We start from the raw sequence: 54,989 nt of genomic DNA, 5'->3' as shown, positions 1-54,989 counted from the left end.
GCGTTCGCGCTTCAGCTTCTGCATCTTGCGGGTGATCATCTGGCGCTTCAGCGGCTTCAGGTAATCAATGAACAGCTTGCCGTCCAAATGGTCGATCTCATGCTGCACGCAGGTCGCCCAGAGGCCGTCAAACGCCTCCCGCTGCGCATTGCCGTCGCGGTCCATCCATTCGACCTCGACCACCTTGGGGCGGGTCACCTCGGCATATTGATCCGGGATCGACAGGCAGCCTTCCTCATAGACGTTGGTTTCGTCCGAAGCGGAGATGATCTGCGGGTTGAACATGACCAAGGGGCGCGGTTCGCCGTCCTCTTCCTTGACGCAATCCAGCACAATCAGCCGCTGCAGGATGCCGATCTGCGGCGCCGCCAGGCCAACACCGGGCGCGGCATACATGGTTTCCAGCATGTCATCCGCCAGCACGCGCAAGTCATCGCTGAGGTCGGCCACAGGTGCGCAGACCTTCTTCAGGCGGGGATCGGGATGGATCAGGATCGGTCGTTTCATGAGGTTCATTTATGCGATCAGCCGGTTTACCGCAACGCCCCCCTTGCACGTGCAGCCGCAGCCGCTAGCTTCGCAAGCAACCATACGGGAGTTCACCACATGAATTTTGACGAGAACATCGACCGCCGCGGCACCCTCAGCAACAAATGGGACTCGATGGAGCGCATCTATGGCGTGCCTTCGGATACCGGGCTGCCGATGTGGGTGGCGGACACCGATTTCCAGGCGCCTGCACCGGTGCTGCGCAAGATCCGCGAAATGGCGGACCACGGCGTGTTCGGCTACACCGATTGCGACGGCGTCTATAAGGACTCGATCCGCTGGTGGATGAACACCCGCCACGGCTGGGATGTTGAGGCAGACGCGATCTTCACCGCCACCGGCCTGTGCAACGGGGTTGGCCTGTGTCTGGATACCTTCACCGAGGCAGGCGACGGCGTGGTGCTGTTCACCCCAGTCTACCATGCTTTTGCCCGCGTGATCCGGGCTGCCGGCCGCGAGGTGGTGGAATGCGAGCTGGTCAACAACGATGGCCGCTACGAGATGGATTTTGCCGCTTATGACGCGCAGATGACCGGCAAGGAGACGATGCTGATCCTCTGCTCGCCGCATAACCCCGGCGGCCGGGTCTGGACGCAGGAAGAACTACAGGGCGTGGCCGATTTTGCCAAGCGGCACAACCTGCTGATCATCTCGGATGAAATCCACCACGACCTGGTGTTTGGCAGCGCTAAGCATATCCCGATGCCGCTGGCCGCACCCGAGATCATGGACCGGCTCTTGATGCTGACGGCCCCCTCCAAGACTTTCAACATCGCCGGCCTCCACACCGGCCAGGTGATCATCCCCGACCCTGACCTGCGCGCGAAGTTCAAACAGCGCATCACGGCGCTGTCGCTGGCGCCGAACTCGGTCGGGCAGCTGGCAACCGCCGCGGCCTACTCGCCGGAGGGGGCCGAATGGGCCGATGCCCAGGTCGCCTATATCAATGAGAACCGCAAGGTATTTGATGCGGCCATCGCCGGCATCCCCGGCCTGAAGTCGATGCCGCTGGAGGCCACCTATCTGGCCTGGGTCGACTTTTCCGGCACCGGCATGGAGCGCAGCGAGTTCACTGCACGGGTCGAACAGACCGCCAAGATCGCCGCCAACCACGGCACTACATTCGGCACCGGCGGGGAGAACTATCTGCGTTTCAACCTGGGCACCCAGCGGTCGCGGATCGAGGAAGCCTGCCAGCGCCTGGCCGAAGCCTTCTCGGACCTGCAGTAACGTGAAGCGCCTGCTGCGCCTCTTGGCGCTGGTTCTTCTGACCGGCGCCGCCTGGATGGCCTGGCAGGCCTTTGCGCCGCGCCCGGCACCGCCGCCGCTCGGCGCGGCGGTAGACCGGATCGACCGTATCCTGATCGAGAAATCCGCCCGCCGCCTGACCGCCAGCCGCGGCGGCGAAACAGTGCTGGAGTTCCCCATCGCACTTGGTTTCACCCCCGATGGCGATAAGAAGCAGGAAGGCGATGGCAAGACGCCCGAGGGCGTCTTTCTGATCGACCGGCGCAACCCAAACAGCGCCTATCACCTATCGCTGGGGATCAATTATCCGCAGCCCGAAGACCGCGCCCGTGCGCAGGCGGCCGGTGTCAGCCCCGGCGGCGATATCTTCATTCACGGGCAGCCGAACTCAGTCGGCAATCTGATCACACTGCCCGGCGATTGGACCGCGGGCTGCATCGCCGTCAGCAATGAGCAGATGGAGACGCTCTGGCGCCTGACCCAGATCGGAACAGAGGTGGAAATCCGCCCCTGACGCGGGTTCAGATCTTGCCTTGCGACTGGTCGAAAGGGATCAGTCCCGCCGGCGCGTCGGGCGATTTGTAGAAATCAACAGGCGCCTGATCCGCGGCCGGGGTAGAGCGTTTGAACTCATAGCGCATCTCGCCGCCCTCTTCCTCGCTGGCGACGATCAAGCATTGCGACATATGGCGGGCGCCATCGTAGATGTCGACCAGCCCGCGCAGCATCGGCGCGGCATTGGCCTCGACCGAGAAGCCATCCTTCCACATCCGCAGAACCGGGATCAGCTGGTCATCCGCCATCACCCGCAGACGGCTTTTCTTCTTCATCCCCTGAAGGCGGGCGGTGTCCAGCGCGTCCTGTACAGCTTTGGGCACATAGGTGTTCATATTTCCGGCCTTCCAAGTGCTGGGGTTTCCTTGCGTCTTCTATTCAACGGTGCGTCACAAATAGATAAAATCAAGTGAACATTTTCGGAAATTTGACGGTCGCGCAATTTTGTTGCTCTTGTGCAGTGGCGCAGAGCCGTTGCGCGCTCGGGTGCATAGGCGCAAAGCCCTGCCCCGCATATGTTCCCCTCAGCACAGCAGCGGGAGCACAAGCGATGGGCCTTTTGATCGACGGCAAGTGGCACGACAAGTGGTATGACACCAAATCCACCGGCGGCGCCTTCAAACGCAGCGAATCGCAGTTCCGCAACTGGATTACGGCTGACGGCAGCGCAGGCCCTTCGGGTGAAGGCGGCTTCAAGGCGGAAAGCGGGCGTTACCATCTCTATATTTCGCTGGCCTGCCCCTGGGCCCACCGCACCCTGATCTTCCGCAAACTGAAGGGGCTGGAAGAGCATATTTCCGTCTCCGCCGTGCATCCCGACATGCTGGGCGAGGGCTGGACCTTCGAGACGGATGACAACGGCGCCACCGGCGATGCGCTGTTTGGCAGCACGCATATGCATCAGATCTACACCCGCGCCGATGCCGGCTATACCGGCCGTGTGACGGTGCCTGTGCTGTGGGACAAACAGCAGAACACCATTGTCTCCAACGAAAGCTCCGAAATCATCCGGATGTTCAACGCGGCATTCAACGATATCACCGGCAACGATGATGACTATTGGCCCGAGGAGCTGCGCGAGCCGATCGAGGCGGTCAACGCCCGTATCTACGACAGTGTCAACAATGGCGTCTACAAATGCGGCTTTGCTACCACCCAGGAGGCCTATGACGCTGCCATCGGGCCGCTTTTCGACAGCCTGGACTGGCTGGAGGACCTGCTGTCGCAGCACCGCTATCTGCTGGGCGACCGGGTGACCGAGGCTGACTGGCGGCTGTTGACGACCCTGTTGCGCTTTGATCCAGTCTATCACGTGCATTTCAAATGCAACCGGAAGCGGCTGGTGGATTATCCAAACCTCTGGGCCTACGTCCGCGAGCTGTATCAATGGCCTGGCGTGGCGGAAACAGTCGGCATGCAGCACATCGTGCGCCACTATTACTACAGCCATGACACCATCAACCCGCACCGGATCATTCCGATCAATCCGGAGATCAACTGGATGGAGCCGCACCGTCGCGGATGAGCTGCAGCAATCTGACGCCAATTGGCGTCAGATTTGCAAATGCCGCGTCAAATAGGGAGTTCACGCACGGGCTAGGTTGCTTTATTAACCACTGTGTCTCATACGGCATCCGACCTGTTCGGAGAGAATGTTTCACCGGTGGCTTCCGCGATGCTTGACCCCCTGCTCGACAATGAAACTCCGCCCCGGGATCACGGCGGCAATCTGAGCGCCGCCATGGCTGAATTCGGCGGCGCCCGCAGCGGTTGGATGGACCTGTCCACGGGCATCAACCCGCATCCCTATCCGCTGCCGGAGTTCACCGCCGCGGATTGGAACGCCCTGCCGGATGCGGCTGCACTGGCGGAACTGGAACAGGCCGCACGGGCGTTCTGGAACATCCCGGACCAGGCAGCCCTGCTGGCTGCTCCCGGCGCCTCGGCTCTGATCGCAGCCATTCCGGCCCTGGCCGATCCGCGCTGGGTGCAGATCACCAAGCCGACCTACAACGAACACGCCGCCGCCTTTGAGGCCCGCGGCTGGATTATCCGCGTCGACGGCCCCGCCGAGGCCCGCGTGGCGGTGCACCCGAACAACCCCGACGGCCGTATGTGGCGCGAAGACCAGCTCAACGCGCCGCTCACCGTTATCGACGAGAGCTTCTGCGACGTCTGCCCAGGCGAGAGCCTGATCCGCATGGCCGCGCGCCCGGGCGTTGTTGTACTGAAGAGCTTTGGCAAGTTCTGGGGGCTTGCGGGAATGCGTCTGGGTTTTGCCATCGGCGACCCCAAGCTGATCAGCGAACTCTCCAGCTGGCAGGGCCCCTGGGCAGTCTCCGGCCCCGCCCTGCGCACTGGCGTTCTGGCGTTGCGGGATCAAGCCTGGGCCGAGACCACCCGCGCCAGGCTCGCACAGGATGCCGCCCGCTTGGACAAGATCGTGCTTGCCAAAGGCGCCAGCCTGGCGGGCGGTACCGATCTGTTCCGGCTATACAATGTGGATGATGCCGCCGCCTGGCAGCGCAAGCTGGCCCGGCATCAAATCTGGAGCCGCATCTTCCCCTATTCCAAAACCTATCTGCGCCTCGGCCTGCCGCCTGCAGACGGCTGGGAGCGCCTGGAGGCCGCATTATGACCACTGCCGCGATGCTGGTGATCGCCCTGCTGCTGGATGCCGTCTTTGGCGAGCCCAAGTGGCTGTGGTCCCGCGTCACCCACCCGGCAGTGCTGATGGGCAGGCTGGTCGGCTTTCTTGACCGCAAGCTCAACACGGGGCTCAGCCGCCGTGCCAATGGCGTGGCCGCCGCTGCGGTCCTGGTGCTGTGCGGCTTCGCTGCAGGCAAGCTGCTGTCGCTGCCCGGCGCCCTGGTGGAAATCCTGGTTGCGGCGGTCCTGATCGCCCAGCGGTCCCTGACTGAGCATGTGGCGGCGGTGGCCAAGGGGCTGCAGAGCAGCCTGGCTGAGGGCCGCAAAGCAGTCGCGATGATCGTCAGCCGTGACACGGACAGCATGACCGCCCCGCAGGCCGCCCGCTCGGCCGTCGAAAGCGGCGCCGAGAACATGTCGGACGGCGTCATCGCCCCGGCCTTTTGGTTCCTGATTGCCGGCCTTCCAGGGCTGATCATCTACAAGATGGTCAACACCGCCGACAGCATGATCGGCTACCGCAATGACCGGTATGAGGATTTCGGCTGGGCCTCTGCCCGGCTGGATGACCTGCTGAACCTGATCCCGGCCCGTCTGACCGGGCTGCTGATTGCCCTGGCCGGCGGCCAGCTGCAGCATTGGGGCGCAATTGCCGCGGACGCCCGCCAGCACCGCTCCCCCAATGCCGGCTGGCCCGAGGCTGCCATGGCCCGCGCCTTGGGCACGTCTTTGGCAGGCCCGCGCTCCTATGACGGGCAGATGCGCGACTTTGCTTGGGTCAACGCAAACGGCACCAAAAGCGCCAACGCCGAAACCATTACCCGTTCGGTCACCCTGCTGTGGCAGGCCTGGGGGCTTGCGATTGCCCTGACAGTTGCCATTTCGGTGATTTTCTAGCACATAAGATCCTGTGGGAGCGGTAAAACCAAGGAGCGCCAGAACCATGCGCCTATTGCCCTTCGTCCTCGCAGCTGGATTGCTGCCTGCGGCGGCAGCAGCCCAATGCGGCGGCGGTTTTCAGAATTTCGTCAAGCTGATGAAAGATGAGGCGGTTCAGGCCGGCTACGACACTGCCACGGTCAACGCGTTCTTTGCGGGCACCCGCCAGGACAACAGCGTGCTCAAGGCCGATCGCGGCCAGGGTGTGTTCCAGAAGCCTTTCATCGAGTTCTCCCGCCGGCTGATCTCGCAAAACCGGCTGAAGCGCGGACGCCAGATGGCGCAGAAACACGACGCCACCTTCAAACGGATCGAAAGCACCTATGGCATCGACCGCGGAGTGCTCCTGGCGTTTTGGGCGTTCGAGACCGATTACGGCGGCTACCAGGGCGATTTCAACACCCGCGACGCGCTGGTCACCCTGGCCCATGACTGCCGCCGCCCCGAGCTGTTCCGCCCGCAGGTGTTCTCGGCGCTGGAGCTGTTCAGCCAGGGCAACTTCGACCCCAAGCGCACCACCGGCGCCTGGGCGGGCGAGATCGGCATGGTGCAGATGCTGCCCGGCGACATTCTGGAACACGGCGTCGATGCCGATGGCGACGGCAAAGTCAGCCTGAAAACCTCAGCCCCCGACGCGCTGATGTCCGGCGCCCGGATGCTGTCGCATCTGGGCTGGCAGCCTGGCCAGCCCTGGCTGCAGGAAGTCACCATCCCTGAGGGGCTGGATCTGTCGCTGACCGGCACCGCCCGCAAGAAATCCGTTGCGCAGTGGCGAGACCTGGGTGTTGCCGCCCGCGATGGCGGACTGCCTGACAAGTCCATGCGCGCTTCGCTGCTGCTGCCGCAGGGGCACAAGGGGCCGGCCTTCCTCGCCTACCCGAATTTCGACGTCTACTTTGAGTGGAACCAGAGCTTTACCTATGTGCTGACGGCAGCCTATTTCGCCAACCGCCTGCAAGGTGCTGAAGTATATGACGCAGGCAAGCCCGAAAGCGGCCTCTCCAGCACTCAAATGAAGCAGCTGCAGCAAAAACTGCAGGCTCTGGGCCACAACGTGGGTAAGGTCGACGGCATCCTTGGCGCACGCACCAGGATCGCAGTGCAAAAGGAGCAAGCCCGCCTCGGCCTGCCCGCCGACGCCTGGCCGACCCCTGCGCTGCTGCAGCGGCTTTAACGCACCGGGAACCGCTCGCCCTTTTCGGTAATCAGGATCACCCGGCTGCCGTTGCGGACGTAAAGGTCGCAGCGGGCAAACCCGTTCGCAAAATCCACGCAGATGCTGCCGTCGCCTGCAATCCGGTAGGTGCCCCAGGCGGTGCCGCCGCCGTTCTCAGCCGAATAAGTGTAGGAATAGACACCATCCCGGCCGTAGAGCGACTCACCGCCGTCATAAAAGCGGAAGGATTGGCCCGGAAGCGCTTCCAGTTCTGCCTGTACAAAGGGGGTGTCGCCTGGGCGCAGCGTCCAGCTGCCTGCTGCTGCGGCTCCGGCCGCCAGGCAAAGAAAAAGGGGCATGATCCGTTTCATGCCCCAACCATAACGGCTGATCTTTCAGCCTGCTGTCACGTTCCGGTGACAGCGGGGTTTACCAGCCGATGAATTCTTCAAATTCGGTCATCCGCCGAGTCCAGAAACCCACGGCCTGAGCAAAATCATCCGGGTTCATGCCCTCTTTGCCGAGGAACACGTCCATCTCGATCCTGGCGGAGCCTTCTTCGGAGATATAGCCGCGGGCAAAGCGGTTCTCACGGTTCCACTCGTTGATCTTGGAGATACGTACGCCGCCATCGGTCTGATAGCCCGAGAAGAACTGAATTGCGTCGCAGTTGGTGTTGTTGTCGCAGCCGTAATAGTAGACCGAGAAATCGTTGCCGTAGTATTCGACCTTGAGGTTCGGATCGCCGACGCTGTCGGTGGTCACCTCAACCTGGGCACCTTCATCCTTGAAGAAATTGGCAACGCTGTCGCCAGTCTTGGCAACCACATTCTGGGCCGCGGCGGCCACCGGCATCACCAGCGCCGCGGCGGCGGCAATTGCTTTCAGCTTATTCATTTGTCACTCCACCAAAATTATCACTTTGCCAGGCACCGGCACCGATCCCCCCGGCGCCGCCTGCCTTTAAGCTACCATCGCCTCTGCCTTCTTCAGGTCAACCGAAACCAGCTGGCTGACACCTTTTTCCTGCATGGTGACGCCGAACAGCCGGTCCATCCGCGCCATCGTCACCGCGTGGTGGGTGATGATCAGGAAGCGGGTGTCGGTCTGGCGGCACATCTCGTCCAGCAGGTCGCAGAAGCGGGTCACATTGGCATCATCCAACGGCGCGTCGACCTCGTCCAGCACACAGATCGGCGCCGGGTTCGACAGGAACACCGCGAAGATCAGCGCCATCGCGGTCAGCGTCTGCTCACCGCCCGAAAGCAGCGAAAGGGTCGACAGTTTCTTGCCTGGCGGCTGGCACATGATCTCAAGCCCCGCATCCAGCGGGTCGTCGCTTTCGACCATCACCAGATTGGCCTCGCCGCCGCCGAACAGATGGGTGAACAGCATGGCAAAGCTGTTGTTCACCTGTTCAAACGCGGTCAGCAGCCGCTCACGGCCCTCGCGGTTGAGGCTGGCAATGCCATCGCGCAGAGTTTTCACAGCGCCTTCCAGATCCAGCTTCTCGGCAACCAGCGTGTCGTGTTCATTCTGCACCCCGCGGGCGTCTTCTTCGGCCCGCAGGTTGACCGCGCCCAAGGCATCGCGCTGACGCTTGTAGCGGTCCACGTCGTGCTCCAGGTCGTCCGATGGCGGCATCTCGTCCGGCGACACGCCGAGCTTTTCCAGCAAAGCCTGCGGCGTGATCTGCTGCGCCTCAATGATCCGCCCGGCAGCCTGCGCCACCGCATCCTTGGCGGCATCGCTGCGCGCCTCGGAACGGGCCCGCGCCTCGCGCGCTTCCGAGGCCAGCCGCTCGCATTCGCGCTCCTTGTGGACGGCCTCACGTAGTTCAGCTTCCGCTGCGATCAGCGCCTCGGTGGCGGCGGATTTGCGGGCTTCGGCTTCCGAGATCGCCTCGTTCAGTTCTTCCCGCTTTTCGGCAATCTCCGCCGGAACTGCATTGGCCTCTTCCAGCTCCTCCTGCGAGGCCTCGCGGCGTTCGGCCAGTTCCTCGATCCGTGCTTCGGCGCTTTCCAGACGGTGGCGCCAGCCCGAGAGCTCCTTGGTCACTTCCTGCGCGCGCTTGGTGCGGGCCTCGCCCTCGCGGCGCAGCTCGTCATGGCTGGAGCGGTGCGTCAGCATGGTGATCCGCGCCGCCTCAACCGCCTGTTTGATGTCCTCGACCGCTGTCCGCGCCTGATCCAGGTCGCCCAGATCCCCCAGCGCCTTCTCGGCCTCTTTCAGCTGCAGGCTGGCGTTCAGCGCGTCTTCCGCATGGCGGGAGACGGCAATGCCCAAGGTTTCCAGCTTGGCCTCGGCCAGATTGCGGTCGGCTTCCGCGCGGCTGAGAGCACGGGCCGCGTCCGCCACGCGCTGATCCGCCACCCGGCGCGCCTGGCGGGCGTTCTGGTCGGCCAGCGTAACCTCTTCCAGCTTGCGCAGCAGCATCTCATGCGCGGCGCGGGCGCCGTCGGCCTTGGCGCTGACGCGCTCCATCTCCTGCTTCAGCGCTTCCAGCTTGTTGAGCTGCTCCAGCCGCAGCGCTGCCGCGCTTGGCGCGTCTTCGGCCCAGGCGCGGTAGCCGTCCCAGCGCCACAGGTCGCCCTCTACCGTTACCAGCCGCTGGCCCGGGCGCAGCTGCGCCTGCAGGCCGGCTGCCGCGTCGCCATCCACTAGCCCGATCTGCGCCACCCGGCGCGACAGAGCTTCGGGGCCGGAGACAAACAGCGCCAGTGGCTGCACCCCGTCCGGCAATGGCGCATCGCGGTCATAGCCGGACAGGGCCACCCAGCCGGTCGGCCCGTCTTTCTCCGCCAAAGGTGCACGCAGATCATCGGCCAGCGCTGCGCCCAAGGCCTTCTCATAGCCCGGCGCCACGCTCAGCTCATCCAGGATCTGGCCGCCCTCAGCGGTGTCACGCTCCACCAGCTTGGCCAATGCGGTCACCTCGGCACGCAACGCGCCCAGCTCGCCCTCAGCTTCCGAGCGCTGCGAGCGCGCCTCCGCTTCGCGGGCCTGGGTTTCTGTGCGGGCCTCATCAGCGGCAGCCAGCGCCTCTTCGGCCAATTCAGAAGCCTCGCGGGCTTCTTCCTCAGCTGTCACCGCCGTCTCGAATTTCCCGGCGGCCAGTTCCAGCGCTTCCTGGGCTTCGGCCTGGGCACCGCGGGCTTTTTCCGCCTCGCCTTCCGAGCGGCCAAGCGCGCGCTGGCAATCCTCAACCGCACGGCGGGCCGACTGGTGGCGTGCGGCAAGACGTGCCACATCCTCGGTCACCTGCGCCAGATGATCCTCGCGCGCCTGCAGGATCGAACCCGCGTCGCGTGCCAATTCTGCAGCCTCGGCCAGCTTGCCGTCGTGGCCGTCGCCGGCCTTGGACAGCTCGCGCTGCTCCCACTCCAGCCGTTCGATGGTTTCGCCCGCGTCCTTGTTCAGGCCCGCCTCGCGTTCGATGTCGTTGCCGAGCTGCACAATCCGGTTGCTGAGCCGTTCAATGGTCTGGCGCGCCTGCGCCTCCTGATCGCCCAGCGAATCCCGCTGCACCACCAGCCGCTGCAGAATGGCCGCGGCAATGGCCTCTTCCTCGCGCAGCGGCGGCAGTTTTTCCTCAAAGGTGCCGCGCTGCGCCGCTGCGGCACGCACCAGCGCCTCAGCCTTGGCGGCTTGCTCGACCCGCACCCGCAGCTCATCCTCGGAGGCCAGCCGCGCCTCATCCGCCTCACGCCAGCGGCGATATAGCAGCATACCTTCGGCCAGCCGCAGCTTCTCGCCGATCTCGCGGTAGCGCTGCGCCTGCCGCGCCTGCTTGGCCAGCTGCGCCAGCTGTGCCGCCAGCTGCTCGATCACGTCATCGACGCGTAGCAGGTTGGCCTCGGTGTTCTTCAGCTTCAGCTCCGCTTCGTGGCGCCGCTGATAGAGGCCGGAGATCCCCGCCGCCTCTTCCAGAATGCGCCGCCGCGCCTTGGGCTTGGCGTTGATCAGCTCGGCAATCTGACCCTGCCGCACCAGTGCAGGCGAATGCGCGCCGGTGGAGGCATCGGCAAACAGCATCTGCACGTCGCGCGCCCGCACGTCCTTGCCGTTGGACTTATAGGCGCTGCCCACATCGCGGGTAATGCGGCGCACGATCTCCAGCGCATCCGCCTCATTGAAGCCCGAGGGTGCCAGCCGTTCCGAGTTGTCGATGTTGAGACTGACTTCGGCAAAATTGCGCGCGGGCCGCGAAGACGTGCCCGCAAAGATCACATCCTCCATGCCGCCGCCGCGCATCGCCTTGGCGCGGGTCTCGCCCATCACCCAGCGCAGGGCCTCGAGAAGATTGGATTTGCCGCAACCGTTTGGACCCACGACCCCTGTCAGCCCATCGGCAATGACCAGTTCGGTGGGATCAACAAAGCTTTTGAAGCCGTTCAGCCTAAGCTTGGAAAACCGCAAAGCTGCCCCTTCGTGATTCCGTATCGAGAAAGTTCAGCGGTTCCTACCCGTTGTGTCAACGCTTCGCACCCCCAAATCGGGGCGAAGTCGCCTCAATCGCCACCATATCTTGTGGATAACCCGCAGGATCCGGCGGTGTTTTGCCCAGATGCAGGCTTCAGCCCTCAGACGGACCGCAACAGCCGTCCCAGCCGGGCAATGCCTTCCTCAATCGCCGCATGGTTGGAATTGGAGAAGCTCAGCCGGATCGTATTGGCGCCGCTGCCATCGGCAAAAAACGCCTGCCCGGGGACAAAGGCCACCCTTTCCGTCTCCAGAGACCGGGCCAGCAAGGCGGCGCCGTCCGCGCCCTCCGGCAAGGTCATCCAGACAAACATACCGCCCTCGGGCCGGGTCCATTCCACGCCCTCCGGCATGTGCTCGTCCAGGGCCGCCAGCATCACATCGCGGCGGCGCTGGTATACCGCGTGCAACTGTTCGACATGCTCGTCGAAACAGGCCTCAGCCACGCTATGCACCGCCATCTGGTTGATCGTCGACGTATGCAGGTCCGCCGCCTGCTTCAGCAGCACCATCTGCGAGATCACCGGCTTGGCCGCCACCGCCCAACCCAGCCGCAGCCCCGGTGACAAGGTTTTGCTGAACGAGCCGCAATAGATGGTGCGGCAGTCCTCGATCGAGCCTTTCTGCTGCAGTTCCAGCGCCAGCACCGGCGGCACTGGCTCGCCATCGTAACGCAGCGACTGATAGGCGGCGTCTTCGATCACAGCGCAATCCAGCGTCTCTGCCAGCTCCAGCAGCCGCAACCGCCCGGCCCGGTCCAGGGTTTCGCCGGTCGGATTGGCGAAATCCGGCGAGAGATAGGCGAATTTCACCCTGCTGCCCGCCTCCGCCGCAGCCTCGGCATAGCTTTCGGGCAGACGGTTGGTCTTCAGGGCCAGCCGGTCATAGCGCGGCTCATAGGCGTTGAACGCCGCCAGCGCGCCCAGATAGGTCGGCCAGCCCACCAGTGCGGTATCGCCGGGCGTCAGGAACAGCTTGCCCAGGTAATCCAGCGCCTGCTGCGAGCCGGAAGTGATCAGCACGTTGTCCGCATCGCAAGCGATGCCGATTTTCGCCATCTCGCCCACGATCCATTCACGCAGCGGCAGGTAGCCCTCGCTGATCGAATACTGCAGCGCCAGCGCCTGCTGTTCCGGGGTCAACGCATTCTTGAACGCCTCGGCAAAATCATCCGCCGGGAACAGCGCCGGGTCCGGGATACCGCCGGCAAAGGAGATGATGTCAGGCTGGTCGAGCAGTTTCAGCAGTTCGCGGATTTCCGACGCCTTCATCCGCGCGTTCCGGGTGGCAAAAATCTGGTCTAACTGCATGGCTCTCTCCCCGCTCATGATCTAGCGTCACGGTACGGGCACGCAAATTAATGTCAACAATACTGACCTATTGTTACAGCCTTCGTGAACACCCCGCCTTGCGGCGTCTGCTCAAGCGTGGTCATATGATTTGACCAATTTCCACGAGCCCGCGCATGCCGTTCCAGAAAGTCCAGCCCGAGAAACTCTCTGCCTCCGTTATCAAACAGATCGAGCAGCTGATCCTGCGCGGCATCCTGACACCGGGCGAACGCCTGCCATCCGAGCGCGAACTGGCGGAGCGCCTGGGCGTTTCACGCCCGTCCCTGCGAGAGGCCATCGGCGAGTTGCAGGACCGCGGTCTTTTGGCTTCCAAAGCGGGCTCCGGCGTGTTTGTGGCGGATGTCTTGGGGTCCGCCTTTTCGCCGTCGCTGATCCAGCTCTTTGCCACTCATGACGAGGCGGTGTTCGACTATCTCTCCTTCCGCCGCGACATGGAGGGGCTGGCCGCCGAACGCGCTGCCCGCTTTGGCTCGGACTATGACCTGCAGGTGATCCAGGCAATCTTTGACAAGATGGAAGCGGCCGGTAATCCGGCTGAATCCGAGGAAGCCGCTCAGCTCGATGCCCAGTTCCACTCTGCTATCATGGATGCCAGCCACAACGTGATCATGCTGCATATGATGCGCTCGATGTTCGATCTCCTGCGAGAGGGCGTCTTCTACAACCGCAAGATCATGTTCCAGCAGCACACATCCTACGAGGCGATCCTGGAACAGCACCGCGCCATCAACGCCGCCCTGCAGGCCCGTGACCCGAAAGCCGCCCGGTCAGCGGTGGAAACCCATCTGGACTACGTCAAGCAGGCCCTCACCGACCACCAGCGCGCCGAGCGAAATGCTGAAGTGGCTCGGCAGCGGCTGCAGCATGAGACAGGTAAGGGGTGACAGCAGACGGCGGGCAAAGTGCCCACCCTGCGCAGGATGAGCGTCTTCGCCTGTCATCCTTATTGAGAGCCCCTTGTAAGCCAGGGCAAGCTTTCAGACCTGCTCGGGATGCCCGTCAGACTGAGGAGCATCATCGCAGATCTTATACCAGGACGGGATTTCGCAAACGAACTCATGGAACTGGTTTTTCAGGCCGCAATCGGTATCCAATGCGTTTGCGGATACCGGAAAACTGTCCTCATCCGAGAGGATCTCGCCAAGAGAAGTGCCGCAAAGTGCGCAAAAGCACCTGCCATATTTGTAAGGGGCCTCAGGCTGGTACAGCTTAACGTGTTCTTTCCCTTGCACCCATTTTAAGTCGCCCTTTTTGACAAAGACGATGGCACTGGCCCCAGCTTTGCGGCAGCGGGAGCAATGGCAGGTTCCCATCGTTGACGGTACTGACAGCAGTTCAAATTTCACCGCTTCACAGCAACAGCTTCCTTTAATCATCGTCTTGATCCCCCTTGCTTGCCATTAATCAAGGAAGAACATTACAGGAACATCCGAAGGTAAACAAGATCAAGTCCGGCGCTGCCCCGGCCATACAGACGAGAGGCAGCCGGTGAGGCCGGGTTTGGTTTTCAGCTTCGCCTTGATCCTGCTGCGGCAAGGCGGGTGCGGCCGCCGGAACTGCTTGACCGCCCGGTACGGCCACCGCCCATATTTTAGCGTCCCAGCGCCCGGATGTGGCCGTCAATCGCCTCCAGGCGCGTTGCGTGGTTCGGGTGCGAGGACAGCCACTCCGGCGGCTCGCCCGCTTGGCCCTGGACCTCGGCGAAGAACCTCTTCAGCCCCTCAGGGTCATAACCCGCCCGGTCTGCCAGGCGGACGCCATATGAATCCGCCGAGGCCTCGTGCCCGCGGCCGTAGCGCAGCGACAAAAGAACATTGCCCTCCAGCAGCACGTCTTCCATCAGCGGGCCGGTCTCGCCTGCCAGAAAGGCCACCACCACATACAGCCCGATCGAGCGGTAAAGCTGTTTCAGCCCGTGCTGCTCGGCTACATGGCCGATCTCGTGGCCCAGAACGCCAGCCAGAACGTCCTCGTCCGGGAACTGCTCAACAAAGGCATCCGTCATCACCACCGTGCCGCCTGGCAGCGCCAGGGCATTGGGGCCCATCCCAGGCATGTCCCGGAACAGCAGCTGGAAACCGGCGCCTTTGGGAGGCTCCCCTGCATGGGCCAGCAGTGTTTCGAACACTTCCGTGACACGCGCCTGCTCCTGCTTGCTGAGCCCGGTCGGCTCCGCCAAGGCATAGTCGATGGTCTGCACCATGCCGCTGTCAATTTGCTGCACCGCCACCGCGGGCGTGATCATAACCGCCGCTGCAACCAGCATATCCAGTCCATAGCGCCAGACCAGCCAGATCCCTGCCAGAGCCGCCGCCGCTACCGCGATCAGCCGCGGTCGGAATTGCTCCATGGAATGCAGCCAGGAGCCGCGCACAGGTCCGGTCAGAGCTTCGATGGCTGCGTGGTCTTCGGTTTCAAACACAGTGCCGTCGGGAAACTCCAGCCGCCGCGGCTGGCGTCCAAGCCGCGCATCAATGCGGAGTTCGGTCAAAGCTGCGGCAGCCAGGACCCTGCCTTCGGAATCGAGAACTTCTGCTTGGCAGCCTGCCAGCAGCCCGGTCTCCTCCGGCGCGGCACTGCAACGGCACGCCAGACGGGCGGCATAAATCCGTGACGAGAGGGGCGCGTAGGCACGCCCCTCCACTGCGGTGTTTAGTCTGCAGCCGGCTGCCATTTAGACCGGCAGCCCGACATCGATGCCTTCGATATCCGCATAGGCATCCCCCAAAGCGGAGGTCTTGGTTTGCTGGGTTCCGACAAACTCATCCAGCGAGCCGCCCAGGGCCACGCCTGTGTGCCCCGCCAGGTAGCGTGCCAGGCGCACCTGCGCCCAGGGCAGCATCAGGCCCAAGGTCAGCGCGACCGCCAGCAAGTTGGTCACTGCGATCCACAGAAGCGCCCTGGCACTGACATTCGAACGGAACCGGTGCCCGCCGGCCAGGACCGTATGGTTGTAGACCGCATTGCGGACCAGCGCCTGATAGAGCACCGCAGCCGGCAGAACGCCAATGAAGAAGACGCCATAGAACCCAGCAATCCAGATCAGCACTTCTTCCGGATCGGGGTTTTGGTTCGTCATCACCTGGAAGACCGAATCCTGCGCGAACACGAACAGAACCGCACCCACGGCAAGGAACCAGGCAAGCGCTGCAAACAGCGCCGTGTAAAACGGCTTCAGCGGCGCATCCAGCACAAACGGGGCTGTGCCCAGTTTGTGGTTGTTGATTGAAAACCGCTTAATCGCGCGCTCCAGCATCGGGAAGGTCGTGTAAAGCGTCAGTGCGGTCAGAATGGGGTAGATGAGGAAGACCACAAAGGCACTGCCGGCACCGCCGGTGAAATTGAACCGCACGTTCGAAAAGCTCGACATTCTGGCATTGAACATCATCGCGCGCACAATCAGCCAGGGAATGGCTACGATCAGCAAAGGCAGCACAACCACGGCCGACATTGGAAACAGGCCGATGATGACATTGAGGACGATATACGCGCCAACGACAATCAGCCGGCCAATCAGGATCTGGCCGCCGGTGGCGTGGTAGTCAAAATTGCGCCCTTCAATATAAGTGTTGTTGTAGAAGTATTTATTCCTGCGCACCTTGGCCCAGGCCGAATAAATGCCCAGGGTCAGAATGCTGAGCAGCAGGTTGACGATCCAGATGCCGAACCATTCCTTGGCATTGCCCCTGAATTCAAAACCGGTTGCAGACTTCTCCATTAAATCCTCGCTTGAAAAATGATAGTTGAAAGATGGCAAAGCATTGCGCTCCGATGACCGCAACTCAACTTGCAGTAAAGTCAGTTATTCCCTACCTCCACCTCTGCGGCCAGATCTCAAACCGCTGCCAGGCAGGTCTGCACCCCGGGCCCAAAACAAAAAAACCCGGCCGCTGGGGCCGGGTTCTTTGATTTCAGCAGTATCCGCTAAAGCTTAGTGCAGCTTGGCGTCCACATCCGCGATGGCGGCGTCGATCAGCTTGTTGGCATCGGACGCGGTCATCTGCTTCGAGATCACCTGGTCCGCTGCGGCAACAGCGATGGTGATCGCCTGGTCGCGCACTTCCTTCACAGCCGAAGCTTCCGCCGAGGCGATCTGCTCTTCGGCAGCCGCCAGACGGCGGGCGATGGAGGTTTCCAGATCCGCTTTTGCCTGTTCGGCTGCACGGGCAGCTTCGTCACGGGCAGCAGCCACGATCTGATCGGCCTGGGCCTGAACTTCCTGCTGCTTGCGCTCGTAGGACGCCAGAACAGTCTGGGCCTCTTCACGCAGCGCGCGGGCTTCGTCCAGTTCCTTCTGGATGCCTTCGGCACGGTTGTCCAGCTGGCCGCCCAGCAGGCTGGGCACTTTGACCAGCAGCAGGATGCCAATGAACAGCAGGAAGGCGAGCCAGACGACGAAATCGGTGTTGGCCATCGAGAAACCGCCACCGGCTGCAAAGGCAGGGGTGCCGGAAACCAGTGCCAGGGAAAGGGCCAGTACGTTGCGCATGTCCTTATCCTTTCGTCTGGTCTGCAACTGCCGCGGCAACCGCATCTGCGTCGGCCGAACCGCCCAGCGCGGTCACCAGTTCCGCGGCGGTGTCGTTGGCAACAGCCTTTACGCTTTCCAGCGCGCCAGCCTTGATTTCGGCGATAGCCTTTTCCGACTCGGCCGCTTTGGCAGAAATCTGTTCGTCTGCCTTGGCAATCGCCTCGTCCAGCCCGGCCTGGATTTCTGCGCGGGTCTCAGCAGCGATGCGCTGAGCCTCGGCGCGGGCATCCGCCAGAGCCTTGTTATATGCGTTTTCGGCCTCGACAGCCTTGGCTTTCAGGTCTTCAGCCGCGGCGAGGTCGTTGGTGATGGTCCCTTGGCGCTCGGCCAGCACCGCAGCAATGCGGGGCAGCGCGACACGCGACAGGATGAGGTAGATCACGACCAGGGCGACCACGAGCCAGAAGATCTGGTTCCCGAAGGTCGAGAAGTCCAGCTGCGGCATAGCGGAGCCGCCGCCTTGCGCTGCCTCTTGCGTATTTGATGCCATGTCGTCCTCCCAGGAACTTGCCGTTACACCGGGCAGCACAGGGTCTGCGCCGCCCGGCCGTAAGGATTAATTCCGTTGGGTCTTAGACAGCAAACATCAGCAGCAGAGCGACCAGGAACGAGAAGATGCCCAGGGCTTCTGCAAAGGCGATGCCGATGAAGAGGGTAGCGGTCTGGCCGGCAGCTGCCGACGGGTTGCGCAGAGCGCCTGCCAGGAAGTTGCCGGCAACGTGGCCCACACCGATTGCGGCTGCGCCGGAACCGATTGCTGCCAGGCCTGCGCCAACGAACTGACCGAGTTGTGCGATATCGCCTTCCATGTGTTTTCTCCTTACGATGGAATGTGGTGATTTAGGGTCTGGGTGAACCGCACGGCTCACCCGGTAACTTTCAGATCCTGGCCTTAGTGGCTCGGGTGCAGCGCATCCTTAAGATACACGCAGGTCAGGATGGTGAAGACGTAGGCCTGAATGAAGGCCACCAGGACTTCGAGAGCGTAGACAGCGGTGATCGCGAAGATCGGCAGGAAGCTGAACAGGCCCAAGGCTCCTGCAAAGCCTGCGAACACTTTCAGAACCGCGTGGCCGGCCATCACGTTACCGGCAAGACGGATGGAGTGGCTGACAGGGCGCACGAAGTAGGAAATCAGTTCGATGATGGCCAGGATCGGGCGGAGCGGCAGCGGCGCGCTCGACACCCAGAACAGGCCCAGGAAGCCAACGCCGTTCTTGACGAAGCCAACCACGGTCACGGTCACGAACACCAGCGCCGCCAGGATCGCGGTCACGGCGATGTGCGAAGTGGTGGTGAAGGACATCGGGATCAGGCCCAGGAAGTTGGCCATCACGATGAACATGAACAGGGTCATGATGTAGGGGAAGAACTTGACGCCGTCCTTGCCGGCCACGTCTTCAACCATCTTGTAGATGAAGCCATAGGCCAGTTCCGCAACCGACTGGGCGCGGCCCGGCACGATGGCGCGGCGCGAGGAGCCCAGGACCAGCAGGGCGAACACGGCGGCAACGGCCAGCGCCATCCACAGTGTTACATTGGTCGGGGTGTACCAGGAGATGTTATCGCCAAACAGCGCGCTCACCCGGAACTGGTCCATCGGGTGGATCGCCAGCTCGGCTTTCTCCGGTGCAAAGACCAGGCCGGATACCAGCACCAGTGCCAGCGCTACGTAAAAGAAAATTTTGCCCATCGGTCCGCTTCTCCTGTCGCCGGTACCCGATCCCGTCGGATCAGTCCCGGTCTTGCGCATTTTTGTCGGCCTCATCGGCCAGTTTCTGTTCCTGGATCTCTTGCGCGGTGCGAAGCATCGTCTTCACCCCTGCCGCCAGGCCCAGCAAAATAAACAGCACCATGAAGATGGGCAGGGTTCCAAATAGATGGTCCAGCCCGTATCCGATGCCAAAGCCGATCCCGAGACCGGCCACCAATTCGATCACCATCCGCCAGGCCTGGTTGGCCAATGAATAGTGCTCATCCGCGCGCGGCTTGGGCTCCTGGGCCTTACGCGCCGCCGCCAGACGCTCCTCCAGCTGCGCCATGCGCTGCTTTTGGTCGTCATCGGTCACGGGCGCCATCCTCACGCGAATTTCTATGCGGTTGCTAAGGCCCCGGGGCGTTAGAGTCAATTACAAGGATTGAAGATTCATATTCCATGTAATCAATTGAAATAACTCGTTTAATTTACAAGCCAGAGGCAGCGCGCCCATCTGCCGCGGACCTGTTAGCGCCAAAGCACGGCGGAATCCATATTCAACCGAAAGGTTGATTTTACGATTTCCCGGCTTGCGCCCCTTTCCGTCCTGCGGGCTTATGGCCCGGTGGAGATGCCCAACCGGAGACTGGGATGACCGATTACGCTTGCGCCTTGATACTCAAAGAGGGCCGCCTGCTGCTGGGCCGCCGCGCGCCCTACCGCAAGACCTACCCGAGCAAATGGGATGTGGTCGGCGGCAAGGTGGAGGCCGGCGAAAGCTTTGAGGCCGCGCTGACCCGCGAGCTGGGTGAGGAGATCGGCATCACTCCGCTTAGGCCGCAATTCTTTGAATCCCTAGCCGACAGGCATCTCGATCCAGCCGCACCGCCGCTTTACCACTACTATCTGGTTGAGGACTGGCAGGGCACGCCAGCAATCTGCAACCACGAGCACAGCGATCTGCAGTGGTTCCCCTTCGCCGAAGCCGCAGCGCTGCCTGATCTGGCACTGCCGGAGTATGCGGATCTGTTCTCCCGGCTTTCCTTTACCGGAGCGGGAGCCTAATCTGCGCGGCGATGTCCAGCGAACTCGATACCGTCTTTGCCGCCCTGGCCGATCCGACCCGCCGCGCGATCCTGACCATGCTTCTGGAAGATGACATGGCGGTAACCGATGTGGCGGAGCCGTTTGAGATGTCGCTGGCGGCGATTTCCAAACATCTGGCGATCCTGACCCGCGCAGGCCTCATTGCCCAGGAAAAACGCGGCCGGGTGAAATGGTGCAAGCTGCAGCCTGATGCAATGCGCGCAGCATCTGTCTGGATGCAGGGCTTTGGCCAGTTCGAGCCGGTGAACCTGGATGCCTTCGAGCGCTTCCTGGAAACGGAGCTCGGCGAGGCAGACACCCGTTAGGCCTAAGGCGGCAGAACACGTGCCGGGGTCCGCGGCCGCCTCAAGCCTTGGCGCGCACTGGCTTGGCACCGCCTTCCAGCAGCATGCCCAGCGCTATCACCGACATCGCAACGCCGATCAGCACCATGCCTGGCGGCGCGCCGCGGCCCAGGGCGATTTCCCACAGGATCACCCAGCTGGGGGTCAGATAGGTGTAGGCCATCACCTTGGCCGAAGGCAGCCGCAGCGTTGCATATTGCAGCAGCACAAATGTTGCGGAACTGGCACAGACGGCCAGATAGAACAGCCCGATCCAGACGATCAGCGGCAATGCAATCCAATCGGTCGCGATGATATCGCTCCAGCCAAACACGAACAGCACGGCAGCGCCGGCAATCAGCATGCCAAAGGTGAAAGGCAGCGCCGGCTCGCCGCGGTTCAGCTTGCGCACCATCGGCGTATAGATGGCATGCAGCACGCAGCCCCAGAAATAAATGATCTCTCCCTTGCCGATTTCAAAGGCCAGGAGGGTTCCGAAATCCCCCCGGACGATCACCCAGACCGCACCCGCCGCCCCAATGGCCAGCGCCAGCGCCATCCAGCCGGAGGTGATCTGCCGCAGAAGCAGCCAGCCGAAGGCAGCGCTCATCACCGGAACCAGGGTGAAAACAGCTGACGCACTCACCGGATCCGCCGTCTGCAGCCCGTAGAACATCAGCACGAAGTAGCCCGCAAACAGCCCCCCAAGGACGACAAAGCGCCAGGGTGCCCGATAATCCTCACGGCGCAGACCGCGTGCGGCCAGCACCGCCGAACCGATGACAACCGCCGCTATCAGAAACCGCGCCGCATTCAGCGCAGCCGGTGCAATCTCATTGGCCACCATCACACCCAGCGAAAACGACCCCGCCACCAGGGCCGAAAAGGCCAGCATCGCCAAATGGCCGCGCAGCGCCTCGCTCACAGCTGCCATTCCTTGACCTGCGCTTTCAGGAAGGTCAAGAAAGCCTGCACCTTGGTGGTCCGGTGCAAGTCAACATGGGTGACCAGCCACAGCGTGCCCTCCCATTCCGGCAGCGGCGCCATCATCTCGACCAAATCCGGCTGCTGCCGCGCTTCCCAGGCGGCCATGAAACCGATCCCGGCTCCGCAGCGCACCGCTTCCTGCATAGTGAAACCGTTGGTACAGCGGAAGGAAATCGCCTCCTTCGGCGCCTGCTCCCGCAGCCAGCGCGAAAACGGCGCCCGGCTGGTCTCGTCGTCATGGCCGATGAAGCGGTGATTTGGGAAATCCTCGACCCCTTTGAGCGCGCCGTATCGCTCCACATAAGCCTTGGAGGCGTAAAGCCCGACCTGCTGCTTCATGAACGGCTGCACCACATTGTCGGGCTGGTCCGGCGCGTTGCCCGCGCGGATCGCTACATGCGCTTCGCCGTATTCCAGCCGGAACAGCCTGTCACCGGTCAGGTAGCGGATGATCAGACCGGGGTGCATATCCTGAAACTCTTTCAGCGCAGGCACCATCATCGGCGCAAAAGACGCCAGCGAGGTCACAACCAGTTCGCCCGAGACATCATCCCCCTGCCCCTTCAGGCGTCCGACCAGCTGGCTGAACTGATCATCCGTCGCTTGCGCCACCCGCAACAGGTCCTGCCCCGCTTCGGTCGGGGTATAGCCGCGGGCGTGGCGCTGGAATAGCTTCACTCCCAGCCGCGCCTCGATGGCATCGATATGGCGGATCACCGTGGCATGGTGCACGCCCAGCACTTCGGCGGCGCCGCTGACAGTGCCCATGCGCGCCACCTGATAGGCAGTGCGGACCTCATCCCAGTTTTCCATCGCAGCCTCCCAGGTATTTCCAATACGATATGCGCGCTGGCGCACAATTCATGTGACCATGGCGGCATTGTGTTCGAAAATGCAATACCCCAGTTTCCTCCCAGCAACAATGCACAGGAACAAGACAATGACCAGCACCGTTCTCCATATCGACTCCTCCGCCCGCACCGAAGGCTCCGTCACCCGGGATCTCTCGGCACAGATTGTGTCCCGCCTTAGCGCGGCAAATGTGACCCGCCGCGACCTCGCCGCGCCGCTGCCGCTCCTGGACGGCGCCTGGGTCGGCGCCAACTTCACCCCGGCTGATCAGCGCAGCGATGCGCAAAAGCAGCTGCTGGCGCTCTCCGACTCACTGGTGGAAGAGCTGAAGCAGGCCGATACCATCGTAATCGGCGCGCCGGTCTACAACTTCTCGGTCCCTTCCACCCTGAAAGCCTGGATCGACCTGGTGGCCCGCGTCGGCCTCACCTTCCAGTATTCTGAAGCCGGCCCGATCGGCCTGCTGGAAGGCAAGCGCGCTATTATCGCAATGGCTTCCGGCGGTACCCAAGCGGGGTCCGATATGGACTTTGCCACCACTTACCTGCGCCATGTCCTGGGCTTCATCGGCATCACCGATGTCGAGATCGTCGCCGCTGACGCCATGTCGATTGATGCCGACGGGGCCCTCGCCAAGGCGAAGGGTCAGATCGAAGCTCTGGCCGCCTGATCCCGGTTTTAACTACTTAGAAGGGCCGGTGCCTGATCCGGCCCTGCTTCCTGGCTCAGCAGCTCAGACCCAGTTCACCTCGACACCGGTCTTCTCAAAGAAAGCCATCACATCGGCCCGTTTCATCGCCACCGTGCGGTCATTGACCAGCGGGTGCATATAGATCACATCAGCTTCCTGCGCGGCGGCATCCATGAAAAAGATGACACTCTTCTCTACGCCGTGGAACATCGCCAGCGGGCTGACCGCACCGGGACGGATGCCGAGGTTCTCCAGCAGACGGTCTGCCGAACCGAACGACAGGTTGCCGATGCCCAGTTCCGCGCCCAGCGCCTTCAGGTCGATCTCCCGGTCCTGCTGCAGCGTCACCAGGTAGTTCCGCTTCTTCTTGTCCCGCAGATAAAGGTTCTTGGTCCGCAGCGCGTTCTCGCCCGGCACCAGGAACTGATCCTCAACAGCCTTGGAGTCCTCTACCGTACGCAACGGCACATGGGTGTGCAGGACATAAGGGATGCCCCAATCATCCAGCTGCGCCAGCAGCGCGTCCGAAGAGACAGGCAGGCTGTCCTGAAAAGCAGATGAGGCGTCCATAATCTTGCTCCGCAAACCGTTTTCCGAGTTTTGAAGCAGATCGCGCGGAACTGCAGGGAAATGCAAGGGGCCGGGCGCCCCTTGCAGATCGTTTTGCGTCACACGACGTCTCAGGCCCCGGCGAAATCGGCCCGCCGGGCTTCTTCATAGTGATCGAAACCGGTGCTGAACCAGCCGGTGCCGCGGGTGTGGCTGGCCAGCGTGTTGCACAGCTCATCCTGCGCCGACATCGGCAAGAGCGTCTCGAACACATCCCAGCCGGCCACGCCGTCTTCGGCCTCGAACCCCAGGATCTGCCCTTTCATACCGCTGACCACCGGCACCAGCCCGCCAGTGAACACCGACGGCACATGGATCTGCACCCGCATGATCGGCTGCAGCAGCGTGGCACCGGCTTCAGCCATTGCCTCGCGCACCGCATTCTTGCCTGCCGTTCGGAAGGCATAATCGGAACTGTCCACCGAATGATGCTTGCCATCCTTCAGCGTCACGCAGACATCCACCACCGGATGGCCATTGAGCCCCTGCGCCAGCGCCTCTTTCGCGCCGGCCTCGACCGAGGGGATATAGTTCTTGGGCACTGCACCGCCCTTCACCGTCTCCTCGAACACAAAGCCGCTGCCGCGCGGCAAGGGTTTCACCTCGATCACAACATCGGCAAACTGGCCTGCGCCGCCGGACTGCTTGCGGTGGCGGTGATGGATCTGCACGCTTTTGTTGATGGTCTCGCGCAGGGCCGGAGGGACTATTTCCTCTTCGACCTCGACCCCAAACTCCTCCTTTAGGGTGTGCTTGATCCGCCGCATATGCAGCGGCCCCTGCAAACTGAGCAGTGCATGGCCGCTGGCCTCGTCCTGGCCCACATCGAGTGCCGGGTCGATCTCCGCCAGCCTCTCCAAAGCGCCCGACAGCCGCGCATCGTCCCGCTCATGCACCGGAGTGATCACCCGCCGGAACGTAGATGGCCGCGGCTGCGCCCAATCCGGCAATGGCGCCGCGCCGTCCGGCCCATAGGCATAGCCCAGGTTCAGATGGTCCGATTTCACTGCCTGGCCTACATCGCCGGCATCCAGATGGCCATTGGAGCCGCCAGCCACACCGCTCAGAGAGCCGAGCGCGGCACCAGCCACAGGCGCACCGTTGCCGATGACGTCACCCATCGCCCGCACCAGCACCGTTTTGCCCAGATGCTTGACCAGATCCGCCATGCAGCCAACGGCAACCACCTCGCCGTCCTGGCTCAGCCGCTCCAGCGCGACACCCACGTCCGGCGCCTCGTGGCGCAGCGACTTCATCAGCCGCAAAATACCGTTCTTGTGCTCGCCCGAGCCCATCAGCGCGGGAATCAGGTCGTTGTGCTGCAGCACCTTGGTGGCCACTTCATAGACCTCCTCGGCCATCACCTGCTGATCCTCGATCAGCTCTTCCAGCAGCGCGTCGTCAAAATCCGCCAGCGCCTCCAGCAACTCGGTCCGCGCCTCCTGCTCGCGGGCATACATCGCCACCGGCAGCTCGATCAGCGCCGAAGGCTTGCCCTCCTGATACTGCCAAGCGCGCTCAGAAATCAGATCCACAGCACCCACCACCTGGCCGCCCTCGCGGATCGGCACCTGCCTCAGAATGATGTTGTGGCTGCAATAGGCCTGAAGCGCGGCGACGATCTCGGCAACCCGGTCCGTGGCCTGGTCCATGCGGTTGACAAAAATAAAGGCGGGGATGCCCGCCTCCTCCAGCTTGCGCAGATACGGCGCGCTCAGCACCGCAGCGCCGGCGTCGGCCGGAACGCAGAGAACGGCAGCATCGCTGGCAGCCAGCGCCGGGCCCGCCTGCGAAAGATTGTCGGCACCGCCCGCGATGTCGATCGCAGCCCAGTCCTCGCCCATGAATGAAAAAGGCTGCAAAGCGGCGACGCCTGCAACCTCCTGCCGCTTGCCCGCAGCGCTGTCCAGGTTGGCCAGCGCCGTGGCCAGCGTAGATTTGCCGGACTGCGACGGTCCCAGAATAGTGAAAACGCGCATGTTCTCAGATCCTCCCATGGCTGATACGGCTGCCCGGAGAGGTGCGCGGACACTGAGGTTCGCGTGATTTGCCTGTGCTGAAGATCTGCCTCGGATGCTCTTCCAAGCGGCCCGGCCGGTGAGTGGACGGCAAGGGGCCAGAGTCCCGATGCTGCCCAAGCCACCCCCTTTGAGTCAAGCGTGCAGACGGCTTAGTTGCGCCACTACCTGTTCATATTTGACGTCAAAACCGCCAGTTTCCCCTCACCGGGCTTCCGCGGCCCGTTATGCTGGCCCCATGAAGATCACGCGCAGCACACCTGAGCAGCTGATCCTCGCCGACACGCCATGGCTCATCGGGATCATGCTTGTCTTTTTCATCCTCACCTTTGCAGGTGCCGGGCTGGGTATGCTCAGCCAGGGCGGCGACCTGATCTGGCCCGGCCTCATCTTTACCCTGGTGGGTGGCGGCATGGGGGCTTTAGCCTTCTGCCTGTTCGTGCGCCGTGTGCAGGTGATCTTCGACCGCCCTGGCGGCCGCATCGTGATCCGCCGCCAGTCGGTCTTCGGCTACAGCGAGACAGAGCACCGTCTCGCCGACCTGTCCCATGCAGAGGTGGAGACTACCCCTAGCCGCCGGGAAGGTCGCACGCGCACACTTTACCGCCCAGTACTGGTGCTGGACGGCGGCATGAGCGCCGGCTGCCACCCTGTGGTGCAAGCCTTCACCAATGGCCGCGGGCCGCAGCGGCTGGCTGACGCGATCAATGCTTGGCTGCCTGCCGACACTCCTGAAACGGTTGACTCTCAGGGTCATTCCGCGTAACGCCTGCCCAAACATCCGGAAGCAGTGAGTCTTCCGGTCCCTGTCCGTGCCAGGGATCGCCCCCCACCAGCGTTGTACGCCCGTGGGGGCATTTGCGCATGGACCGCATGTCCCCTACATACGGGGGCGCCACACAACGTAACCGGCATCAGGAGGCCGCAGGCATGTTTGAAAATTTATCCGAACGCCTTTCCGGCGTCTTTGACCGGCTGACCAAACAAGGCGCCCTGAACGAAGAGGACGTCAAATCCGCCCTGCGCGAGGTTCGCGTGGCGCTGCTGGAAGCCGACGTCTCGCTGCCGGTTGCCCGCGACTTCATCAAGAAGGTGCAGGACCAGGCTACCGGCCAGGCCGTCACCAAATCGGTGACCCCGGGCCAGCAGGTCGTGAAGATCGTCCATGACGCGTTGGTCGACGTGCTGCGCGGCGACGAAGACCCCGGCAAGCTCAAGGTCGACAACCCGCCCGCCCCCGTCCTGATGGTCGGCCTGCAAGGCTCCGGTAAGACCACCACCACCGGTAAGCTCGCCAAGCGGTTGAAAGAGAAAGAGGGCAAGAAGGTCCTGATGGCCTCGCTCGATGTCTACCGCCCGGCGGCGATGGACCAGCTGGCGGTGCTCGGCACCCAGATCGGCGTCGACACCCTGCCGATCGTGCCCGGCCAGAAACCCGTCGACATCGCCAAACGCGCCAAGCAGCAGGCGACCCTGGGCGGCTATGACGTCTACATGCTGGATACCGCCGGCCGCCTGCACATCGACGAAGTGCTGATGCAGGAGGTCGAGGACGTCCGCAACGTGGTCTCTCCGCGCGAGACCCTGCTGGTGGTCGATGGCCTGACCGGCCAGGTTGCCGTTGAAGTTGCAGAAGAATTCGACGCCAAGATCGGCATCTCCGGCGTGGTGCTGACCCGGATGGACGGCGACGGCCGCGGCGGCGCTGCCCTGTCGATGCGCGCCGTCACCGGCAAGCCGATCCGCTTTGTCGGCCTGGGCGAGAAGATGGACGCGCTGGAGACCTTCGAGGCTGACCGGATCGCCGGCCGCATCCTCGGCATGGGCGACATCGTCGCGCTGGTCGAAAAGGCGCAGGAAACCATCGAGGCCGAACAGGCCGAGAAGATGATGAAGCGCATGATGAAGGGTCATTTCAATATGAATGACCTGAAGATGCAGCTTGAACAGATGCTCCAGATGGGCGGCATGGAGGGCATGATGCAAATGATGCCCGGCATGGGCAAAATGGCCAAACAGGTGCAGGACGCCGGCATGGACGACAAGGTGCTGAAGCGCCAGATCGCCATGATCCAGTCGATGACCAAGAAGGAACGCGCCAACCCCGCGCTGCTGCAGGCCTCCCGCAAAAAACGCATCGCGGCCGGCTCCGGCATGGAGGTTTCCGACCTCAACAAGCTTCTGAAAATGCACCGGCAAATGGCCGATGTGATGAAGAAGATGGGCAAGATGGGCAAAGGCAAGATGCTGAAACAGGCCATGAAAGGCATGTTCGGCAAAGGCGGCGGCATGCCCGGCATGGAAGGCATGGATCCCTCGCAAATGGACCCCAAGGCACTGGAAGCCGCAGCCAAGGCAATGGGCGGCAAAGGCGGCCTGCCCGGCGGCCTCCCCGGCCTCGGCGGCGGCATGGGCCTGCCCGCAGGCCTCAGCGGATTCGGCAAGAAGAAATAAGCCATGACCGTCTCCATCCCCACCCTCGAAACCGATCGCCTGATCCTCCGCGCCCCAGCGCTGGCGGATTTCGAGGCGCTGTGCGCGTTCTATGCTTCCGAACGCGCAACTTTCGTGGGCGGGCAGATGGATGCCGAAAAAGTCTGGCGCCACCTGGCGCTGGAGATCGGCCACTGGCAGATGCTCGGCTACGGCCGCTGGACAGTCGAAGAGAAGTCCTCCGGAAAAACCGCGGGAATCATCGGGTTGTGGAATCCGCACGGCTGGCCCGAGCCGGAAATCGGCTGGGACCTGTTCGAGGGTTTTGGCAGCAAAGGCTATGCCACCGAGGCAGCCATTGCTGCGCGCAGCTATGCCTATGAAACCTTGGGGTGGACCACCGCAATCAGCCTGGTTGATCCGAACAACCATGCTTCTGCCGCTGTGGCCAAACGCATGGGCGCCGTGCTCGACGGCACCTTCACCCACGACCGGTTCGGCGAGGTGCAGATCTGGCGCCACCTGAGCCCCGATGATTTGGCATCTGGCGGAATGGAGGCCTACGCATGAGCTTCCATCAAATTAGCGGCAACCAATACGGCGCAATTGCGGCAGCCGCCTGCCGTTTAACCGAAAATTACGCAGTGTCCCCGATACTCCCTTCTTGGATGGGTGAAATTCATGCCGGGCGGCCTTCCGCCCGGGCAGAGGGGTACACAATGACTGACGTGCGAAAGCCGTATCCGCGGCTTGTTTCCAAACGGCTTATGCTGATTTCTCCGGCAGATCCGGAGTTTGACGCCAATGCCGCCTTCCTGAATCCGGGTGCCGCGCGCTTTATCGATGCGGCGGAGGATCCCGATTCGCTGTGGTGGTCGATTGCCACCATCATTGGCCACTGGCATCTGCACGGCTACGGCCTGTTCGCTGTTGTCGAGCGCAGCACCGGCCAGACCGTGGGCCTGGTCGGCCCCTGGTTCCCCAAAGGCTGGCCCGAGCCGGAGCTGTCCTGGCACCTGATGGAAAACGGCCAGGGCAAAGGCTATGCCAGCGAAGCGGCGCAAGCGGTACTGAGCTGGCTGTTTGGCGAGGCAGGCTGGGAATCGATCGTCTCCTATGTGCCGGAGGAAAACGATGCCTCCATCGCGTTGGCCCGGCGCGTCGGCGCGCAGCCCGAGAAACCTGTGTCCTTCCGCCTGCAGCCCGCGCCGAACATCCGCGCCTGGCGCCACGTGCCGCCGCACGTTTCCGGCCCGCAAGCCGCTCGGGGCCTGCTGCACTGATGCGTCTTCGCGGGAACATATCCCTGCTTGGCCGCGCCCTTCTGCCGGAAGGGGCGCGCTGATGCATTTTGCCGTTCCTGTGATCGAGACCGAACGCCTGATCCTGCGGGCGCCGCGCGTGGCGGATTTCGACGCGCATGCCGCCTTCATGGCGACCGAACGCAGCTCCTTCATTGGCGGTCCGAAAAAACGCCAGGACGCCTGGTTCGGGTTCTGCACCAGCCTAGGCCATTGGATGGCCCGCGGCTTTGGCATGTGGACAATTGCGGACAAGGCAAACGATACCCCGCTCGGACGAACCGGTTTCCTCAACCACGAGGGCTGGGATGAGCCGGAGCTTGGCTGGCACATCTACGCAGCAGCCGAAGGCAAGAGCATCGCCTTTGAAGCCGCGCAAGCCGCCCGCGCCTATGGCGCTGCGCATTTCGGCCTGGATGGAGTAATCTCCTATATCCACGCTGCCAACACCCGCTCGCAGGCGCTGGCGGAACGCCTCGGCGCCCGCTACGAGCGTGACGGCACTGTTGTTGGCGACCCCTGCCAGGTCTGGCGCCACCCCCAGCAAGGGGAGGCCGCCTGATGCCCTTCGACATCCCGGTGATCGAAACCGAACGCCTAGTGCTGCGCGGACCCGAGGCGCAGGACTACCCCGATTTCAAGGCCACCTTCAGCTCTTACCGCTCGCGTTTCATGGGCGGGCCGCTGAACACGTATGAGGCCTGGATGCTCTACGCCGCCGAGATCGACCATTGGCAGGTGCGCGGCTTCGGCATGTGGATGATTCACGACAAATCCACCGACGAGACCTACGGCATGGCCGGCGGCTGGCAGCCCGCTGGCTGGCCCGAGCAGGAAATCGCCTGGATCATCTGGCCCGGTGCCGCCGGCAAGGGCTATGCCCTGGAGGCTTCGCACGCCGCACGCGGACATTTTTATTCAAATCTGGGCTGGGAGACCGCGGTCAGCTATATCGACCCGAAGAATCTCGACTCGATCCGGCTCGCGGAGCGGCTGGGCGCCCGCAAGGACCCTGAGGCGGCCACCATTGACGGCAATGATGTTGCCTTCCGCCACCCGGCGCCGGACGCATTGAAAGACAGCCAGATTGCACACGGCATTGAAATGGAAATCAGCCATTACGCAGACCCGCTGTTCAAGCCGGAGGGCTGGGCCCTTGACTGATTTGCGCTTTGAAACATTGGTGCTGCATTGCGGAGAACCCGATGACGACTGAACCCCACGATCCCGTCGCCCGCGCAGCCGAGCTGCTGAAGGGCCACCGCGAAAGCATCGACCGCCTGGATGCGATCCTCGTCTACACTCTGGGCGAGCGGTTCAAGCACACCCAAGCGGTAGGCCGGCTCAAGGCCGAACACGACCTTCCCCCGTCCGATCCCACCCGCGAAGCGGCGCAGATCGCACGGCTCGAAGACCTGGCGGATCAGGCCGATCTGGATCCTGAATTCGCCAAGGCTTTCTTGAACTTCATCATCGATGAAGTCATCCGCCACCACAAGAAACACCAAGAATAACAACGACAACAGGACAACCGGGGCGAACCCGGAAAACGCCATCAAAGGAGATGTACCCATGGCAATGAAAATCCGTCTGGCCCGCGGCGGCTCGAAAAAGCGTCCCTTCTACCGCATCGTGGCTGCCGACAGCCGCATGCCGCGCGACGGCCGCTTCATCGAGAAGCTGGGCACCTACAACCCGCTGCTGCCGAAAGATTCGGAAGAGCGCGTGAAAATGGACATGGAGCGTGTGCAGTACTGGCTGGACCAGGGCGCACAGCCGACCGACCGTATCGCCCGCATGCTGGAAGCAGCCGGCGTCCGCGAGAAGGCCGAGCGCAGCAACCCGAAAAAAGGCACCCCGGGCAAGAAAGCCCAGGAACGCGCCGAAGAGAAAGCTGCAAAGGCCGCTGAAGCCGCCGAAGCAGCTGCAGACGCGGAATAATTCCGTGGAGCTGCGGGGCGCTTTTCCCGAGGAGTTCCGCAGCCAGCTTGATCTGCTGATGCGGCTCCGGCGCGACGTGCGCCGGTTCCGCACCGATCCGGTGGACGAGGCAGTGCTGAAGCGCTGCCTCTCTGCCATTCCGCTGGCCCCTTCTGTGGGGCTGAGCGAACCCTGGCGCATCCTGCGGGTGGAGAGCGAAACCACCCGTTCTGCTGCGCTGAAGAATTTTGAAGCCGCCAATGCCCAGGCCCTGCAGGGCTATTCCGGCGACCGCGCAGAGCGCTATGCCGGGCTGAAGCTTTCGGGCATGCGCGACGCGCCGGTGCAGCTGGCGATTTACTGCGACGACGAAACCGCCCAGGGCCACGGCCTTGGTGCCGCAACCATGCCTGAGATGCGCCGCTATTCGGTGGTCACGGCAATCACCCTGTTCTGGCTTGCCTTGCGCGCCGAGGGGCTGGGGCTGGGATGGGTTTCCGTCCTCGACCCGGAGCAGCTGAACCGCGACCTGAATGCCCCGCAAGGCTGGCAGCTGATCGGCTATTTCTGCATCGGCTACCCGGAACGGCTCTCGGAAACCCCTGAGCTGGAAGAACAAGGCTGGGAAAGCCGCATGGCCGGCTTGCCGCTGGAAACCCGCTGAGACGCCATGGGACGGTTGATCAGGCTTGTGTTTTTTGTTGCAGTGGCCTTTACCGCTGGCATCTTTTTTGAACGCAACCACCAAAGCGAGCTCTGCGAACAATCCGGCGGCCAATGGCTGCGCGCGGGGTTCTGTGCAAAGGACTGACACCATGAGCGACCTGATCTGCGTGGGGGCTATCGCCGGCTCCTTCGGCGTGCGCGGCGAAGTGCGGCTCAAGAGCTTCTGCGCCGTGCCCGAAGAAATCGAAGACTACTCGCCGCTCTGCAGCGAAGACGGCAGCCAAAGCTACTCCTTGACCATCACCCGCCCGATCAAGAACGGATTTGCGGCACTGCTGGGCGGGGTCGAGACCAAGGAAGACGCCGACGCCATCAAAGGCCTGCGCCTGTTCGCCCGCCGCGATCAGCTGCCGAAACTGCCGGACGATGAGTTCTACCATACGGATCTGATCGGCCTGCAGGTCTTTGATACCGGCGGCACCCTGCTCGGCGAGGTGAAATCGGTGCAGAACCATGGCGCCGCCGATCTGCTGGAAATTCACGGCGCAGGCCTGAAGGACGCGGTTCTGCTGCCCTTTACCCTGGCCGCGGTGCCCACCGTCGATCTGGAACAGGGCCGGATCATCGCCGACCCGCCTGACGGGCTGTTCTGAGCATGACCTCTGAGGCAGGCGCATCCGGTCCGCCGCAAGATCTGCGGCTGATCCTTCATGCGGGGTTTCACAAGACCGGAACAACAACAGTCCAGAACTGCCTCAGGGAAAACCAGACGCTGCTGTCGCCGCACCTCCGCGTCTTTCTGCGCACCGACATGGTTTCACTGTGCGAAGCCGCACGGAAATGGTCGGCCAGCCGAGCGCCTACAGACTTTGCCGTGCTGCAGCTTGAATGCGCGGAGTTCATCGAAGCGCTTGATCCCAATGACCAGCGCCCGGTTCTGCTCGCCTCCGAAGATCTGTCTGGCCATATGCCAGGCCGGCACGGGTTGAAGGATTACGGCGCTGCGCCGCAGCTTATGAAATGCATTCAGGACACGGCCCTGGAGTTTCACCCCGATGCCTTCGTGCGCATTCTATTTACCACGCGGTCCGAACAGGCCTGGCTGCAAAGCTGTTATGTGCAGCACTTACGGGCCAGTCCGATGACGCTGGAAGCCGATGAATATGCCAAGCAATACGCACCGTCGGCTGACCTGAAGCGGATCGTGTCCCTGACACAGGAGGCCGCCAGCCGGAGCGAAGTCTTCGCCACCGCGCTGGAGGCGGCCTCTTCGCACCGGCTTGGCCCGTTTTCGGCCCTGCTGCCCCATCTTAGCCTGCCGGCAGCAACGGCTGACGCTGTCACCCCTGCGCCCCCTGCCAATACCCGGCCTGATCGGGACGTTCTGGAGCAGTTGCTCGCATTGAACCGTTCACAGCAGCCCTACCGCCAGATTCACCAGAAAAAACAGGATCTTCTGCGGGCGTTGCGCAGATCCAAGCGAACACCCGGATAGCCCCGGGCAGACGAAACGATTTGTATCTGGGGCCAGCCCTCGTATAGGTCATCGCAGCCCGCTTTTTTTCGCCTGAGACACCATGACTGACACGCCCTCCCGCTCCCATGGCCGCAAGGCCATTCGCCCTACGCTCAAACCGCGCGAACTGATGACGCCAACGCCGGATCTCGCAGGCGTGTGGAAGGCCAAGATTATCACCCTGTTCCCCGCCGCTTTCCCTGGCGTGCTTGGCGAAAGCCTGACCGGCAAGGCGCTGCAGGAGGGACTGTGGCAGCTGGAAACGGTGGACCTGCGCGAATTCGGGGCCGGCAAGCACCGCAATGTCGACGACACGCCTGCAGGCGGCGGGGCCGGCATGGTGCTGCGCCCCGATGTGCTGGGCCAGGCGATCGAACACACGATGGCCGGCACCAAGGGCAACTGGCCGCTGATTTACCTGTCGCCGCGCGGACGCCGTATGGATCAGCAGATGATGCGGAATTTTTCTCAGTGCGATGGCCTCACCCTGCTGTGCGGGCGGTTCGAAGGCGTTGATGAACGGGTGCTGGAACACTATGGCATCCTGGAAGTCTCCCTGGGCGATTTCATCATGACCGGCGGCGAACTGGCCGCACAGGCGCTGATTGATGCCACCGTCCGCCTGCTCCCCGGGGTGCTGGGCAATCAGGCATCGACCGAAGAGGAAAGTTTTTCCTCCGGTCTGCTGGAGCATCCGCAATACACCCGCCCGGCCGAATGGAAGGGCAAAGAAATCCCCGATGTTCTGATGTCCGGGCACCACGGTAAGATCGCCGAGTGGCGGCATGGAATGAGCGAGGAAATCACCAAAACCCGCCGCCCCGATCTGTGGGAAGCCTACCGCCGCGCCAAGGACGGCGGCTGAGAACCGGTGCGGCTGGCACCGTAAAATTCCCCTAGGGAAGCCGTTGCCGCATTGCCTGAGCCGTGTTTAACTCTTCCTGCATAAGTTAAGTGACAGGAGTAAACAGGGTGGCTGGGAAATTTGAACTCTATGAAGACAAAGCCGGTGAATTCCGTTTCCGCCTGAAGGCAGGCAACGGTGAAAACATTCTGGCCAGCGAAGGCTACAAGCAGAAGGCCAGTGCAGAAAACGGCATCGAGTCGGTGCGCAAGAATGCGGGCGAGGATGCCCGTTACGAACGCAAGGAAACCTCGGCCGGCAAGCATATGTTCAACCTCAAGGCCACCAATGGCCAGGTGATCGGCACGTCGCAGAGCTATACCAGCGCCTCGGGCCGGGACAACGGCATCGAGTCGGTCAAGAAAAACGCCCCCGACGCCGCGCTGGACGACCAGACCGGGTGATTTATTCTACCGACTAGTGCACCTTAGGACGCCGCCGTACCAAGGCAGCGGCGGCCTTGACAATCCGCTTTTGCGCTAAACTGAACTGCGTTCAGCTATGATTTGCGCCACCTTGAGCAACGGAAGTGAACAACCCACCCCGGTTCGATACTGTACCCGGAGGCGTTCCGCGCATTTCGGCCAAAGGACTGAGCAAACTCCGGCTTGGCAGCATCTTTAGTGACGGTTCCGCCTAAGCAATGCGATTTTGACAGAACCTCACGTGCAAGCCCAATCGCTGCGCTTCGGTTCCGCGCAGCAATAAACCGGCCACCGAACTCGTATTCGCCACTGGTTTCCAGCAGTCTGTACTCGCTTCGCGGGAGCCTGACGTGCAGATTTGGGTTGATGGGCGGATTAATCCGGAGAGAAACAGGGACCGCATCACCCCGACCGTTTGCCCGGTACCGCTTGTGCACGTTAAGTTCGTAGAGCGGCTCCACCGTGGAGTATCCTTGCGAATGCTTTACGACAAGCCCAAGGCCCGAATTGGAAAAGGTGCTTTCGCGGACTGGTAGCTTTTGCGGAACGTCCCGGCGGCTGAAGGGCGCCATCTCCCGGGGCGTTCCATGTGTTTCGCTGGTGATGCCCAGCGCCGCATCGTGTTGTTCCTGGAAATCACTGCGTTGTTCAAGGGAAAAATCGCCAGCGCCATGGCTGCACCCAGACAAAACCATTAGAAAGCACAAGCCAGAATAAAAGCTGCTCATCAGATTCATGGACATTCTCATGTGCCTCTCGCCTTCATCGCTACGCACAGCCAGGGAACACCAAAAAAGCGTTGCTGCCATAGCACGAAGCGCTAGCAATTGCTTGGACATCGGCCCCTTGCTTTGGATTGCACTTCCTCCGATGGCACACTCGAGAGGGGTAATCAACGGTCCATCAGGGGAAAATGACGCCGGGCAGACCTTCCAGCACTTGATTCACTAAGCTTTGCGCCATATTAAGCGCCGGTCTGGATTCGCAATTGCGGCTCCGGGCCGCTGGCTGTTGGAACACCCCCCTGAAACCTTCTTCGGTTTCACCCAAGGGATCCGGCCGCTGGCAGCAAGGAACAGACGGCGTGATCTCTGGCGGGCGCAGCGCGGACCCGGTGAAGACCAGGAGCTCTCATGACGGCACAAACCTCTGCGGAATGAACCGCAGGCAAATTAGGAGAGTTGCGATGGACCTGATCGCACAGCTGGAGGCGGAACAAATCGCCGCCCTGGGGAAAGAGATCCCCGACTTCAAAGCCGGTGACACCATCCGTGTCGGCTACAAGGTGACCGAAGGTTCGCGTTCGCGCGTTCAGAACTACGAAGGCGTCTGCATCAGCCGTAAAAACGGTTCGGGCATTGCCGGTTCGTTCACCGTCCGCAAGATTTCGTTCGGCGAAGGCGTGGAGCGTGTGTTCCCGCTGCATTCGACCAACATCGACAGCATCACCGTTGTGCGCCGCGGCCGCGTGCGCCGCGCCAAGCTGTACTACCTGCGCTCGCGCCGCGGCAAGTCCGCGCGTATCGCAGAAGACGCACACTACAAGCCCAAGAAAGCCTGAGGAGCGGTATCATGAAAAAAGACACTCATCCCGATTACCACTTCATCGACGTCAAAATGACCGACGGCACCATCATCAAGATGCGCTCCACCTGGGGCTCCGAGGGTGATCAGCTGGCTCTGGACATCGACCCGACTGTGCACCCGGCATGGACCGGCGGCACCTCGCGCCTGCTGGACGCCGGCGGCCGCGTGTCGAAGTTCAAAAAGAAATACGAAGGCCTGGGCTTCTAAGCCACGCTTTGCATTTCGGCAAAATCCCGAAGGCTGCCCAGGACGGGCAGCCTTCTTTCTTTTTCTTCTGACGCCGGGGCGTGCCCCTTGCGGGAAAGACAGATCTCCTCGTGAAACAAGCCCTGGCAGACGCGCTGCAAGAACGCGGTTATGAAACCCTCACCCAAGTGCAGGAGGCCGTGACCCAGTCCGACGTGGACGGCCGCGACCTGCTGGTTTCGGCGCAGACCGGCTCCGGCAAGACTGTCGGCTTCGGCCTGGCGCTGGCGCCAACGCTGCTGGGTGAAGACGAGGCGTTCGGCGAAGCTGCCGCTCCTTTGGCGCTGATCATTGCCCCGACCCGCGAACTGGCGCTGCAGGTGAAGCACGAACTGGGCTGGCTGTACCGCGGCGCAGGCGCACGGATTGCCTCCTGCGTGGGCGGCATGGATATGCGCGACGAGCGCCGGGCGCTGGAGCGTGGCGCCCATATCGTCGCTGCCACCCCTGGCCGTCTGCGCGACCACATCATGCGCGGCTCCATCGACCTCAGCCAGGTGCGCGGTGTGGTGCTGGACGAGGCCGATGAAATGCTCGACCTCGGCTTCCGCGAGGATCTGGAATTCATTCTGGGCGAAGCGCCCGAGGACCGCCGCACCCTGCTGTTCTCGGCCACCGTGCCGCCTGCGATTGCCAGCCTGGCCGAAACCTTCCAGAAAGACGCGCTGCGGATCAAAACTGCCGGCGAGACCAAGCAGCACGCGGATATCGAATACCGTCTGATGAGCGTGGCGCAGGCCGATGCTGAAAACGCCATCATCAACGTGCTGCGCTATTACGAGGCGCCCAGCTCCATCGTATTCGCCAACACCCGCGCGGCGGTGAACCGTCTGGCGGCGCGGCTGACCAACCGCGGCCTGCCAGTGGTGACCCTGTCGGGCGAATTGTCCCAGACCGAGCGCAGCCACGCGCTGCAAGCCATGCGCGACGGCCGGGCGCGGGTCTGCGTAGCGACCGATGTGGCGGCACGCGGCATCGACCTGCCGGGTCTGGAACTGGTTGTTCATGCTGAGCTGCCCTCGAACCACGAAACCCTGCTGCACCGCTCGGGCCGCACCGGCCGCGCGGGCCGCAAGGGCGTCAGCGCGCTGATCGCGCCGCCCAAGGCCCGCAGCAAGGCGATGCGTCTGCTGAAGTGGGCAAAGCTGAACGCCGAGCATTGCGAGGCACCTTCAGCCGACGACGTGCTGGCCCGCGATGAAGAGCGCATGCTGGCCGATCCAGTCTGGCAGCAGCCGGTGGAAGAAAACGAAGCCGCAGGCGTAAAGACGCTGCTGGACACGTTCAGCGCGGAGCAGATCGCCGCCACTTACCTGCGGCTGTTCCGCAGCCGCCATTCGGCGCCGGAAGACCTGCGCCCGGCGGATGCTCAGGAGCCGCGCAAGGAACGAAAAGAGCGCAAGCCTTTCGGCCCCTCGGTCTGGTTCTCGCTGTCCGGCGGCCGCGAGGCCGGAGCGGACCCGCGCAAGGTGCTGCCGATGCTGTGCAAGGCGGGCGATATCGACCGCGGCGCCATTGGCGCGATCCGGGTGCAGGACAACGAGACCTTTGCTGAGATCAGCGAAGGGGCGGTTGAGGGCTTCCTGAAGGCACTGGGCGGCAAGACCGAACTGGAACCCGGCGCAGTGCTGACCCAGTTGTCCGAGGCCCCGGTGCTGGCGCCTGCCCCGCGGCGCGGCGGTTCGAAGGGCGACTTCAAGGGCGACCGCAAACCCAAACCGCACCGCGGCAAGGAAGATGGCCCTAAACCGTACCGTGCCAAACCCGGGCGCAGCGAAGACAGCCGGCCGCCCCGCAAGGAGTGGAGCGGGAAGTCTGAGCGCAAGGAGCGGGGTGAAAAACCCGCGCGCAAGGATTGGGGCGACAAGCCCGCACGCAAAGATTGGGACAGTAAACCGGCCCGCAAGGAAGACCGCGGCCCCAAACCCGATCCGGCAGTCAAACCCAAGCCCAAGGGCGCCTCGGACCCGTCCAAGCGGATGACCAGGCCGGGCGCACCTGCGGCCAAGCCGTTCAAGGCCAAAGGCCCCAAACCGCCGGTCGGCAAGCCCAACAGCAAAAAGAACAAGGCCCGCGCCGCTGCAGCTGCAATGGCCCCGAAGCCGGGAAAGGGCGGCGACGCCCGCCCGAAACGCAAAGGCACGGGTCCTGCAAAACACAGGTGAAACACTAAATTCACCAGCCTGTGCGCGCCGCTTTTCTTGACCGGAACCAGAGCCTATACAGGGGCTCAAAGCTAAAGACGTGCAAAAAAGCACGAACAAAGGGACCGGTACATGGCGCATATCATTGTCGTCGGCAACGAGAAGGGCGGCGCAGGCAAATCCACTGTTTCCATGCATGTCGCAACCACCTTGGCCCGTCTGGGCCACAAGGTGGCGGCGCTGGACCTGGATCTGCGGCAGCGCTCCATGGGGCGTTACCTGGAAAACCGCAAGGAGTTCTGTGCCAAGGCAGGGCTGGACCTGCCGATGGTGGAAATGCACGAACTGCCGGAGATCGACCCGGCCAGCCTGCAGCCGGGTGAAAACATCTATGACCACCGCCTTTCGGCTGCCGTCTCGGCGCTGGAACCGGGCCATGACTTCATCCTGATCGACTGCCCCGGCTCGCATACCCGTCTCAGCCAGGTGGCGCATTCACTGGCCGATACGCTGATCACGCCGCTGAACGACAGCTTTGTCGACTTCGACCTGCTGGCCCATGTGGACCAGAAGGGCGAGAGCATCACCGGTCCGTCGGTTTACTCCGAGATGGTGTGGAACGCCCGCCAGCTGCGCGCCCAAGCGGGGCTGAAGCCGATTGACTGGATCGTGATCCGCAACCGGGTCGGCACCCAGCGCATGGTCAACAAGGAAAAGATGGAACGCGCCATCAACATGCTGTCCAAGCGGATCGGCTTCCGTGTGGCGCCGGGCTTTTCCGAGCGGGTGATCTTCCGAGAACTGTTCCCGCGCGGGCTGACGCTCTTGGACCTCAAGGACATCGGCGTCAAGCAGCTCAATATTTCCAACGTCGCCGCCCGGCAGGAGCTGCGCGACATGATGAAGGAAGTGAACCTGCCAGGAGTCGAGATCAGCATCTGATCCCGCCCCTGGGCCGGTCAGCCATCGCAGCCGCAGCTGCCGCGGTAGATGGTGTACAGCTCGATCGGCTCGGCCACGCCGCGCAGCATGTAGCGGCCGAGCGACACAAGATCATATTCTGTGCCCTTGGCCGCCTTTTGCACGTCTTCGGACATAATAATGTTCTGCCCGACCGAGCGGTGCATGCCGGCAATCCGCGCCGTCTGGTTTACCGTTTGGCCGATAACCGTGAAATCCAGCCGGTTCTTGGCACCGATGTTTCCATAGAGAATGTCGCCCGCGTGCAGGGCCAGGGTGAAGCCCGCAGTGGGCAGCCCTTCGGCCTCGCGCTCGGCATTGTAGGCTCGGATCTTGCCGCAAAGCTCATTCGCAGCGGCAAGGGCGGCATGGGCGTCTTCCTCGATGCTGCCGAGATTGAACATGGTCAGCATGCCATCGCCCATGAACTTAAGGATGTTGCCGCCATGCGCCTGAATGGCCGCAACCGCCAGACCGAAGTAGCCGTTCAGCATGTCTATCAGCTCCGGACCCGGCAGCCGCTCGGCCAGCTCGGTAAAGCCTTTCAGGTCGAACAGGCAGATCACCGCGTCAATCTCCTGCGAGGAGCCGCGCCGGATTTCACCCGACAGAACCCGGCGGCCCGCATCGCGGCCCAGATAGATCTGCAGCAGGTCGCTGGCGATTTGCCGGTTCGATGAAGATTTCAGCGCCAGCCCCAGATGCGGCAGCGTGGTGCGGATCAGGTCAAGCTCGCGGGACGAGAACCCGCCCTTGCGGTCGGTGGTCCAGGAGACCAGGATACCTTCGCCGGGACGCCGCGGGTCTGCCGGTTTCTCCTCGGGCGGGTGAAACCGCAGGCCTGCTGCAAAATAGTCCGTAGCACCAGCTTCGAATAGCTCGTCAATAACCGGGAATTCAAACGGCGGGCCAGCCTCCATCTGCACCCGCAGCTCCGGCTGCTCCTGCTGCAGCAGCTGGTAGAACGGGCTCTTCAACCATTCTTCGCCCGGGGTTTCCTGATACTCGTAGTGATGGCTGGTGATGCTTTCGCCACGGATCCAGCGGATGCCGATGCCGCCGAACTCCGGGTTGTAAGCCCGCTGCGCCAGGTGAAAGCGCATCAGCGGCACGCCGGCTTCGGTCAGGCGCTGGCAGTATCCGTCAAGCAGGTCCTGCTGGCTGGTGCCCTGCAGGCCCTGCTCCATCAGCCAGGCAATCAGCGGTCCGGAATTGACATCAATCTGTATCATGCATTCACCTTTTGTCCCGCTGCCTTATCTGGGTATTGCCCCCGGCAATGTCTATGGGTCGATCTCTGCTAAATTGCGCAGCATATAGCGCAAAATTGCAACCTCGCCGGAGGTGAAACGAGCGCACATCTTTGCGTCAAACTCCAAGGCGTGCTCCCGCAGGTCCAGATAAGCGGCCTCTCCCGCCGCAGTCAGCGCCAAATGCTCGGCGCGGCGGTCGTTTTCGTCGCGGGTGCGGGTGACAAGGCGCTTCTCGGACAGTTTGGCCACCGCCCGGCTGATCTTGGTCTTATGGATCTTGGCCCGTGCCCCGATCTCCTTTGCCGTCATCTGCCCGTAGTTGCCCAGATGGAACAGTACCCGCCACTCGGTCCGCAGCATCCCGTAGCGGTTCTTATAGTGCTTTTGAAACCCCAGCGAGCTTTCCTCTGCCGCCCGGTTCAGCAGATAGGGCAGGAAATCCTGCAGAGCAAAATCATCTTTTTTGTCCATTTGGCGTCCCCTCTCCCTTGTTAGTTACAAAAACAACTAATATTCCGCAAGCAGAGACAGGAGGAACGCGCGATGAATCGGCCAGCCGATCCCCATGAAATGATGCAGGCTCCCTCGATTGCGGGGCCGAACGCGGGCTATATGCCCGGCTTTGGAAACGACTTTGAAAGCGAGGCGCTGCCCGGCGCGCTGCCGCAGGGCATGAACAGCCCGCAAAAGTGCAACTATGGCCTTTACGGCGAACAGCTGAGCGGCACCGCCTTTACGGCCGACCCGCCGGAGCGGACCTGGACCTACCGGATCCGCCCCTCGGTCAAGCACTCGCACCGCTACGAAAAGATCGATCTGCCGCATTGGAAGTCGGCGCCTTGTGTTGATCCGGACGTGATTTCTCTGGGCCAGTACCGCTGGGATCCGGTGCCCCATTCGGATGAAGGTCTCACCTGGCTCACCGGCATGCGCACCATGACCACCGCCGGCGATGTGAACACCCAGGTCGGCATGGCGAGCCATATCTATCTGGTCACCGCGTCCATGGTGGACAGCTATTTCTTCTCCGCCGACTCAGAACTTCTAGTGGTCCCGCAGGAAGGCCGGCTGCGGTTTGCAACCGAGCTGGGCATCATCGACCTGGCGCCGCAGGAGATCGCCATCATCCCGCGCGGGCTGGTCTACCGGGTGGAAGTTCTGGAAGGCCCCTGCCGCGGTTTTGTCTGCGAGAACTACGGCCAGAAGTTTGAGCTGCCCGGCCGCGGTCCGATCGGCGCCAACTGCATGGCCAACCCGCGCGACTTCAAAGCGCCGGTGGCAGCATTCGAGGACCGCGAGACCCCCTCGACCGTGACCATCAAATGGTGCGGCCAGTTCCATAAGACCAGGATCGGGCATTCGCCGCTGGACGTGGTCGCCTGGCACGGCAACTACGCGCCTTACAAATACGACCTGACCACCTATTGCCCGGTCGGCGCGATCCTGTTCGACCATCCGGATCCGTCGATCTTCACCGTGCTGACGGCACCTTCCGGCGTGCCGGGCACCGCCAACATCGACTTTGTGCTGTTCCGCGAGCGCTGGATGGTGGCCGAGAACACCTTCCGCCCGCCGTGGTATCACAAGAACATCATGTCGGAGCTGATGGGCAATATCTACGGCCAGTACGACGCCAAGCCGCAGGGCTTTGTGCCGGGCGGCATGTCCTTGCACAACATGATGCTGCCGCACGGGCCGGACAAGAATGCGTTTGAGGGCGCCTCGAACTCCAACCTAGGCCCCGAGAAGCTGGAGAACACCATGTCCTTCATGTTCGAGACCCGCTTCCCGCAGCATCTGACCGCCTTTGCTGCCAAGGAAGCGCCGCTGCAGGATGATTACATCGACTGCTGGAGCGACATCGAGAAGAAGTTCGACGGCACGCCGGGACTGAAGTGAAGATGAGGGCGCTGCCCCCTCTGGGCCGCTCCCGGCCCATTCACCCCCTGAGTATTTGGACAAAGAAGAAGCCCGGATGGGCTGATGACAGGAAAACGATATGCCTCTGCTGAAATCCTGGGTCGCCTCGGCCAATGATGCGAACCACCCGTTCCCGCTGAACAACCTGCCTTATGGCGTGTTTTCCGTTGATGGCGACGACCCGCGCTGCGGCGTGGCCATTGGCGACATGATCCTGGACATGCAGGCCGCAGAAGAGGCCGGGCTGGTCCAGCTGGGGGACGCGCCGCTGTTCGACGTGCCCTATTGGAACGATCTGATGGAAGAAGGGCCTGCGGTCTGGGCTGCCCTGCGCGACCGCCTGACCGCGCTGCTGTCCGAGGGAGCAGCTGATCAGGAGAAGGTGGAGCCTCTGCTGGTTGCTGCTGCGGATGCCGAGCTGCACATGCCCTTTGCGGTCAGCGAATACACAGACTTCTACGCCGGCAAGAACCACGCGTTCAACGTCGGCACCATGTTCCGCGGGCCTGAAAACGCGCTGCCGCCGAACTGGCTGCATATCCCGATCGGGTACAACGGCCGGGCGTCCTCCGTTGTGGTCTCGGGCACCGATGTGCGCCGCCCGTGGGGTCAGCTGAAGGGGCCGAACGATGCTGCCCCCCGCTGGGCGCCTTGCGCACGCTTTGATATCGAGCTGGAGATGGGCGCGATTGTCGGCACACCCTCCGAAGGCCCAATCTCGGTGCAGGAAGCTGACAATCACATCTTTGGCTACGTGCTGTTGAACGACTGGTCGGCGCGGGACATCCAGGCCTGGGAATACCAGCCGCTGGGTCCGTTCCAGGCCAAGGCCACCGCCACCTCGATCTCTCCCTGGATCGTCACCAAACCGGCGCTGGAGCCGTTCCGCTGCGACACTCCGGAACGCGAGGTGGAGCTGCTGGACCACCTGAAAGACTGCGGCCCGATGCACTATGACATCGACCTGGAGGTCACCATGGCGCCGGAAGGCCAAGAAGCCACCACCATCGCCCGGACGAATTACAAGGAAATGTACTACTCCGCCGCCCAGCAGCTGGCGCATCACAGCACCTCGGGCTGCCCGATGAACGCGGGCGACCTGCTCGGCTCCGGCACCATCTCCGGCTCGGTCAAGGAAAGTCGCGGCTCGCTCTTGGAACTGAGCTGGGGCGGCAAGGAACCACTGACGCTGGAGACAGGCGAAGAGCGCTCCTTCATCGCGGACGGCGACACTCTGACCCTCAAGGGCGCGGCCAGGGGCGACGGCTACACCATCGGGTTCGGTGATTGTACCGGCACCGTCCTTCCCGCGCTGGACGACCCGTTCAAGAGATAAGTTCCGCTTTTCCTCTTGCCCCAATTATCCCCGCCGGAGGCTCCCACACCCTCCTCCGGCGCAACGCTCAAAAGGACAGACACATGGCCAAGGCATTCGCGTCCCAAGGGGACCTGACCGAAAAGAAGATCACATTCGATGAGATCGGCGAAGGCCTTTATGCCTTCACCGCTGAAGGCGACCCGAACTCAGGCGTTATCATCGGTGATGACTCTGTGATGATCGTCGAGGCGCAGGCCACCCCGCGGCTGGCCAACAAGGTGATCGAATGCGTGCGATCTGTGACCGACAAGCCGATCACCCATGTGGTGCTGACGCACTACCACGCTGTGCGGGTGCTGGGCGCCTCCGCCTTTGGCGCGCAGCAAGTGATCATGTCCAACGCCGCCTATAACATGGTGCTGGAGCGGGGCCAGGAAGATTGGGACAGCGAATTCCAGCGGTTCCCGCGCCTGTTTGAAGGCCACGAAAGCATCCCGGGGCTGACCTACCCCACCACAACTTTCACCGACCAGATGACTGTCTTCCTCGGCAACCGCCGGGTCGACATCAAGCAGATCGGCCGTGCCCATACCGCGGGCGATGCGGTGATCCACGTGCCGGACCAGAACGTGATGTTCACCGGCGATATCGTCGAATACCACTCAGCCTGCTACTGCGGCGACGGGCATTTCAGCGACTGGGGCCAGACCCTCGACAACATCAAGGCTTATGACGTGGACGCAATTGCCCCGGGCCGCGGCGATGCGCTGGTGGGCAAAGAGATGGTCAACGCCGCCATCGAGAACACCCGAGACTTTGTTGAGAGCACCTACCGCCCGGCGGCCCGGGTTGCCGCCCGCAACGGCACTCTGAAAGAGGCCTGGGACGCAGTCCGCGCCGAGTGCGATCCCAAGTTCGCAGACTACGCGATCTATGAGCACTGCCTGCCCTTCAACGTCGCCCGCGCCTATGACGAGGCCCGCGGCATTGCGCACCCCCGCATCTGGACCGCCCAGCGCGATCTGGAAATGTGGGAAGCCCTGCAGGGGTAACTCCCATGGGGCTGGCCGGCATCCTGTTTCTGATCCTCATGGGCCTGGTGTTCGCCGCCTGGACCGCCGCCATGCTCCTGGCACTGTGGCGCATCAGCAAGCGTTCTGAGGAAGATCTGAAACGGACCGGTGGCGGGTATTTCACCTGGGCCGGCCACTCCCTGAGAGCCTACGCGGAGTTTTTGACCTCGGACAAAGACCGCAAGGAACGCCGCCGTCTACTGTTGCTGACACTTGTTATGTTCGCCGTGATCGCAGGTTTCGCCCTGCTGGCTCCGCGGCTTTCCTGAAATCTGCCTGGGAGGAGCCCCATGAACAAGATCTTTGAAGTCCCATTGTACCCTTATGCGCACCACACGGATGAGGACGCCGCAGCCCCCGCCCGCCGCAAGGTGGTGGTGATCGGTGCAGGCCCTGTTGGCCTGGCTGCCGCCATCGACCTCGCGCAGCAAGGCACCGAAGTTGTGGTGCTGGATGACAACGACAAGGTGAGCTTCGGCTCCCGCGCGATCTGCTTTGCCAAACGGCCGCTGGAAATCCTCGACCGGCTCGGCTGCGGCCAGCCGATGGTGGACAAGGGCGTGCAATGGAACGTCGGCAAGGTGTTTTTCGACGACCGCCAAGTCTATGACTTCAACCTGCTGCCCGAAGACGGCCACAAACGCCCCGCCTTCATCAATCTGCAGCAGTATTATTTCGAAGAATACCTGGTGAAACGGGTCCGCGAGCTGCAGGAGCAGGGCGCGCCGATCGAAATCCGCGGCCGCAACAAGGTTTCCGCGATCGGTACCCATCCGGACCATGTGGTGCTGGAGATCGACACGCCGGAGGGCTCCTATAACCTGGAAGCAGACTGGCTGATTGCCTGCGACGGCGCGGGCTCGCCGACCAGGCAGATGCTGGGCTTGGATTTTGTCGGCCGGGTTTTTGAGGACAACTTCCTGATCGCCGATGTGATCATGGATGCGGATTTCCCGACCGAACGCTGGTTCTGGTTCGATCCTCCTTTCAACAAAGGCCAGTCGGCGCTGCTGCACAAGCAACCGGATGGCGTCTGGCGCATCGACTTGCAGCTCGGCTGGGACATCGACAAGGAGCGCGAGAAACGCCCCGAGAACGTGATCCCGCGCCTCAAGGCGATGCTGGGCGAGGATGTGAAGTTCGAACTGGAATGGGTTTCGATCTACACTTTTCAGTGCCGCCGGATGGAGCAGTTCCGCCATGGCCGGGTGCTGTTTGCAGGCGATTCTGCGCATCAGGTCTCGCCCTTCGGCGCCCGCGGCGCCAACTCCGGCCTGCAAGACACCGACAACCTGTGCTGGAAGCTGCAGCTGGTGATTGATGGCAAAGCGCCGGAAAGCCTGCTCAACAGCTATGACGTGGAACGTGTCCACGGCGCCGATGAGAACATCCTGAATTCCTCGCGCTCGACCGACTTCATCACCCCGAAGTCCGAGATGAGCCGGGTGCTGCGCGATGCAGTGCTGGATCTGTCCGAGCACTATGAATTCGCCCGCCCGCTGGTGAACTCCGGCCGCCTGTCGGTGCCTTGCACCTACGATGGCTCGCCGCTGAACTCAGCGGATGCGCTGGACGGACCGGAACGGACCCGGCCGGGCTCCTCCTGCCCCGATGCGCCGCTGGGCGACGGCTTCCTGCTCGACAAGCTGGGCGGCAAGTTCGTGCTGCTCACCATCGACGCCGATGCCCCCGATGTGTTCGAGGAACAAGGTATCGAGGTCACCCGCCTGGCGCTGTCAGTGAAAGACGACAAGACGCTAGCGCTGAAAGACCGCTATCTGGGCAGCAATGACAGTGGCGTCTACCTGATCCGCCCGGACCAGCATGTGGCGGCCCGCCGTCCTAGCTTTGACGAAAATCAGTTCCGGCATGCGATCCGCCGGGCCATCGGCAAGGAGTGATCAAGATGACCGAAGACCAGCTGATCCTGACCCCGAACATTAACGGAGCCGATGATTTCTATGCCGATCTTCTGACGGCACATGAGGGCCTCAGCAAAGCCGAAAGCGATGCGCTAAATGCACGCCTCGTGCTGGTGCTGGCCAACCACATTGGAAAACGCGCGATCCTGAAACAGGCGCTGGCGGCTGCCGCGCTGAAACCTGGGGAGGATACCGCTTGAAAATAGAACAGATCCACCACGTCGCCTACCGTTGCAAGGACGCCAAGCAGACAGTGGAGTGGTACAACAAGATGCTGAAGATGGACTTTGTCCTGGCGATTGCCGAGGACCATGTGCCGTCGACCCACGAGCCCGATCCCTACATGCATATCTTCATGGATGCGGGCAACGGCAACGTGCTGGCGTTCTTTGAATTGCCGACCAAGCCCGAGATGGACCGCGACCGCAATACCCCCGTCTGGGTGCAGCACATCGCCTTCAAGGTGAAGGACCGCGAGACGCTGATCCAGTTCAAAGACCATCTGAAGGCCAATGGCGTCGAAGTGCTGGGTGTGACCGACCACTCGATCTTCCACTCGATCTATTTCTTCGATCCGAACGGCCACCGGGTGGAGCTCGCCTGTCCGGATCCGCAGGAAGAAGCAATGCTGGCCAAGCTCGATGCGGTCAAATGGGAGATGCTGGAGGAGTGGTCCAAGACCAAGAAAGCGCCCCAGCACGCCGATTGGTTGCACGCCAAGGAGCTGAGCAAGGCCTGATACCGGCCGGCACGGAAGGCAGCCCTCACAGCTGCCTTTTCAAAAGGGGAGGACGCCGATGGGCGGCACGGTTCTGTATGACTATTGGCGCTCGTCGGCCAGTTACCGGCTGCGCATCGCGCTGAACCTTGCGGGGATCGAATACACCGCGGTTCCGGTGGATTTGGTCAAGGGAGAACACAAAAGCCCGGAGCACCTGGCCCGCAATCCGCAGGGACTGGTGCCGGTCCTTGAGATCGACGGGCTGCGGCTGACCCAGTCGCTGGCAATCCTCGATTACCTGGATGAGACACGAAACCTCGGTCTGCTGGCCAAGGACGCCGGGCAGCGTGCAAAGGTCCGGGCGCTGGCCCATTCGGTAGCGGTGGATGTACATCCGGTCTGCAACCTGCAGGTGGCCAAACAGGCCACACGGCTCAGCGGCGGCGCCGAGGAGATGCCCAAGACCTGGATGCAGCATTTTATCCGCCCCGGCCTGCAGGCATTCGAGGCTCTGCTGGCGGGGTTCGAACAGAATCCATTCTGCACCGGAGACACGCCAGGGCTTGCCGATATCTGCCTGATGCCGCAGCTGTACAACGCCCGCCGCTGGGAAGCAGATTTTACGCACCTGCCCCGGATCTGCGCAGTGGAGGCCGCCTGCGCTGCCCACCCTGCCTTTGCTGCGGCGCATCCGGACCAGGCGCTAGCTGCCGGCGGCTGACGCCGCTTCCTCAAGGCATCGCTGCAGAATGTCCAAAGCGGGCGCCATCTCCTCTTCGGAGAAGGCGCAATAGCCAAGTACCAGCCCGTTATGCCCGCCCCCGGCCGAGGCGTTGGACAAAGGTTGCACAGCCACGCCGAGTGCGGCCGCCCGGCGGGCAATATCCTTGTCGCTGAGAGAGCTGTGCAGATGCAAAACCGTCTGCATGCCCGCCTGGTGGTCCCGGAACCAGCCTGCACCACTGAAATCTCTCGTTAGCCGGTCCAGAAGGAATTTCCGCCGTTCGCCATAGGTCCGCCGCACCCGCCGCAGGTGCCTGTAGAACTCGCCCGAGTGCATGAACTCGGCCAAAGCTTGCTGCGGCATGTAGCTGGCGCGCAGCCCCGAGCGCGCCATGACTGCACGGAACTGCTCCAGCAGCGGCTCGGGCACGATGACATAGCCCAGGCGCAGGGAGTTAGAGAAAATCTTGGAGAACGAACCCGCGTAGATCACCCGGTGCAGCCGGTCAAAACCCGCCATTGCAGGAATCGGCCGCCCGGCATAGCGGAACTCGCTGTCATAATCGTCCTCAATCACCCAAGCTCCGGCAGCCCTCGCCCATGAGATAAACTCCTGCCGCCGGCTGGGGGACATGGCGCCGCCCAGCGGGAACTGGTGTGAAGGGGTGAGGATCACAGTCCGCAGTTCAACATCTGCTTCTGGAAGCCTTGCCCCCTGCTCATCAATTTCCAGAAACGAGGGCTCCAGCCCGTGGAACCGGGCAAAGTGGCGGAGCGGTCCATAGCCGGGGTCCTCCAGCCCGATCCCGTCGCCCCGCTGGGTGAGCACCCGCAGGCAAAGGTCCAGCGCATCAGTGGAGCCGGCGGTGATAATGATCTGATGCGGCGATGCTTCAATCCCCCGCCACTCGGCAACATGGGCGGCGACAGCTTTGCGCAGCTCAAAATTCCCAGCCGCAGGCCCGCCCATCAGCATCGACTGCGGGCTGACACGGCAGACCCGCGCCACCGCTTTGGCCCATTGCCGGTGCGGAAACAAACGCATGTCCGGCTGGCCGGCTTCAAACGGCAACGGCGGTTTTACCAGTTCTTCGTCCTGCTGCAGGCCGCCGGCTTCTGGTTCAACCGCCAGATCGGCTTCGCCGACCGCGCAGACCTGGAACCCGGATCCGCGCCGGCTTTGCAGGTAGCCTTCGGCGACCAGCTGCTCGTAAGCGGTCACAGTTGTGGAACGCGACACCCCCAGTTCGGTGGCCAAAACCCGGGTGGGCGGCAAGGTCGCACCTTCCGCCAAACTGCCCGAAACGATGCTGTGCCGCAGCGCTTCGCAAATCTGTTCAAACACCGGCTTCTTTGATGAACGGTCAATCGAAAAAGCCAGCCAAGGTGTGTTTTTCACTTTTGGTATGCTCATTTTTTCAATATCCGGACATTAATAGCACTCCAGATCTATGGCAATCCGTACTCACCACCAATCTGAGAAGGACATGCCATGCGCGCAGCTGTTGCTATTCGGGAGGCCCTGCGGGGAGTGGCATGCGGAGCCTTGCTGTTCCTCCGGGAGCGGCCTGAGGCCACCGGCGCGTATCTTGCCCCCCACCTCGCTCTACTGCGCCTAGAGCCGCTGCTGAGGTCAGGGAAAACGCAGTCGCTCGGGTGCAAACCGCCAGAAAATGAGGAGACAGCCTAATGCCCCGGCTGACAATGTTTACACTGTTTTATCTAGCCAGCTTCCTGCAGGCCGGCGCCTATGGCCTGACCTTCCTGCTGCCCCGCTTGTTCGGACAGTTCGGCGCCAATGAGAAAACCGTAGGCCTGATGCTGTTCATCACCGCGATTTCGACTCTGATCACTGTTTCTTGCGCCGGGCACCTGTCGGACCTGTTCGGGCGGGTCCGCACCTTGGGCGGGGCCTGCCTCTTTATCGCTGCGGCACTGGCAGCCTATGGCCTCGCAGACGGCGTTGGAGTTCTGCTGATCTTCGCCAGTATTGCGCTTGGCGCTGGCTGGGGGCTGACCTATGCGCTGTCGCCAATCGTGCTGACCGGCCTTGTGGCTGTAGAGGAGCGGGTGCGTTACTTTGCGATCCTCTCTGTCACTATCATGGCAGGCTTTGGCCTGTCGCCGGTGATGGCATCGATGATGGAGACTGCGGGGCTCACCGTGAATGATGCCTTCTTTGCCACCGCCTGCTTTAGCGCCCTGGCTGCGCTGCTGTTCTTCGCTTTGACCGGCCCAGTGCGCCGCCATTCCCATGCGTCCGCAGCTGGGACCCGCTCCTCGCTAACGCTGAACCGGATTGCAGCCATTCTTCGCTCCCCTGCCAGGCTGCCGGTCGTCATGGTCTGCATCGGAGCCTGCGTCTTTGCCGGCATGAACAATTTTCAGACTGTGTTCGCAGGCGAGCGCGGCTTGGACTACGCGGTTTACTTCCTGGCCTATACGATCACCGTCGTGGTGTTCCGGGTGGTGCTGGCGCGGTTCAAAGGCGGCCGGAACCCCTATTTGACCATCGCCGTTCTGCAATACGTGATGTGCGCCGCGGTGCTGCTGTTCCTGAGCAGCGGCGGCAGTCTGTCCGCCTATCTGGCCACGGCCTTCCTTTTTGGCATCGGCTATGGGGTCAGCTACCCGGTGCTTGCGGCCATGGCGGCCAATGACGCCGAGCCTGAGCTGGTGCCGCAGACTTTGCAGGTCTTTGCCCTGACCTATTTCATCGGCATCTTCGGCTTCCCCCTGGCGGCCGGCTGGCTGATTGTCGAGATGGGGTCCGCAGCCCTTCTGGTGCTGGTTGCTGTTCTGGCCGGGGTTGAGGCGACCATGGCTCTGGTCCGATCGGTTTCTGTCCGCGCGGACATGGCTGCAAAGGCAGCCGACCCACGAAAAGCATGATAGTTAGAGGAGAGGACACCTATGAGGCTTTTGGTTTTTCAGCATGTCGCCTGCGAGCACCCCGGCTCCCTGCGCAGGTTTCTGGAGCGAGACGGCATTGAGTGGGATGCCATCGAGCTGGATGAGGGCGAGCAGATCCCTGGTCTGGCTGGTTATGACGCACTGTGGGTGATGGGCGGGCCGATGGATGTCTGGGATGTCGAGGAGCATCCCTGGCTGATCGCCGAGAAAGCCGCCATCCGTACTTGGGTGCGAGATCTGAAAAAACCCTATTTAGGTCTGTGCCTGGGCCACCAGCTGCTGGCTGACGCCTTGGGCGGCACCTGCGGCCCGCAACGCCCGGCCGAAATCGGCGTGCTGGATGTGGAGCTGACCGAAGCGGGCCGCGCCGATCCGCTGATGCAGGGGCTGCCGGTACAGCAGAAATGCCTGCAGTGGCACGGGGTGCAGGTGGCTCAGGCACCGGAAGGGGCCGAGATCCTTGCCCGCTCGCCGGACTGTCCGATCCAGGCCATGCGGATCGGCCGCAACGCCTGGTCGATGCAGTATCACGTCGAAGTGGAGCCGGACACGGTGGACAATTGGGCCGCCATCCCGGCCTATCACCAAGCGCTGGTAAACGCCTTGGGAAGCAATGGCACAGCAGAATTACGGGCCTCGGCCGAGGCCCGGATGCCGCAGTTCCTGAAGTCTGCAGAGACTCTCTATGACAATTTCATGGAGGCGGTCCGGAGCTGACAACCAAGCGGCGCAAGCCTTTGCAAGCTTGCGCCGTCCGCCTGTTCAACGGTGGCAGTCTCAGGCGGCTTTCACGTCCACAAAGGTCTCGTTGTAGCAAGCGCCGTCTTCAATGTCGGTGCGGATGCCCGCCGGGATCAGAGCGTTCACCGTAAAACCGGTCTCTGAGGTCGCGCGCCAGGTGCCTTTGGGCGAATAGAGCACGCCCGGCCGAGTGGCATCCGTCACCTTCAGGCGCAATGTGACCTCAGCCTGCGAATTCCAGACGGTCACCTTCTGCCCGTCCTGCAGCCCCCTGGCTGCCGCGTCCTTCGGGTTCATTTCAACCACCTCCAGCCCTTGCGAGGCGGGATCGCTGCCGAATGTGGCATTGGTGCGCTTGTCAGAGCTGGGCGTGATCAGGGCGAAGGGCTGGTGCTGCGGCACCTCTTCGAAACGCGGCACACCATAGCCGAACCGCTCTTCGTAGTCCTGGCTGAACAGCTCGATCTTCCCCGACTTCGTGGCTGGCTTGACCGTTTTACACATGATCATCGGCATACCGTCCGGCGCCGTCATCCGGATTGCCTGGTCAACCGGGATCTCGCTGGGCCGCCGGCCCTCAAGCTGCGGATGCACAGCGTCGATGGCATCATCCATCAACTGCTTGTCAGAGGCCTGGAACAGCGGATCCTCGTAACCGAACCGTGCCGCCAGCCTGCGGAATATCTCGGTATTGGGCAGACTTTCCCCAACGCAAGGGATCACAGGTTCGGCGCGCTGAAGGTAATTCTGACCGTAAGCGCCATAGATGTCATCGAACTCGAAATGGCTGGCGGCGGGCAGGATCACATCGCAAAACGCCATGCTGTCGGTCATGGCGACGTCGCAGCCGGCAATAAACAGATCCTCCCGCATCAACGCCTTGACCAGGTTCGCCTGATCCGGATGCGTCGCCACCGGGTTGTGGTTATAGATCATCGTGGCCTTAACCGGCGGGTCCAGCGTTTCATCCTGCAGCTTTTCAGCCAGGTCGACAATGTTGAATACCCGGGTGCCCGGTTTCATCAGATGATCGCCGTGCAGCCGGGCCTGGGTCTTAGGTGTGGCAATGCCGGACTTGGCCAGAACCCCAGCCCCCAGCCGCCCGTGATGGCCGGTCAAAGCAGGCAATGCCATCGCGGCACGCAGGCCTGATCCCCCGGAGCGGCCCCGTTCGATACCGTTGCCAAATGAGCAGGCCATGGCCTTAGCCGCCTGGATCATGTCCGCCAACGTTTGGAATGCTTCGCAGGTAATACCGCAGAGGTTTTCCACCGACTCCGCGGAATATTGCCGGGCTTGAACCATGAAGGCCTCGAAACCATCGACCCAGTTCCAGATGAAGCTGTAATCCAACCCATTGCGCCGCTCCAGCTCTGCCGCCAGCCCCATGGCCAGCACGACATCAGTTCCCGGTTTGATCTGCACATGCATATCGCATTGTTCAGCAATTTTGATCCGTTTTGGGTCGATGATCACCAGCTTGCCGCCCTTGGCCCGCATCCGTTTCAAAACCGGCGCCAGATGCAGGTTGGAGACAGTCACGTTGTTGCCCCAGACCAGCACCAGATCGGAGTGCACTGCTTGTTCCGGCGGCATGCCTGGCGCCGCTCCGAACAGGCTGGCGTAAGCCCCGCCGCGCACAGCGCCGCACAGCGGGCTGCGGTTCAGCATAGTCGCGCCCATCTGGTAAAAGAACCGGCGGTCCATGGATCCCGCCGCCAGCTCGCCGTGGGGTCCGGCATAGTTGAACGGCAGCACCGCCTCCGCACCGTAGCCCTGGATAGCCCGGCTGAACCCTTCGTGGATCAGATCCAGCGCCTCCTCCCAGCCGATCCGCTGATAATGCCCGGAGCCGCGCGGCCCGCTCCGTTTCAAAGGATATGCAAGACGGTGTTTTCCATGTACGAAGTCCGGGTAATACCGGGCAACCTTGTTGCAGATAACACCATCAGTATAAGGGTTTGCTGCCGATCCCCGAACGGCTGAGATGGCCCCGCCCTGGGTTTGAACCAACAGGCTGCAGGTATCCGGGCAGTCCAAAGGGCAGACACTTGGGAAGAATTGAACGGACGCGTTCTGGATCATCGCGGGCCTCATGAGTTTTCCAAGGCCGACGTTAATCCTCTGAATGGACTTCAGTAATATCCAATACCTTTGAATGAGGGCAGTCCAATTCTGCCGAAACACCGGCCGTGGAATGCGCCATTCCTGCGTTTTTCAGAGAGTGACGAAACTTGCGGCATCACCTTAAGAAATCCTCGTAATCCGCTATTTTTGACAAGCGGATTGCAGCCGGAGATCTTTCAGATCCGGATCATATATCCAGACAAAACCTGCCTGAACTACTGTATTTCTTGAATGCGGATATTGTTGATTGAACGTTTAGAGAGCTATTTGGATTTTACTAGGTTTGGCGGTGACCTACTCTCCCAGGGCTTGAGCCCAAGTACCATCGGCGCGGCAGTGCTTAACTTCCGGGTTCGGGAAGGGACCGGGTGTTTCACTTGCGCTATAGCCACCAAACCAAGAAAAATCCATTTGCCTTCGGCAAGTGGATTT

60 protein-coding genes and 1 rRNA gene (1 of these 61 running past the window's edge) are annotated in these 54,989 nt (G+C 62.4%); 37 read left to right on the top strand and 24 right to left on the bottom strand.

The features are described from left to right. Window positions 1–507: the 5' portion of a peptide deformylase gene (def, locus tag RA19_RS02105; protein WP_039159229.1), read on the bottom strand. Its footprint begins 12 nt before the window's first position; 507 of the gene's 519 nt are visible here — the first part of the coding sequence; its start codon is at window positions 505–507; its stop codon lies beyond the left edge, outside the window. Between the two features lie 99 nt (window positions 508–606). Here def and RA19_RS02100 point away from each other — a divergent pair, with 99 nt between their 5' ends. Both RA19_RS02100 and RA19_RS02095 read left to right on the top strand, forming a co-directional pair. Then, on the top strand, window positions 607–1,779 hold the full coding sequence (locus RA19_RS02100; protein ID WP_039159122.1) for a MalY/PatB family protein: 1,173 nt from the start codon (window positions 607–609) through the stop codon (window positions 1,777–1,779). A gap of 1 nt (window position 1,780) precedes the next feature. Then, on the top strand, window positions 1,781–2,311 hold the full coding sequence (locus RA19_RS02095) for a L,D-transpeptidase family protein (RefSeq protein ID WP_039159121.1): 531 nt from the start codon (window positions 1,781–1,783) through the stop codon (window positions 2,309–2,311). Window positions 2,312–2,318: 7 nt separating this feature from the next. On the opposite strand, the gene RA19_RS02090 is transcribed toward RA19_RS02095, so the two are convergent. Further along, complete coding sequence (locus RA19_RS02090) at window positions 2,319–2,687, bottom strand: hypothetical protein (RefSeq protein ID WP_039159120.1); 369 nt, start codon at window positions 2,685–2,687, stop codon at window positions 2,319–2,321. A 215-nt stretch (window positions 2,688–2,902) separates the two neighbouring features. Between RA19_RS02090 and RA19_RS02085 the strand changes: the two genes are divergently transcribed. The 4 genes from RA19_RS02085 (at window position 2,903) to RA19_RS02070 (ending at window position 7,114) form a co-directional block, all read left to right on the top strand. Continuing rightward, complete coding sequence (locus RA19_RS02085) at window positions 2,903–3,877, top strand: glutathione S-transferase family protein (RefSeq protein ID WP_039159119.1); 975 nt, start codon at window positions 2,903–2,905, stop codon at window positions 3,875–3,877. Between the two features lie 150 nt (window positions 3,878–4,027). After that, window positions 4,028–4,990, top strand: coding sequence for an aminotransferase class I/II-fold pyridoxal phosphate-dependent enzyme (locus tag RA19_RS02080; RefSeq protein ID WP_039159117.1), 963 nt, complete (start codon window positions 4,028–4,030; stop codon window positions 4,988–4,990). Next, window positions 4,987–5,898, top strand: coding sequence for an adenosylcobinamide-phosphate synthase CbiB (gene cbiB / locus RA19_RS02075; protein ID WP_039159114.1), 912 nt, complete (start codon window positions 4,987–4,989; stop codon window positions 5,896–5,898). The genes RA19_RS02080 and cbiB overlap by 4 nt, the downstream gene beginning before the upstream one ends. Before the next feature lie 46 nt (window positions 5,899–5,944). Further along, complete coding sequence (locus RA19_RS02070) at window positions 5,945–7,114, top strand: lytic murein transglycosylase (protein WP_039159112.1); 1,170 nt, start codon at window positions 5,945–5,947, stop codon at window positions 7,112–7,114. On the opposite strand, the gene RA19_RS02065 is transcribed toward RA19_RS02070, so the two are convergent. The 4 genes from RA19_RS02065 to RA19_RS02050 all read right to left on the bottom strand — a co-directional run bounded on the left by RA19_RS02065 (window position 7,111) and on the right by RA19_RS02050 (window position 12,888). Further along, entirely contained in the window at window positions 7,111–7,467 is a 357-nt protein-coding gene (locus RA19_RS02065; protein ID WP_039159109.1) for a hypothetical protein, read from the bottom strand. The genes RA19_RS02070 and RA19_RS02065 overlap by 4 nt on opposite strands. 58 nt (window positions 7,468–7,525) lie before the next feature. Continuing rightward, entirely contained in the window at window positions 7,526–7,993 is a 468-nt protein-coding gene (locus tag RA19_RS02060; protein ID WP_039159103.1) for a YbjN domain-containing protein, read from the bottom strand. Between the two features lie 66 nt (window positions 7,994–8,059). Continuing rightward, window positions 8,060–11,515 carry a chromosome segregation SMC family protein gene (locus RA19_RS02055; RefSeq protein WP_039159101.1) on the bottom strand — a complete coding sequence of 1,152 codons (3,456 nt, stop codon included), beginning with the start codon at window positions 11,513–11,515 and terminating at the stop codon, window positions 8,060–8,062. A gap of 164 nt (window positions 11,516–11,679) precedes the next feature. Continuing rightward, window positions 11,680–12,888 carry an aminotransferase-like domain-containing protein gene (locus RA19_RS02050; RefSeq protein ID WP_039159099.1) on the bottom strand — a complete coding sequence of 403 codons (1,209 nt, stop codon included), beginning with the start codon at window positions 12,886–12,888 and terminating at the stop codon, window positions 11,680–11,682. 155 nt (window positions 12,889–13,043) lie between these two features. On the opposite strand from RA19_RS02050, the gene RA19_RS02045 reads away from it, so the two are divergent. Further along, window positions 13,044–13,814: a FadR/GntR family transcriptional regulator gene (locus RA19_RS02045; RefSeq protein ID WP_039159097.1), complete on the top strand. Its 771-nt coding sequence runs from the start codon at window positions 13,044–13,046 to the stop codon at window positions 13,812–13,814. Between the two features lie 93 nt (window positions 13,815–13,907). Here the strand turns inward: RA19_RS02045 and RA19_RS26020 are convergent, their stop codons facing one another. The 8 genes from RA19_RS26020 to RA19_RS02005 form a co-directional block, all read right to left on the bottom strand. Then, a complete protein-coding gene (locus RA19_RS26020) occupies window positions 13,908–14,306 on the bottom strand; it encodes a GFA family protein (RefSeq protein WP_082020430.1) in 399 nt (132 codons plus the stop codon). Window positions 14,307–14,521: 215 nt separating this feature from the next. Beyond that, window positions 14,522–15,604 carry a M48 family metallopeptidase gene (locus RA19_RS02035; RefSeq protein WP_052261607.1) on the bottom strand — a complete coding sequence of 361 codons (1,083 nt, stop codon included), beginning with the start codon at window positions 15,602–15,604 and terminating at the stop codon, window positions 14,522–14,524. After that, the gene (locus RA19_RS02030; RefSeq protein ID WP_052261606.1) at window positions 15,605–16,648 is read right to left on the bottom strand and encodes a YjgN family protein; all 1,044 of its coding nucleotides are present in this window, start codon (window positions 16,646–16,648) and stop codon (window positions 15,605–15,607) included. A gap of 213 nt (window positions 16,649–16,861) precedes the next feature. Further along, window positions 16,862–17,419 carry a F0F1 ATP synthase subunit B gene (locus RA19_RS02025; protein WP_039159091.1) on the bottom strand — a complete coding sequence of 186 codons (558 nt, stop codon included), beginning with the start codon at window positions 17,417–17,419 and terminating at the stop codon, window positions 16,862–16,864. Between the two features lie 4 nt (window positions 17,420–17,423). Next, window positions 17,424–17,951, bottom strand: coding sequence for a F0F1 ATP synthase subunit B' (locus RA19_RS02020; protein ID WP_039159089.1), 528 nt, complete (start codon window positions 17,949–17,951; stop codon window positions 17,424–17,426). 82 nt (window positions 17,952–18,033) lie between these two features. After that, complete coding sequence (locus tag RA19_RS02015; RefSeq protein ID WP_008553903.1) at window positions 18,034–18,270, bottom strand: F0F1 ATP synthase subunit C; 237 nt, start codon at window positions 18,268–18,270, stop codon at window positions 18,034–18,036. 83 nt (window positions 18,271–18,353) lie between these two features. Next, a complete protein-coding gene (locus RA19_RS02010) occupies window positions 18,354–19,154 on the bottom strand; it encodes a F0F1 ATP synthase subunit A (RefSeq protein ID WP_039159087.1) in 801 nt (266 codons plus the stop codon). 40 nt (window positions 19,155–19,194) lie between these two features. Further along, a complete protein-coding gene (locus RA19_RS02005) occupies window positions 19,195–19,539 on the bottom strand; it encodes an AtpZ/AtpI family protein (protein ID WP_446720256.1) in 345 nt (114 codons plus the stop codon). Window positions 19,540–19,808: 269 nt separating this feature from the next. On the opposite strand from RA19_RS02005, the gene RA19_RS02000 reads away from it, so the two are divergent. Both RA19_RS02000 and RA19_RS01995 read left to right on the top strand, forming a co-directional pair. After that, complete coding sequence (locus tag RA19_RS02000) at window positions 19,809–20,222, top strand: NUDIX domain-containing protein (RefSeq protein ID WP_039159085.1); 414 nt, start codon at window positions 19,809–19,811, stop codon at window positions 20,220–20,222. Window positions 20,223–20,233: 11 nt separating this feature from the next. Further along, window positions 20,234–20,569, top strand: coding sequence for an ArsR/SmtB family transcription factor (locus RA19_RS01995; protein WP_039159083.1), 336 nt, complete (start codon window positions 20,234–20,236; stop codon window positions 20,567–20,569). A gap of 40 nt (window positions 20,570–20,609) precedes the next feature. Here RA19_RS01995 and RA19_RS01990 read toward each other — a convergent pair whose 3' ends face one another. Both RA19_RS01990 and RA19_RS01985 read right to left on the bottom strand, forming a co-directional pair. Beyond that, window positions 20,610–21,521: a DMT family transporter gene (locus RA19_RS01990; RefSeq protein ID WP_241479005.1), complete on the bottom strand. Its 912-nt coding sequence runs from the start codon at window positions 21,519–21,521 to the stop codon at window positions 20,610–20,612. Beyond that, window positions 21,509–22,387, bottom strand: a complete 879-nt coding sequence (locus RA19_RS01985) for a LysR family transcriptional regulator (RefSeq protein WP_039159081.1) — start codon at window positions 22,385–22,387, stop codon at window positions 21,509–21,511. Before RA19_RS01985 ends, RA19_RS01990 begins: the two co-directional genes overlap by 13 nt. A gap of 127 nt (window positions 22,388–22,514) precedes the next feature. Between RA19_RS01985 and RA19_RS01980 the strand changes: the two genes are divergently transcribed. Then, complete coding sequence (locus tag RA19_RS01980) at window positions 22,515–23,096, top strand: FMN-dependent NADH-azoreductase (protein WP_039159079.1); 582 nt, start codon at window positions 22,515–22,517, stop codon at window positions 23,094–23,096. Between the two features lie 63 nt (window positions 23,097–23,159). Here RA19_RS01980 and RA19_RS01975 read toward each other — a convergent pair whose 3' ends face one another. After that, entirely contained in the window at window positions 23,160–23,687 is a 528-nt protein-coding gene (locus tag RA19_RS01975; RefSeq protein WP_039159220.1) for a prolyl-tRNA synthetase associated domain-containing protein, read from the bottom strand. Between the two features lie 110 nt (window positions 23,688–23,797). Further along, window positions 23,798–25,705 carry an elongation factor G gene (locus RA19_RS01970; RefSeq protein WP_039159077.1) on the bottom strand — a complete coding sequence of 636 codons (1,908 nt, stop codon included), beginning with the start codon at window positions 25,703–25,705 and terminating at the stop codon, window positions 23,798–23,800. Window positions 25,706–25,982: 277 nt separating this feature from the next. Here RA19_RS01970 and RA19_RS01965 point away from each other — a divergent pair, with 277 nt between their 5' ends. From RA19_RS01965 to RA19_RS01905, 13 genes are all read left to right on the top strand, one after another. Then, window positions 25,983–26,510 carry a hypothetical protein gene (locus RA19_RS01965; protein WP_039159075.1) on the top strand — a complete coding sequence of 176 codons (528 nt, stop codon included), beginning with the start codon at window positions 25,983–25,985 and terminating at the stop codon, window positions 26,508–26,510. 164 nt (window positions 26,511–26,674) lie between these two features. Continuing rightward, the gene (ffh, locus tag RA19_RS01960; RefSeq protein ID WP_039159073.1) at window positions 26,675–28,198 is read left to right on the top strand and encodes a signal recognition particle protein; all 1,524 of its coding nucleotides are present in this window, start codon (window positions 26,675–26,677) and stop codon (window positions 28,196–28,198) included. A gap of 3 nt (window positions 28,199–28,201) precedes the next feature. Beyond that, complete coding sequence (locus tag RA19_RS01955; RefSeq protein WP_039159071.1) at window positions 28,202–28,747, top strand: GNAT family N-acetyltransferase; 546 nt, start codon at window positions 28,202–28,204, stop codon at window positions 28,745–28,747. Window positions 28,748–28,896: 149 nt separating this feature from the next. Beyond that, on the top strand, window positions 28,897–29,460 hold the full coding sequence (locus RA19_RS01950; RefSeq protein ID WP_039159069.1) for a GNAT family N-acetyltransferase: 564 nt from the start codon (window positions 28,897–28,899) through the stop codon (window positions 29,458–29,460). Window positions 29,461–29,521: 61 nt separating this feature from the next. Then, window positions 29,522–30,040: a GNAT family N-acetyltransferase gene (locus RA19_RS01945; RefSeq protein WP_039159067.1), complete on the top strand. Its 519-nt coding sequence runs from the start codon at window positions 29,522–29,524 to the stop codon at window positions 30,038–30,040. Beyond that, window positions 30,040–30,642 (top strand): GNAT family N-acetyltransferase, encoded by a 603-nt coding sequence (locus RA19_RS01940; protein WP_039159065.1) that lies wholly within the window; start codon window positions 30,040–30,042, stop codon window positions 30,640–30,642. Before RA19_RS01945 ends, RA19_RS01940 begins: the two co-directional genes overlap by 1 nt. A 41-nt stretch (window positions 30,643–30,683) precedes the next feature. Continuing rightward, window positions 30,684–30,992 (top strand): chorismate mutase, encoded by a 309-nt coding sequence (locus tag RA19_RS01935; protein WP_039159063.1) that lies wholly within the window; start codon window positions 30,684–30,686, stop codon window positions 30,990–30,992. 58 nt (window positions 30,993–31,050) lie between these two features. Next, a complete protein-coding gene (gene rpsP / locus RA19_RS01930) occupies window positions 31,051–31,419 on the top strand; it encodes a 30S ribosomal protein S16 (protein ID WP_039159062.1) in 369 nt (122 codons plus the stop codon). 4 nt (window positions 31,420–31,423) lie between these two features. Continuing rightward, on the top strand, window positions 31,424–32,062 hold the full coding sequence (bluB, locus tag RA19_RS01925) for a 5,6-dimethylbenzimidazole synthase (protein WP_039159061.1): 639 nt from the start codon (window positions 31,424–31,426) through the stop codon (window positions 32,060–32,062). Window positions 32,063–32,213: 151 nt separating this feature from the next. Next, entirely contained in the window at window positions 32,214–32,717 is a 504-nt protein-coding gene (gene rimM / locus RA19_RS01920) for a ribosome maturation factor RimM (RefSeq protein WP_039159060.1), read from the top strand. Between the two features lie 2 nt (window positions 32,718–32,719). Further along, the gene (locus RA19_RS01915; RefSeq protein WP_052261604.1) at window positions 32,720–33,559 is read left to right on the top strand and encodes a hypothetical protein; all 840 of its coding nucleotides are present in this window, start codon (window positions 32,720–32,722) and stop codon (window positions 33,557–33,559) included. Between the two features lie 82 nt (window positions 33,560–33,641). Further along, a complete protein-coding gene (trmD, locus tag RA19_RS01910) occupies window positions 33,642–34,445 on the top strand; it encodes a tRNA (guanosine(37)-N1)-methyltransferase TrmD (protein WP_039159059.1) in 804 nt (267 codons plus the stop codon). A 107-nt stretch (window positions 34,446–34,552) separates the two neighbouring features. Further along, complete coding sequence (locus RA19_RS01905) at window positions 34,553–34,888, top strand: YegP family protein (RefSeq protein WP_039132124.1); 336 nt, start codon at window positions 34,553–34,555, stop codon at window positions 34,886–34,888. 95 nt (window positions 34,889–34,983) lie between these two features. Here RA19_RS01905 and RA19_RS01900 read toward each other — a convergent pair whose 3' ends face one another. Then, a complete protein-coding gene (locus tag RA19_RS01900; RefSeq protein WP_152615659.1) occupies window positions 34,984–35,646 on the bottom strand; it encodes a hypothetical protein in 663 nt (220 codons plus the stop codon). Between the two features lie 449 nt (window positions 35,647–36,095). On the opposite strand from RA19_RS01900, the gene rplS reads away from it, so the two are divergent. The 4 genes from rplS to RA19_RS01880 all read left to right on the top strand — a co-directional run bounded on the left by rplS (window position 36,096) and on the right by RA19_RS01880 (window position 39,828). After that, window positions 36,096–36,470 carry a 50S ribosomal protein L19 gene (rplS, locus tag RA19_RS01895; protein WP_039132117.1) on the top strand — a complete coding sequence of 125 codons (375 nt, stop codon included), beginning with the start codon at window positions 36,096–36,098 and terminating at the stop codon, window positions 36,468–36,470. Window positions 36,471–36,481: 11 nt separating this feature from the next. Beyond that, window positions 36,482–36,703, top strand: a complete 222-nt coding sequence (gene rpmE, locus RA19_RS01890; RefSeq protein ID WP_039132115.1) for a 50S ribosomal protein L31 — start codon at window positions 36,482–36,484, stop codon at window positions 36,701–36,703. Between the two features lie 110 nt (window positions 36,704–36,813). Next, entirely contained in the window at window positions 36,814–38,907 is a 2,094-nt protein-coding gene (locus RA19_RS01885) for a DEAD/DEAH box helicase (RefSeq protein WP_039159055.1), read from the top strand. 111 nt (window positions 38,908–39,018) lie between these two features. Then, entirely contained in the window at window positions 39,019–39,828 is an 810-nt protein-coding gene (locus tag RA19_RS01880) for a division plane positioning ATPase MipZ (RefSeq protein ID WP_039159052.1), read from the top strand. Window positions 39,829–39,845: 17 nt separating this feature from the next. Here the strand turns inward: RA19_RS01880 and RA19_RS01875 are convergent, their stop codons facing one another. After that, complete coding sequence (locus RA19_RS01875) at window positions 39,846–41,078, bottom strand: adenylate/guanylate cyclase domain-containing protein (RefSeq protein WP_039159050.1); 1,233 nt, start codon at window positions 41,076–41,078, stop codon at window positions 39,846–39,848. Window positions 41,079–41,129: 51 nt separating this feature from the next. Continuing rightward, window positions 41,130–41,570: a MarR family winged helix-turn-helix transcriptional regulator gene (locus RA19_RS01870; RefSeq protein ID WP_039159048.1), complete on the bottom strand. Its 441-nt coding sequence runs from the start codon at window positions 41,568–41,570 to the stop codon at window positions 41,130–41,132. Between the two features lie 72 nt (window positions 41,571–41,642). On the opposite strand from RA19_RS01870, the gene hmgA reads away from it, so the two are divergent. The 8 genes from hmgA (at window position 41,643) to maiA (ending at window position 48,774) form a co-directional block, all read left to right on the top strand. Further along, window positions 41,643–42,998, top strand: a complete 1,356-nt coding sequence (gene hmgA, locus RA19_RS01865; protein WP_039159046.1) for a homogentisate 1,2-dioxygenase — start codon at window positions 41,643–41,645, stop codon at window positions 42,996–42,998. A gap of 100 nt (window positions 42,999–43,098) precedes the next feature. After that, window positions 43,099–44,355, top strand: a complete 1,257-nt coding sequence (fahA, locus tag RA19_RS01860; RefSeq protein ID WP_039159044.1) for a fumarylacetoacetase — start codon at window positions 43,099–43,101, stop codon at window positions 44,353–44,355. Between the two features lie 83 nt (window positions 44,356–44,438). Beyond that, a complete protein-coding gene (locus RA19_RS01855) occupies window positions 44,439–45,389 on the top strand; it encodes an MBL fold metallo-hydrolase (RefSeq protein ID WP_039159042.1) in 951 nt (316 codons plus the stop codon). 5 nt (window positions 45,390–45,394) lie between these two features. After that, entirely contained in the window at window positions 45,395–45,679 is a 285-nt protein-coding gene (locus RA19_RS01850; RefSeq protein ID WP_039159041.1) for a hypothetical protein, read from the top strand. 21 nt (window positions 45,680–45,700) lie between these two features. Next, window positions 45,701–47,311 (top strand): FAD-dependent oxidoreductase, encoded by a 1,611-nt coding sequence (locus tag RA19_RS01845; protein ID WP_039159039.1) that lies wholly within the window; start codon window positions 45,701–45,703, stop codon window positions 47,309–47,311. Between the two features lie 5 nt (window positions 47,312–47,316). Then, window positions 47,317–47,532, top strand: coding sequence for a DUF2783 domain-containing protein (locus RA19_RS01840; RefSeq protein WP_039132189.1), 216 nt, complete (start codon window positions 47,317–47,319; stop codon window positions 47,530–47,532). Next, the gene (locus RA19_RS01835) at window positions 47,529–48,071 is read left to right on the top strand and encodes a VOC family protein (protein WP_039159037.1); all 543 of its coding nucleotides are present in this window, start codon (window positions 47,529–47,531) and stop codon (window positions 48,069–48,071) included. Before RA19_RS01840 ends, RA19_RS01835 begins: the two co-directional genes overlap by 4 nt. Window positions 48,072–48,129: 58 nt before the next feature. Then, window positions 48,130–48,774: a maleylacetoacetate isomerase gene (maiA, locus tag RA19_RS01830; protein ID WP_039159035.1), complete on the top strand. Its 645-nt coding sequence runs from the start codon at window positions 48,130–48,132 to the stop codon at window positions 48,772–48,774. On the opposite strand, the gene pdxR is transcribed toward maiA, so the two are convergent. Next, on the bottom strand, window positions 48,757–50,175 hold the full coding sequence (gene pdxR / locus RA19_RS01825; protein ID WP_039159033.1) for a MocR-like pyridoxine biosynthesis transcription factor PdxR: 1,419 nt from the start codon (window positions 50,173–50,175) through the stop codon (window positions 48,757–48,759). The two genes, maiA and pdxR, sit on opposite strands and share 18 nt — an antisense overlap. Before the next feature lie 290 nt (window positions 50,176–50,465). On the opposite strand from pdxR, the gene RA19_RS01815 reads away from it, so the two are divergent. Continuing rightward, complete coding sequence (locus RA19_RS01815) at window positions 50,466–51,668, top strand: MFS transporter (protein ID WP_039159029.1); 1,203 nt, start codon at window positions 50,466–50,468, stop codon at window positions 51,666–51,668. Window positions 51,669–51,689: 21 nt separating this feature from the next. Beyond that, the gene (locus RA19_RS01810) at window positions 51,690–52,406 is read left to right on the top strand and encodes a type 1 glutamine amidotransferase (RefSeq protein WP_039159027.1); all 717 of its coding nucleotides are present in this window, start codon (window positions 51,690–51,692) and stop codon (window positions 52,404–52,406) included. Between the two features lie 60 nt (window positions 52,407–52,466). On the opposite strand, the gene RA19_RS01805 is transcribed toward RA19_RS01810, so the two are convergent. After that, on the bottom strand, window positions 52,467–54,515 hold the full coding sequence (locus tag RA19_RS01805; RefSeq protein WP_039159025.1) for a molybdopterin oxidoreductase family protein: 2,049 nt from the start codon (window positions 54,513–54,515) through the stop codon (window positions 52,467–52,469). A gap of 323 nt (window positions 54,516–54,838) precedes the next feature. Next, window positions 54,839–54,953 (bottom strand): 5S ribosomal RNA (rrf, locus tag RA19_RS01800). Window positions 54,954–54,989 lie beyond the last annotated feature (36 nt).

It is taken from the genome of Leisingera sp. ANG-M1 (genome assembly GCF_000813745.1).
Taxonomy (GTDB): domain Bacteria; phylum Pseudomonadota; class Alphaproteobacteria; order Rhodobacterales; family Rhodobacteraceae; genus Leisingera.
Note: the sequence above shows the minus strand (reverse complement) of the source record. Positions and strands in the feature narration are given on the sequence as shown.

Bases quoted from the DNA above. Each gene is read 5' to 3' on its own strand.
- RA19_RS02100 (WP_039159122.1), top strand. From the start codon at position 607: ATGAATTTTGACGAGAACATCGACCGCCGCGGCACCCTCAGCAACAAA.
- RA19_RS02090 (WP_039159120.1), bottom strand. From the start codon at position 2,687: ATGAACACCTATGTGCCCAAAGCTGTACAGGACGCGCTGGACACCGCC.
- RA19_RS02085 (WP_039159119.1), top strand. From the start codon at position 2,903: ATGGGCCTTTTGATCGACGGCAAGTGGCACGACAAGTGGTATGACACC.
- RA19_RS02080 (WP_039159117.1), top strand. From the start codon at position 4,028: ATGCTTGACCCCCTGCTCGACAATGAAACTCCGCCCCGGGATCACGGC.
- cbiB (WP_039159114.1), top strand. From the start codon at position 4,987: ATGACCACTGCCGCGATGCTGGTGATCGCCCTGCTGCTGGATGCCGTC.
- RA19_RS02070 (WP_039159112.1), top strand. From the start codon at position 5,945: ATGCGCCTATTGCCCTTCGTCCTCGCAGCTGGATTGCTGCCTGCGGCG.
- RA19_RS02065 (WP_039159109.1), bottom strand. From the start codon at position 7,467: ATGAAACGGATCATGCCCCTTTTTCTTTGCCTGGCGGCCGGAGCCGCA.
- RA19_RS02060 (WP_039159103.1), bottom strand. From the start codon at position 7,993: ATGAATAAGCTGAAAGCAATTGCCGCCGCCGCGGCGCTGGTGATGCCG.
- RA19_RS02050 (WP_039159099.1), bottom strand. From the start codon at position 12,888: ATGCAGTTAGACCAGATTTTTGCCACCCGGAACGCGCGGATGAAGGCG.
- RA19_RS02045 (WP_039159097.1), top strand. From the start codon at position 13,044: ATGCCGTTCCAGAAAGTCCAGCCCGAGAAACTCTCTGCCTCCGTTATC.
- RA19_RS26020 (WP_082020430.1), bottom strand. From the start codon at position 14,306: ATGATTAAAGGAAGCTGTTGCTGTGAAGCGGTGAAATTTGAACTGCTG.
- RA19_RS02035 (WP_052261607.1), bottom strand. From the start codon at position 15,604: ATGGCAGCCGGCTGCAGACTAAACACCGCAGTGGAGGGGCGTGCCTAC.
- RA19_RS02030 (WP_052261606.1), bottom strand. From the start codon at position 16,648: ATGGAGAAGTCTGCAACCGGTTTTGAATTCAGGGGCAATGCCAAGGAA.
- RA19_RS02025 (WP_039159091.1), bottom strand. From the start codon at position 17,419: ATGCGCAACGTACTGGCCCTTTCCCTGGCACTGGTTTCCGGCACCCCT.
- RA19_RS02020 (WP_039159089.1), bottom strand. From the start codon at position 17,951: ATGGCATCAAATACGCAAGAGGCAGCGCAAGGCGGCGGCTCCGCTATG.
- RA19_RS02015 (WP_008553903.1), bottom strand. From the start codon at position 18,270: ATGGAAGGCGATATCGCACAACTCGGTCAGTTCGTTGGCGCAGGCCTG.
- RA19_RS02010 (WP_039159087.1), bottom strand. From the start codon at position 19,154: ATGGGCAAAATTTTCTTTTACGTAGCGCTGGCACTGGTGCTGGTATCC.
- RA19_RS02005 (WP_446720256.1), bottom strand. From the start codon at position 19,539: ATGGCGCCCGTGACCGATGACGACCAAAAGCAGCGCATGGCGCAGCTG.
- RA19_RS02000 (WP_039159085.1), top strand. From the start codon at position 19,809: ATGACCGATTACGCTTGCGCCTTGATACTCAAAGAGGGCCGCCTGCTG.
- RA19_RS01995 (WP_039159083.1), top strand. From the start codon at position 20,234: ATGTCCAGCGAACTCGATACCGTCTTTGCCGCCCTGGCCGATCCGACC.
- RA19_RS01990 (WP_241479005.1), bottom strand. From the start codon at position 21,521: ATGGCAGCTGTGAGCGAGGCGCTGCGCGGCCATTTGGCGATGCTGGCC.
- RA19_RS01985 (WP_039159081.1), bottom strand. From the start codon at position 22,387: ATGGAAAACTGGGATGAGGTCCGCACTGCCTATCAGGTGGCGCGCATG.
- RA19_RS01980 (WP_039159079.1), top strand. From the start codon at position 22,515: ATGACCAGCACCGTTCTCCATATCGACTCCTCCGCCCGCACCGAAGGC.
- RA19_RS01975 (WP_039159220.1), bottom strand. From the start codon at position 23,687: ATGGACGCCTCATCTGCTTTTCAGGACAGCCTGCCTGTCTCTTCGGAC.
- RA19_RS01970 (WP_039159077.1), bottom strand. From the start codon at position 25,705: ATGCGCGTTTTCACTATTCTGGGACCGTCGCAGTCCGGCAAATCTACG.
- RA19_RS01965 (WP_039159075.1), top strand. From the start codon at position 25,983: ATGAAGATCACGCGCAGCACACCTGAGCAGCTGATCCTCGCCGACACG.
- ffh (WP_039159073.1), top strand. From the start codon at position 26,675: ATGTTTGAAAATTTATCCGAACGCCTTTCCGGCGTCTTTGACCGGCTG.
- RA19_RS01955 (WP_039159071.1), top strand. From the start codon at position 28,202: ATGACCGTCTCCATCCCCACCCTCGAAACCGATCGCCTGATCCTCCGC.
- RA19_RS01950 (WP_039159069.1), top strand. From the start codon at position 28,897: ATGACTGACGTGCGAAAGCCGTATCCGCGGCTTGTTTCCAAACGGCTT.
- RA19_RS01945 (WP_039159067.1), top strand. From the start codon at position 29,522: ATGCATTTTGCCGTTCCTGTGATCGAGACCGAACGCCTGATCCTGCGG.
- RA19_RS01940 (WP_039159065.1), top strand. From the start codon at position 30,040: ATGCCCTTCGACATCCCGGTGATCGAAACCGAACGCCTAGTGCTGCGC.
- RA19_RS01935 (WP_039159063.1), top strand. From the start codon at position 30,684: ATGACGACTGAACCCCACGATCCCGTCGCCCGCGCAGCCGAGCTGCTG.
- rpsP (WP_039159062.1), top strand. From the start codon at position 31,051: ATGGCAATGAAAATCCGTCTGGCCCGCGGCGGCTCGAAAAAGCGTCCC.
- rimM (WP_039159060.1), top strand. From the start codon at position 32,214: ATGAGCGACCTGATCTGCGTGGGGGCTATCGCCGGCTCCTTCGGCGTG.
- RA19_RS01915 (WP_052261604.1), top strand. From the start codon at position 32,720: ATGACCTCTGAGGCAGGCGCATCCGGTCCGCCGCAAGATCTGCGGCTG.
- trmD (WP_039159059.1), top strand. From the start codon at position 33,642: ATGACTGACACGCCCTCCCGCTCCCATGGCCGCAAGGCCATTCGCCCT.
- RA19_RS01900 (WP_152615659.1), bottom strand. From the start codon at position 35,646: ATGAATCTGATGAGCAGCTTTTATTCTGGCTTGTGCTTTCTAATGGTT.
- rplS (WP_039132117.1), top strand. From the start codon at position 36,096: ATGGACCTGATCGCACAGCTGGAGGCGGAACAAATCGCCGCCCTGGGG.
- rpmE (WP_039132115.1), top strand. From the start codon at position 36,482: ATGAAAAAAGACACTCATCCCGATTACCACTTCATCGACGTCAAAATG.
- RA19_RS01880 (WP_039159052.1), top strand. From the start codon at position 39,019: ATGGCGCATATCATTGTCGTCGGCAACGAGAAGGGCGGCGCAGGCAAA.
- RA19_RS01875 (WP_039159050.1), bottom strand. From the start codon at position 41,078: ATGATACAGATTGATGTCAATTCCGGACCGCTGATTGCCTGGCTGATG.
- RA19_RS01870 (WP_039159048.1), bottom strand. From the start codon at position 41,570: ATGGACAAAAAAGATGATTTTGCTCTGCAGGATTTCCTGCCCTATCTG.
- hmgA (WP_039159046.1), top strand. From the start codon at position 41,643: ATGAATCGGCCAGCCGATCCCCATGAAATGATGCAGGCTCCCTCGATT.
- fahA (WP_039159044.1), top strand. From the start codon at position 43,099: ATGCCTCTGCTGAAATCCTGGGTCGCCTCGGCCAATGATGCGAACCAC.
- RA19_RS01855 (WP_039159042.1), top strand. From the start codon at position 44,439: ATGGCCAAGGCATTCGCGTCCCAAGGGGACCTGACCGAAAAGAAGATC.
- RA19_RS01850 (WP_039159041.1), top strand. From the start codon at position 45,395: ATGGGGCTGGCCGGCATCCTGTTTCTGATCCTCATGGGCCTGGTGTTC.
- RA19_RS01845 (WP_039159039.1), top strand. From the start codon at position 45,701: ATGAACAAGATCTTTGAAGTCCCATTGTACCCTTATGCGCACCACACG.
- RA19_RS01840 (WP_039132189.1), top strand. From the start codon at position 47,317: ATGACCGAAGACCAGCTGATCCTGACCCCGAACATTAACGGAGCCGAT.
- maiA (WP_039159035.1), top strand. From the start codon at position 48,130: ATGGGCGGCACGGTTCTGTATGACTATTGGCGCTCGTCGGCCAGTTAC.
- RA19_RS01815 (WP_039159029.1), top strand. From the start codon at position 50,466: ATGCCCCGGCTGACAATGTTTACACTGTTTTATCTAGCCAGCTTCCTG.
- RA19_RS01810 (WP_039159027.1), top strand. From the start codon at position 51,690: ATGAGGCTTTTGGTTTTTCAGCATGTCGCCTGCGAGCACCCCGGCTCC.
- RA19_RS01805 (WP_039159025.1), bottom strand. From the start codon at position 54,515: ATGATCCAGAACGCGTCCGTTCAATTCTTCCCAAGTGTCTGCCCTTTG.